Below are 55,079 nucleotides of genomic sequence, written 5' to 3' on the forward strand. Positions count from 1 at the left end.
CATGACCGGCGTCGTCCGCCACACAAGGCCCCGGCTGCGGCCCTTCGGGCTCGGAAACTTTTCACACCCGCACTCCGCTGGCGCTCCGCGTGAAAACTTTCCGCCCGCGGTCTTGTGTTCTGTCCTCCTATGCCGGTCTTTATCTCCATTGCCAGAAGGGCAAAAAAGTTGGCGGACACCACGTCTGCCGCACCAAGGCCGGGAGGGTCACCATGCCGAAGTTCACCACGAAAGAGACTGCCGCCGCGCTGCGTAAGCACCTGCGCGCCACCTGGCCCACCGTGAAGTTTTCCGTCCGTTGCGAACGGGGCACCGGCAGCGCATGGCTCCGGGTCGCCTGGGTCGACGGACCAGCCAACCTCCAAGCCGAAAGCGAGTGGTTTGGGTTTCAAAGCGCCCAATTCAACGGGATGACCGACAGCTACGACCAGCTCGACGACCACCTGGTGTGCACGGACCCGGCCGAGCTGCCCGAGGTGCGTTCGTACTCGTGCGACGGGATCAACGGCGTACGCACATTCACCGACGACGCGGTGCGCACGACCGTGCGCCAGCTCATGGACGAAAACACCTGGTTACCGGCAGCATTCGCCGTTGAAGGTATCGACCCCGAGGCCCTGACCTACAACACCCTGCACCGCTCAGCGTCGATGCTCACCCTGGACGGCCGCTGGCTGGGGTACCTGGGTGAACCGCTGCCCCGCTCCCCGTACGACCTGGGCATCGCGATCACCAGCGCCTTATCGGTTACCGACTTCACCACGCCCACGCCGGCACTGCACACCCGCTGACCTGCTCCACCCATCGAAAGGACCCCCGCCATGACCTCGACCACCAGCGCCTACGTTCCCGCTGTCATTCCCGACGAGCTGGCCCGCACGTTCACCGGGATCCTGTGGGCAGCAGCCAACATTGCCGCGACCCGCCCCGAGGTGGTCGACGCCATCGCCGAGGCCGTCCGCGAGATTGGCGGAGTCGATTACGACCAGCAGCTCACCGTGGAATCGGTGTGCGTCAAAGCCGCCGCCCGCCGCGACCCCTGCGCCCTCAATCCGATGCTTCCCGGCCGCCGCTGGGCCAGCTGGGCACCAGGGTTAACCGAACGCGAACGGTGGGACTGCCTCGCCGAAATCGCCGACCGGTGGAGTGACCCGAGCGACCGCGACACCGGGCTACGCCCCGGCCGATGGGACGAACCCGCCTGCTGATGCTGGGCCGATGGCTGCCCGACCCCTCACACGGGCAGCCACCACCACCTGTGTACCCGCCGCGCGAGGAGTGTTCACGCCACCGTTTGGTGGACAGGGATCGGTTCCGGCCGCGTAGTCGGACCTACGGCCCGAACTTCGTTCCTGTGGTCACCAAGGGGCGCGCGTCTTCTCATTCTCTCAGTCCGGGGGCCCGACCGGTCAACCCACGCACCGGCGCTTCCGCCCGTTCTCCGCTTCGCTACGCCCGTGCGCTCCAACCACTTTCACACCCGCACTCGCTGCGCTCGCGTGAAAGTGGCTTCCGGCCGCCGCTGCTCTTCGGGGTTGACCGCCCACCCCGCACTGAGCGACTGCGAAGCCGACAGCGTCGCCCACTACGAGGAGAACCCATCATGACCATCACCACTGCCTACGCCGACATCGACGGAACGATCATCATCCGAGAAGGCATCACCACCCACACGATTCGCCGGGACGGAACCAGCCAGCTCGAAACCGACTGGCATCTGCCCGACGGCACACCATCTGACCCGTTCGCCGAGAGCAGCTAGCGGCGGCCGCCGGCCCCACCCGCAAGGGTGGGGCCCTGTGCTGTGCATCTACCAGGACGTATCCATAGCGATCGGGTACACATAGTGGTGTGTCTCCGGCGAATTGCCGTCCGCTGGCGACGCGCTCTGCCCCGTTTATTGCCGTCAACGAGAAGAGACACCTATGTCTGCTGTTGCTGTCGACCCTGACCCGGTCACCACCCACATCACCGAGCTCTGCCACCAGCTCCTCGCCGGTGACACCAGTGACTTCACTGACACTGACTGGTGGATCATGCAGTGGGCCGGCTACCTCGACGCCGACCAGGCGCACTGACCACCACCACCGGCAGGTGCTGCGATGCAACAGATTTCGAGGCTCCTCACCCCTGCTGCATTCCCTGATGGCCCCATTGTTGTCACGACCGGACCTGCGGACCAAGAGTCTGCGCCAACAACGCGGCACGCGCTGCGCTTATTTCGCACCACGTTCTTGTCTCCGCTTTCTTGATCCTCCGGCCCGCCCGCACAAGAGGGCCAGTTATCAGGAAATGACCACACTCTGAACCGCTCCAACAAACCACAACAATTCGCTCGGAAACGCTCAAAACAATTGCGGTCAATTGTCGAAAAGCATTGCAGCACAACGCAATATCGCTTAGAATGAAGCTAATAGAAACGCAGTCGCACGAAACTAATCGAGAGGCCAAGACAATGACTGAGCACACCATCACCGTGTACACCAAGCCCGCATGCGTGCAGTGCAACGCCACGTACCAGGCCCTCGACAAGAACGGCCTGGACTACACCGTCGTGGACATCACCACCAACGATGAGGCCCGCGACTACGTGATGGGACTGGGTTACCTACAGGCACCGGTTGTGGTGGCCGGCGGCGACCACTGGTCCGGTTTCCGGCCGGATCGGATCAAGGCACTCGCTGCTCACGCGGCGGCATGAAGAGAGGGGGAAGCAGATGAGCGTTGACAGCGCCGAGTTCGCACACGAGATGGATCAAATCGAGGAGGCCCGCAACCTCGACATCGCTGCCACCCGAGCCGATCTGGCAGCCACCTTACGCGCGGCCGGCGAACACCTGGAACACGCTGACCGGTTGACGGCAGCTCTGGGTGAACGTCAGCTGTATGACACCGACTACGCCGATAGTGCGGCCGGGCCCGATGCAGAGCGATGGATCGCCGACGCTGCACGCAGCATCCGAGCCGCCTACCGCATCATCACTTCCCTTCCCTGAGCAGTCTTTTCGATTGGAGACCCACACCATGACCGCAGCGACCAGCTACGCCGACCGAGCACAGCACTACCGACAGCAAGCGCAGGCCCGACGTGCCGCCGGCGACCTCGAGGACACCGCCCGTCTCGAGGAGCTGGCCGAGCGCGCCGAGCAGGCACACCAGCTGCGGCCATGGTCCGCCGCGCACGAAGCGTTGCGTTACGACGACCAGGACTGCTGCCGCGAATGCCACGAGCACCTCAGTGATCCGCACGGGCCGGGGTGTGTGTACGCGGACTTGTCTTATGCCACCGACTGACCCAGGCCGAGCGCCCACGAGCGACGGAAACGAGGACCCGATGACCATCACAGCAAGCGACATGGCCACCGACATCGAGGTGACCGGCGAGGTCGCCCCAGACGACGAAGCCCTCACTGTCGATCAGTTCCCCAGCCACCTGGGCGCTGACGTCAGCACCGAAGATGCCATCACCACCAGCGTCGAGGCTGCGTTCCTGACCGCATTGATGTGGGCACCGAAAGACCTTGCCCAGCAGGTCCGTCAGATCATGACCGGACCCGACCGGTGGAATCCGTTCTGGAGCCCGGCGCACGCCGAGATCTTCGAGGCCGTGAGCAGCGTCCTGGATGAGGGCGGGCCGGCGACCCCGGTCCTGGTCCAAGCTCGGCTGTTCGAGACGGGCCGCCTGGCCCGTGTCGAGCAGCACTTGTTCGCGATCCTGTCCCCCGCTCAAGGTCCGCTGATCGGTGGTGTGGAACTGCCGCACCTGGCGGCCAAAGTGATCGATCAGTGGTACCGGCGCGGTTACGCCGGCCTTCTGGCCCGGATGTCCCAGATCCGCGAGACCGTCAGCGTCGAGGAGCTCGCCGGCCACTGGGAAAGCCTCACCGGCCATCAGCAGCGGGCCGAAGAACTGTGGTTGACCAAACGCGACCATCTCGCCCGCCTGCACCAGGGCACCGCATGAACGGCCACCACATGCGAGGAGGTCCGGTGTTGCGGGCCGAGGATCTACACAAGATGGCCTGGCACATGCACTACGACGAAGGCATGAGCTGGGAACAGATCGCCGCAGAGCTCGAGGAACCCCTCGCCGCCGTCGAACGCATGGCCGCCGCCTACGAGCACCTCACCGACACCGCGGCCGCCGACGCCCAACACGTCCTGTTCTGACCAGACCCACCGCGCGAAGGAGCCGACGCGATGACACATCGCCGAACCCACGTCCGACCGCAGAGCAGATTGTCGCCCGCACCGAGGAGCAGATCCTCGCTGCCGTTTGAGGCTGGCCACGACATGGACGGCATGCCGCTCACTGACGATGACCGCGCCGCGATACGCCGGATCTCACGGGGAGAAAGCACCGGCGACCAGGAAGTGGCCACGCTGGTCGCTGCGATCCGCGCACGCGCCACCCCATAAATGACTACCGCTGCCCCACCTGAGGAGAAATGATGCCGCCATGACTCAGGAACCCGAATGGGCAGTGCGCTACCCCGACCTGTTCGCCGAGCTGACGATCGAACAGAAGTGGTCGGTGCACAACACGATCGCCAGCAACGAGATGGAAGGGTGGGAACCGACCCGCGACAACGTCGCTGACCTGATCGCCCTGACCCGCGGTCTCATCACCCTCGAAGAGTTCGTGCGACGCGGCCGCGCCGCCCTGGATGCACAAGCATCGTCGAACCCACCGACCACCACCTGAGGAGAAATACGATGTCTGTCATGACCGAGGAACCCGGCTGGGCTGTGCGCTACCCCGATCTGTTCGCCGGTCTGACCGAGCAGCAGAAGTGGAATGTGCACAACAACATCGCCAACCACGTGATGGAAGGGTGGAACCCTGACCGCGACGACGTCGCGGATCTGACCGCGCTGACTCGTGGGGACATTGACCGCGCCGAATACGTGCGGCGCGGTTTGGAGCGTGTGGACGCTCGATTTCCGGACGCCTGACCTCGTACGGGTAGGCAGGGGGCGCGGATCGGTGAGGTCCTGGGACGACTACTTTTGGCCGGGCACAACTGTGCTGGCCAACAAACTGGGCATCACCGATGCGGGCAAGCTCGCGGCCGCCGAGCACGTGCTGACCTCCGCAGCAGTGCGCGACATCCTCGACGGCGTGATCGAGGTACCCCACACCTTCGATGCCGCCCACCTGCAAGCACTGCACCAGCATGTGTTCGGTGAGGTGTACGAGTGGGCCGGGGAGTTCCGGCAGGTGCCGATGTCCAAAGACGGCGTGGCGTTCGCCGACGTCAACCGCATCCCGGTGTACCTCCGGGACGCCGAACGTGTGGTGAAAGAGGTTCCCTGGCCGCAACTGTCGGCCGAGGAGTTCGCTGACCAAGCGGCCCGTGTGTACGCCAACATCAACTTCGCGCACGGCTTCCGTGAGGGCAACGGCCGGGTAGGGAAACTGTTCGTCGCCCAGCTCGCTGAAAAGACTGCGTACGCGTTCGACTTCGAGGCGATCGACCCGCGGCTATGGAACCAGCAGTCCAGGTTTTCGGTTCCCGACCTCGGTGAGCACACGCCCCACCACCACGAGCTCACCCCTGTCTTTGCGCGCATCATGATCGACCGGCCCACACCGTCGCCGGCAGTGACCGACGTCAACGAAGCAGCCCGGGCGGCCGCCCGGTTCGCCACCCGCGATCACCCCACCAATCCTCGACGTGCGGCCACCCGCCCGACGACCGGACAAGGCCCCTCGTCGACCTCGTACCGGCCGCCGGCGCACTATCGCCGAGATCCAGGCCGCGACAACGGAACCGGCTCCGGCCGCGACTGACCGGTCCTCACGCCTCTCTGGCGGTGGCTGTGTTGGTGGCCGGGTAGTAGCCGATCCCATCGGGGTAGGCGTACGTGACGACACCAATGATCGCCACCCATGCGTCCTCGAGTGCGGCGGCCACCTCAGCAGAGGTTGACGCCGCCAGAATGCGTGCGCAGTCGCCGACCGTGAGCATGGCGTGATGCTGATTGCCGATCGCGGTCAACCATTCGCGGCGGTGTCGTTCGCCGAACACCGCGTGCATGATCTGCCGGCCGTGGTCGGTGGGGTGTGCATCACCGTTGATCGCCACCGCATGTGGATCGGAGATGTCGGCGGCCAGATGGTGCAGCTTGGGGATCGATGCAGCCGGATCGGCGCGCTGGCCCAGTTGCACGAGCCCTAGGCCGGCGAGGTCGAGGTGATCGGCGGCCGAGAAGTCGACGATCACCCCAGCCGAGGGCAACAACCCAGCGTCCCGGATCCACATACCGTGCGTGTCCGGTGGGGTGTGCGCCCGCAGCGCTTGCTTGCGGCGCCGGCGCATCCGCTCCGTGGTTTGGCGGCGTTTGCGGTCCCGGCTCATCGCAGGGTGCCCCCGCCCATCGACAGCACGAGCACGGTGGCGGCCACGATCACCGCGCCGCCCACGACCGAACCCACCGCGCCGCGGCGGTCCTGGGCCCAGCGCAGAGCAAACAGGCCAACCACAACGCTGACAGCACCGAAACCACACATGACTATGAGCATTTTTTCGTAAAACATGCCCCGCTACTCTGCGGCCGGTGACGAGCCCGCTGTCGTGGGCTCGCTGGCGTGGCTGGGTTGTTCGCTGCGATCGGAGTTCGCGACGGACGCGGGTCGTGTGGTGCGACGAGGGCGACGAGGGCTTGCCGGTTTCGCGGTGCCCAGTGGGTCGACGTCGAACGGTTTGAGTGTCTTGTGGTCGAAGCCGGCAGCCTTGGCTTCGGTGAGCAACGTGTTGAGCGTGCGCAGACGCTCGGAGTCGGCGGCCAGGAACGCATCGCGCTCGTGAGTCAGTGTCTTGTGGGTGTTCATGATCTCGCGCAGCACAGTGACTTTGCGTTCTGCTTCGGCGCGGACTTGAGCCTCGATGGACTCGAAATTGATAGCAGTCGATGACGACATGACGGTTTGTCTCTTCTCTCGTTGACGGCATAAACGGAGCCTGGAATTACCCGTCCAGTGGCGGGATGGTGTGTGCACGCAGACGGCAAATCAGGCGTTCGCAAACCTGAGGAACCAGGTGGTCCCTCACTGTCATCGTAGCGGTGCACGGTGACCGGTGACGAGGTTCGCGCGCGGGGGTCAGCACGGATCTGTTCGACCTTTCACGTCGGTACCTAGTTTGGTACCATTGTAGGTACCGCCAGGTAGTGAGAGTGCTGTCTGCAAGGGAATGGGGAGCCGCACTGATGCCGTCGTTGAACATCACTTTTACCGATGAGGAACACCGTTTGCTCGCCGAGGCTGCGGCCAAGAGTCAGGAGTCGCTCAAGACGTTTGTCCATGATGCGGCGATGGAGCGGTCGAGTGCGTACCGCGAACGCGTGGTGGAGATGTCCGCGCAGATTGCGTCGTGGTCGGCGGAGTTGAACGATCGGCTCGCGTGAGCGTGCCTGTGGTGTTTCTTGATCGGTTCGCTGTGCTGGCGGCCGGTTCGGCGGCGTGTGGGTTCACCCCGATTGTCGGGGATGAAGGGTTGTTGGCGGCTGCGATTGCCCGCCCGCAAGCCACGGCGTTCGGGCTCGACGCCTACCCCTCCCTGTGGGACAAGGCGGCGGCGTTGATGCACTCGCTGGCCAACAACCACGCGCTGCTTGATGGCAACAAACGCACCGCGTGGGCGAGCGCCTGGTTGTTCCTGGCGATCAATGACGTGGTTGATCTGTCGGCGCCGGCGGCCATGGATGTCGACGCCGCCGAACAGTTCGTGTTGTCGGTGTCGAGTGGTCAGATGCCGTGGCAGAAAGTCAGCGAAGGGCTCCGCACGTTCACGCCGTGACTACGGCCCCGGCGATCTGTGGCGGTCGGCGAGGTACACGATCAGCGCGCCGACCGTGTGGACGATGAACCATGCGTCGTCGAGGCTGGCGTCAGCGTCGCCCTTGTGTGCTTCACCGTGATTGCGGCGTGAAGCAATCCAGTCCCCGATCTTGAGTACGGCGGCGCTCAGGGGGCTGTCGGGACCGGTCAGAACGCCCGAGAACTTCACAGCTTTCATCTGCTCGCCCAGGGTGCTGCCGGAATAGCCCAACGCGGTCAGGGCATCTTGCAGTGCGGTGCCGGCGTCGGTGATGGCATCGCCGCCATCACCGTTACGAATCTCCTTCAGTGCTTTGAGATAGGTGCCCTCTGCGACCGCGAACTCCGGGCGGCCGTGCAGCAGATTCAGTGTTGGAGTGATGACGTTGTGGTGCAGAACCTCCGAGTTGCGGCTGATGATCTGACTCGTCGCTGTCAGTGCGAACGCAACGCCGTGCGCATCGAAGATGTCGTTGACCCGCCGCCGAAATGCCTCGGGGCTCGTCGCTTCACCATCGGGATTGATGACGTCCTTGGTCCCCTCCTCGCCGGCCTTGGTTGCAGCCTTGAGTGCGTTCTCATACTCGGCGCGCAGCACCCGGTGCTGGGCCTCGAGTACAGAGAGCACGACGGCGTCGGACAGCGTCCACGTCTGGATCCCGTGCTCGGGGATCTCGCTTGGGCGCACGTCTGATTGGCCGAGTGAGTTCTCGATCATGTTGCTGACCTGATTGCTGAACGTGTACTCGACATCGCCGAATGTCTTTGACGCGGAAGGGTGCCACCAGATGGCACCGGTGTGATCGCGCCAGGCCGCATACAGCTTGACGCGCACCCGCTTGTCCAGCGATGTGGTGGAGAACGGATCGCCCGCCGCTGCTTGCTCACTCATCTCCTGGCGGCGAAGCCGCTCCATGTACAGCTCCCCGTCGTCACTCACCCAAACAGTCAAGCATTCGCCGACGACGGCCATACGACCACTGACGGGAGGCGGCCTCATCTCCCTCCACCTGCGCAGCTACCCCGCTTGTCCTAAGCCGACGTTTCGTCACCACGGACTCGGCCGGAGACGCGCGCTTAGCGCACGCCACAACCGGGTCCGGCGGTACCCGCCGAGAGGCGGAATCGCCCGAAGGGCGATGCAGTGTGTCCGCGCCGAAGGCGCGGGGTGGAAAACCAACGGAATCCGCTGGCGCGGATGCTTGCAGGCTTGCCCCGGCGGAGCAAGCTAGGATTTAGCACGGCTAAATCGTTGTCACCGTCCCTGAGTCGCGGTACGGTGCATCCATCAACGGTGTTGGTGGATGGTCCCCACGGGGTGGGTTCGCTGCGCTGAGCCGGGGGTCCCGCCGAGTTGGCGGGACAGGAAGCACCGGACGCGGTGCATGAGGGCAGGAGGTGACGCGGGTGAGTGATTTTCGTGCGCGTCAGCACAATGTGCCCGGCGGCCGGTCGGTCCGGTTCGAGGTCAAGACCACTCCCGAGGAGGCGGCGCGGCTGCAGGGGTTGGCAACTGATCGGGGCGTGACGGTGCCCCGGTTGCTGGTGTCGTCGACCTTTGAGCGGGGCCAGGTTCCGCGCGTGACCCACGCGCAGCTGGAGGAGATGTTCGCGGTTGGCCGGTACCTGGGTGCGGTGGGCCGCAATGTCAACCAGATCGCGAAGGTTGCCAACGCGACCGGCGAGATCGAGGAGGAGTGCGCCGCGACGTTGGCGGCCGTGCGAGCGGCAGCGGTGCGGCTGTCGGCGGCGATTGAGGCGGTCACCGAGCAGTGAACTCGAACGTCACCAAAGGTGCGAAGGTCGGTGGGCTCCTGGTCTATTTGGCCGGCCCGGGCAAGGCCAACGAGCACACCAACCCCCATGTGGTGGGGGGCAGCGATGTGATGATGCTGTTCGCTCCCGAGGGGCAGTTGAGCCGCGATAGCGCGTTGATGTTGGCCCGCGAACTCGACAGTGCCCGTAAAGCCTTCGGGGTGGAAGTCACGACGGTGTCGAAGAAGGCGGCGGCGGCGCTGCGGGCGCAGGGAATGACCGCGACGATGGCCGTGGAGAAGGCCACCAGTGTGGAGAACGTGTGGCACTGCTCGCTGTCGCTGCACACCGAGGAAGCGCCGCTGTCAGATGAGCAGTGGGAGAAGATCGCCGGTCGGTTCATGGAGATGATGGAACTCGATGTGCCGGGTGATCCACGGCCACCGGTGCGGTGGGTCGCGGTGCGCCACGGCCTGTCTGAACGCGGCAACGACCACATCCACATCGCGGCGTCCACGGTGCGTGAAGACGGCACGAAAGCGAACCTGTGGCAGGACTACACGCGCACCCAAAAGGCGTGCCGTGACCTGGAAGTCGAGTTCGGTTTGCGGGTCACGACCGGGCGGGCAGCCAAGCTGACCGAACCGGGCCGCTCCCCCGCGCAGGAAGAGATCGCCGCACGCACGGGCCGGCGGGAAACGGCGAAGGCGACGCTGGCCAGGCGGGTACGCGCGGTGGCCGGAGCCGCCGAGTCCGAAGCGGAGTTTGTGCGCCTGGCGCGGGCACATGGTTTGTTGGTGCGGCCCCGATACAGAGCGGGCTCGAAGACCGACGTGGTCGGGTACTCGGTGGCGTTGCCCACGGCCGACTACGCCACTCGCGATGGCGATCCGGTGTGGCATGGCGGAGGCAAACTCGGCAACGATCTGACGTTGCCCCGGCTCCGGGAACGGTGGTCGGCGCCTGATCCCGGAGCTCGCGCCGACGCGGTCAGTGCATGGGCCCACCATCAACGCGAGACCATCGACCCGACCGCCGCTGCGATGCCCGCAGCTGCGGAACAAGCGCGGGCGGGGATGTCGTTTAAGCAGGCCCGTGAGCAACTGCGAGTGACGTTGCTGACGGCAGCCAAGGGCGCCTCGACCGAGCGAGACTTCATCCAGGCCGCCCGCGACAAAGGCGTGTTGTTGCGGCCCCGGTACGCGCCAGGAACCACCGACAAGGTCACCGGCTATTCCGCTGCGTTGCCCTCGCACATGTACAGCGACCGCGACGGACACCCGGTGTGGCACGGCGGCGGCAAACTCGACAACGCATTGACGTTGTCGGAGCTGCGCCGGCAGTGGCCACCGATGGGAACGTACGGCCCTGAGGGGTCGATGACGGTCAAGGCGTGGGCGCGGGTGGCACCGGACGCCGCACGCAATGCGCAGGCGTCGGCCGAGGCAAAAGGGTGGGCTGCAGCGGCCCGCAGCGCCCGCCGGTGGCAACAGCAGGTGAACAAGCTGGGCGACTCAGGCGAGCGGCGAGGAACGGCGACATGGGCACGCGCGGCCCACGACACCGCGGCGGCGATGTCAGCCTGGTCCACCACTGTCGAGGGTGACCGCCCGGCCGAGCTCGCGCGGATGGCCGATGCACTCTCGGCTGCGGCCGGGGACCACCGCTCCCCCGCCCAGGCACGGTCAGACAACCCCGGCGCGTCGATGCGCCGGGTCGCGGCGATGATGCTCGCCGCTAGTGGTGATGATCCCCGCTACCTGTGGATGGCGGTGTTCTCCCAACTCGCCGCTACCTCGCGGGCCATCAGCGCCGCCCTCGAAGCAGAGGGTCATGCTCAGCGAGCCCGTGAACTCGCCGCTGCTACCGCTGCGGCGTCGGCGAAGTTCGACACCATCGCTGCCGATGCGGACAGCGAACGGGTCCGCGCGAACCTCGCCGCAGCTGCCGCCGGCCCTGCCAGCACACAGCGTCCGAGCTCGCCCGCACCACAGGCGCCGCCAGCAAACCGGGATCACTACCAACGGCCGCCAGAACGCGACGACTACAGCAGATGAATTGCACCGCTAGGGCATGTCTTTAAGTACGTGAACGACGACCATGGGGCATGGTCGACGCGGCAGGCTGGCCCCGTCGCGGCGCTGGGTTTCTCGCGATGGGCGTATGCGATCATCACGTCATGTCGGACCAGTCCACAATCCGGCGTGCAACAGCCGACGACCTCGATTTCCTGGCCGCGCACGACCGCCATGTTCGGACTGAGGTGCTTCGTGCTCGGGTCGAAGCCGCGCAAGTGCTGGTCGTCGAGCAATCGTCTGGATTGCTCGGATGGTTACGGTGGGGGCTCTTCTGGGACGAGATCCCGTTCATGAACATGCTGTTCGTCCTCGAGGACAATAGGGACTGCGGGCTCGGCGGCGATCTGGTCGACGTATGGGAGGACATCGTGCGCGCGGACGGCCACAGTGTCGCAATGACTTCGACGAGATCTGATGAATCAGCGCGGCACTTCTACCGCCGCCGTGGCTACGTGGACAGTGGCGTCCTACTGCTGCCGGGCGAACCTGCCGAGGTCATTCTGCGACAAGAACTCGCCTAGACGTATGCAGGAAGACACCTTGCGGCCCATCGCTGAGTGCTGGTCCAGATGCCGCAAATAGCGATCAACTCCGGTCGAGCACGTTAATCGTTCACAGGTACGTGCGGGGCGAACCGCCGCGCCCAAATCTCACGTACCCCAACAGCAACCAACACCACGCCCATGGTGAGCATCGTGCTGAACTCGACAGAGTCGAGGACACCGGGAGTAGCCAACAACAGCAGTCCAAACGCCACGCACGGCGCGGCGACCGTCACGATCCCGGCACAACCCGGCGCACTGCAATCGCCTCGACCACAGCAGCGATGAGCACCACCGCGAACGTCACCAACGACCACACCTCCAACTGCGTCCACGGGTCCTGGTACGACGATGCGGAGAAGTTCGCGATGGCCACCGGCGCTTGAATCGGAGTGTTGGCCGTCCAATTCCCTGACCACCCAGCAAAAGACGTAGCGCCAAAGAAGTAGCCGTAACCGTAACTACTAGTTGCACCCGTCCACGTAATGCCACCCGCAAAGAAAGTCGCCACGACGAAAACCCACCACGCAGTGTGGCCAGCGATACGGGCGAGCGAGAACACACGGTGCCGGGTCATGGCCACAAGTGTTGCAGTGCTTGCAGTTGCGTCGGGGGGTCGGTCAAACGGTCTACCGGGGTGGGGTGGGCCGTCTTGCCGCGGCTGCGTGCTGCTGAGACCCGATTCGGAGTGCAGCTTTCAGTGCGCTGTCGTGCTCAATGAATGACGAAGCGGTCGCACCGTATCGACTTGCTCACGGTGCGACCGCCCGGTCCAGAAGCCAGCAGAGCCGCCAACACCCCTCGTGTTGGCGGCTCTGTGTGGGTCAGGCTCCGATGCGCCCGATGAAGAACCATCCGGTCGGCGAAGCGCTGTAGAAGCAGTCCGTTTTCGGGAGGTAGGGCCTGCCGAATGCACCCCGGCAGTGGTCTGGCGAGCCGAAGGGTCCTACCAAGTGGCCCTGCGGCGGAGGTAGTGGTGCCCCGGCGCTGGCGGTTCCGGATCCGGCGATACCGCCGGCAATTGCGGTGACTGCGGCCACGCTCATCGTGGCTGCTGCGAGGCGGGTGCGAAGGCTCTTGTGCTGCATGGTGTTGTTCTCCTCATTCTTAGTTTGGCGTGGGTTTGGATGGATTCGGTGCGTGAGGGTTAGGGGGTTCCTCAGGCGGCCCGGCGACCTCAGACGGTCGCCCGGTCAGGCTGGCTGTGCGCAGGCCGTAGCGGGTCGGTGCGGCAGCCAGAGCGGCGCACGCGAAACTGACTGCCCCGTCGTTGTCGGCGGACACCATGACGCAGAACGCGTCACCAAAGCCGGCGGTCAACGGTGCCGCCTCGACGTCCACGCTGTGACCGGCCGACTCCAACTCGGCCCCGATCCGCCCGGAGATCTGGGCCCAGTCGCGGGTGTCGTCGTGTCGCACCGTGGCGTGCATGATCGCCAGGGCTTGCCGATTCTGTGGGGTAGTCATCGGCCGTGGCTGCGGTCGCGGGCCGGTGTTGTGCGGGCGGGGCGGGCTTTGGCCGCTTTGCTGGTGGACGCGGTGGTGGCCTTGCGGGGGTGGGTGGGGTGATCGCGCGCGGCAACGGCGGCGGCTTTGCCGGCGTCGGTGGTCCCGGTGCTGTCGGCGGCTTGCTCCGAACGCGAGAGCGTGGTGTCGATCAGCGTCCCCTCGACGACGACCGTTCCGGCCGGATGTGCCATGGCACCCGGCCGATCACTACCTGGCCGGTCACTGCTGGACCGGTCACTGGCGACGCGCTCGGCGGTCCGGTCGGCGGTGTCGGCCTGGGCCAAGAGCTGTTGCACCTGGCGACCGTCGCGGTGTGCCTCAGTGGAGTTGCCGTGCTCGGCCCAGTGGGCGGCGCGATGGGTTTCAATCATCTGCGCGCCACTCTCGCGGGGAGCTGCGCGGACCTCGTCGACGTCGAGGCAGTATTTGCTCAGCTCGGCGTCGATGTTGTCGCGTACCGCCGCTGCCACCGGTGAGCGGTCGGCCCACCGCTCGGCCGCGTCGTACACGTCGAGGATCTCAGCGCCCGGGGCGCGGGTGACCCACTCTTTGTCCGCGGCGGGCTCCCCGATCCGCCGCGGGTCGATGCCGTGCTCACGCAACAGATGGTCGTTCAACTCGTCATACGAAGCGGTGCGCCACATTTGCCCGTCACCACCGTCGCGGACGGCGAGCTCACGGCGGATCTCCTCGTCGAGATCCTTGTGTTCGTCGGCTGTTTCGGTGTCGGCGCTCTGCTGGGCAGGGCTGCGGCCGGCCTCGCGTGCGCGTCGACGGAAATAGGCCTCCAGCAGTGAGGCGGCGGCTCCGACCGCTGAGGCCAGCGCCCGTTCCATCCCGCCGGTCAGTTCGCGTTCTTCCTGTTCGTGCTCTTCCATCACTGAACTCCTTCTGATTGAAATCGGCCGGCCATGATCTGCCGGAGCAGTGCCTCGCCCATCGGGTCGACCGGCAAGATCGTGCACACCGGCTCGTGGCGATCGAGTTCGGCTGAGCAGCCCTCGAAAGTGCCGTGGGGGTCGAGCAGCGCTGCCATCGCCGGGCCGGCGTGATCGCGCCACCAGGTACTCATTCCGGTCCCGGGATCGCGGCGCAGATGTTCATAGGCCCGGTGCAGCGCCTCGAGGCGGCTCACTGCCTCAGCGTGTGCCCACCACTTCTTGCACCACCGGAACTGGGGGTTGTCGATGTTGCGGGCATAGATGCACACCAGGTGCTGTTCGACGAAGTCGTAGACCGACTCGAACTCCAGCGGCGGCGGTTCAGGAGCGGCTACCGGCGGTGGTGGCGGGGCTGTCGCCTCGTCGAGCTCGTCGAGTGCGTCGAAATCGTCCTCAGTCATCATCTCTGGGTCATCCCTTCAAAAGACTCGGTTGCGGTACTTGGGTTTTGGCGTCAGCAGTGTGAGTGCTGCGGCCCAACGCCTTGCTCCACCACCGGCCGACAGCCGTGGCCGTGGCCTTCTTCGGCGGGCCGTAGACGGCGAGTGATTCTTTGATGAGCCCGGCGTAGGACTTGCTCATCCAGGGAACTGTTTTGGCGATGATCGCGGGGTTGCCGGCGGAGAACACCAGCGCCCGCCCGCGTGGCCACGAGGCCAGGTCGGAGACGTTGAACAGTCGTTCGCGGGCGATGTGAGTGCTGGTAGAGGTGGTGCCTTTGGACTTGGACACCGTGATGACCTCGCGGTCGTAATCTCCGACCAGCTCGGATACGAAGTCGAGGAACTTCTTTTCGCTGACGTTGCCGCCGTAGACGTTGACATTGGCTGTGCTCCACAGCTTTTGCATCCCGTCTTCGCCCCACACCTCGGTCCCCTGTGACCAGCTTTGCAGGATGGTCATGATGTTGATGCCGCGAGACCCGTAGTGCGAGTAGAGGTCTGGCAACCGTTGCCACCGCACCACGTTGGCTGCCTCGTCCAGGGCGCACAGCATCGGAGTCGGTAGCCGCCCGCCCGGGTGGGCGGCGGCGATTTCCTCGGCGGCCTCGCACGCAGCGACGGTCAACGCTGCAATCAGTGGGCCGGTCGAGCCGACACCCTCCTTGGACATGCAGTACAGGGTTTCCCCGCCCCGCACGAACTGGTGCAGGTCCAGGTGAGGGCGGGTATCGCCTGGCCAGGTGGTGATCCACTCCTTGACCCGGGTCGACCGCAGGCAGGCAGCCATTTTCAAGGCGGTACCGAAGATGCCGTCTTGCTGTTTGGGGGCCAGGTTCAGTCGAGCCGAGAGCGCCCCGGCCACGTACGGATACACCGGTTTGAGGATCTGTACTGCTTCGGCGCAGCGGTCACGGCGGGTCAGCCGCTCGTAGACGACGGTGATCTGTTCACCGGCCAGCGCTGAGGCGAGCATCAGGTTGGCCAGCAGATCTTGGCCTTCGGGATCGAAGTACGGGTCCTTTTTGCTCGGAGCTCCGTCGCCGCTGGCGAATTGCTCGGCCAGCGATGCGGCCCGCTCCTCAGGGTCAGCGCCTTCGTATGCTTCTGTGCCGGTACGCGCCGAACCCGTGGGAACGATGTAGGACAACGGATTCCAGTAAAAGGTGGCCGGTTGTTGGGCAACCTGCTGGGGGTCGAACACCCACACCGCCCGGCCCATCCGTTCTCGCACCAGACGGGTGTGATCGAGGTTGCCGCGTTTGTTCTCCGTGGTCAGGACCGCCCCGGGCGCTTCACAGATCGCCGGAATGATTCGGCTGGTCGACTTGCCCATACGCGTGCCCCACACGTCCACGCACGTCTCTTCGAACGACCCGAACAGCCGGGTCGACCCACGCAGCGTCGTCCCGATCGGCACTCCCGGCGAGCAATGCGCATTGTTTTCACCGGTGGGCATCACTACTCCCAGTTCGGCCGCTTTGGCGCGGATCGCTGGTTCGGTTAGCGACTCAATGTCTTTGACCGTTCCCAGATACCGGGCAGCGGTGTCGACGCGTTTGAATTGACCGACCCGCAGATACCACCACCGCCAGGTCGCCCCCGCGCACGCGGTGAGGATCAGCACGATCACCACCGCCCAGACTGTCGCCGCGGTCGACCACACCAGGTCACCGCGAACCAGGTCCCCGGCCGCGGTGACCGGGTTCGCCGGCACCGTCTGCCCTCCGGCCAGCTGCAACGCCGCCCATCCGGTGGCCACCACTGCTGCCGCTGCTCCCAGGCCACCAAAGATCAGCGGCGCCTCAGAGCTTTTCGGATTCCGAATCTGTCCAGGACTGGTTGGCATCTCACGCCCCCCAGATCCGGTGTCCGCCGGCGGCGGCGAGCTGTGCTGCGACTCGGGGTAGCCAGCCCCCAGGTGTGGTCATGGTGTCTTTCTCCTTGTGATTGTCGTCGGAGGTGCCTCGAACGTCGTTGGCGCATAGGCACTGTCGGAACGGCAGGGCGCTAACGCGGTCGGTTGACCGGTCATGTCATCACCAGGCCGTTGACGATGACGCCGGTGGTGAGAAGCGATGACAGCGCCCACAGCGAGCCAGCGAGCGCCATCGCCAGGGCGGCGGAAGGTACTCGTCGCCAGCGGGCCGGATCGGTGTTCCATTGGCTGGTCATCCGGATCAGCACCAGCATCACTGTCACGATTGCTGCGACGCTGCTGCCTACACAGGCGACCCACAGCGCCCAGGCCTGCACGCTGTCGATGTTCGACGGCAACTCGCGCACCGTCGCTCCCCCGCCCGCCCGCCACTGGTAGCCGGCCACACTCAGGTACAGCGGAATCGCGGCCGCAACCACGACTACCGCCGCCGCCTCTGTGAGCACCAGCGGCCGCCGATGCCGGCGCGTGAACTGGTGCCACGCCACCCGCCGAGCCCGCCACGTGAGCGAGATGGCCGGGTTCCCGCCGGCGTCGCTGACTGCCTCGATGCTGGTCACGACGCCACCTCTGTGGCGGTGACCAGGCTGTCGAGTTTGATCTCGCGCCAGGTGCGGTAGCCCGGTGCTCGGCACAGAGCGATCGCCGGGTTCTGGTCGGTGACCTCGATGGTCAGCGACACCCGGTGACGGCTGGCGGTGGCGGCCAACATGTCTGCGGAAAGTTCGTGGTGGCTGGTGTGCAGCACCAGGCGCACGGTGTCCAGGCCGGCCTTTTCGCGGGCTTTGCCGGCGAGGTAGATGGCTTTGTCGGCCGCGGAGCGTTCGGCCGAGAGTTCATCGCCAGGCCGGTAGACGATGTCCTTCTCGTGGAACTGGCCGTACCAGGATTCGTGGTCGTTATCGGCGGCGCAGACGGCGTAGGTGGCTACTTCATCGTCACCGGCACAGAACAATTCGATGACCGGGGCGTCGGCTGCGGCAGCGGCGACGTCGGCGGCCTCGGCCGCGACAGTGTCTTCGCGCAGCTGGTCGTAGTCGATGTCGAGCTGTTTGCGGAGTTCGGTTTTGACTTTGGGCCACAAGCGTTTGGTGGCCACCCCGGCATCTTGTGCCCAGGCACGAATGTCGCGGTGGGTGGTCGCTGTGCGGAGCTGGTCGGCTCCGTCGGTCACGGCTTGTTCGGCGGTGTCCCAGTCTTGGTCTTGTGTCATTGCGTGTCTCCTTCGAGGTTGTTTGCGGTGCAGGGTTATCCGGCGGTCACGGTGTAGGCGGTCAGTCGCCATCCACCGTCGGTGTGGGTGAGCGTGGCCTCGACTCGCATCGGGTTCAGCGGTGTGGTGTCGCCGTCGGCGTGGAGCACTTTTTGGCGCACGGTGACCAGCCGGACAGCGGTGCTGGGGCTGTCGGGGATGTGGCCGGCGTCGACGTCGGCGGTGGCGGTGACCACGTCGCCGCTGCGGCGCCAGGACTCCCAGCGGGGATCGGGTCGGGCAACGGTGGCGGTCACGGTGGAGGAGGCCGCCGCTGCGAGCTCGCCGCCGAGCCATGGCGCGGCCCGGCGAACCCCTTCGCCCGAGCTGGGATCAGTGACCGGCTGCCAGGTGAACATCATCGACAGCGCTTGGGCCGCTACGACGTCGGGACCGGCAGTGGCCGGGTCGGGTGGGCCGGGCAGCTGGTGGCCGTGATCGTTGCCGGCCGACGGTCCGGGGCTGGGCTCGTCTGAGCCGTCGCCGCCGCATCCGGATAACACCACGGCCAGTGCCGCGAGCACCGCCACGACCACGGTGACCGGTCGGCCCAGAATCGATTGCTTCTCAGACATCCTGCGCCCCTGCAGGGTTGACAGTGATGTGCAGGTGGTCGAGGTGGTTGGCGGTCGGGCTGCCGCGGTCCTCCATCAACGCCGCTTTATAGACGTTGGTGGGGAACGGTTGGTAGTGCTGGCGCCACAGGGTGTAGCTGACCCGGTAGTCCGGGGCGTGGTCGCTGACCCAGACCGCGATGCGGTCGCCGAGCTCGCGTCCGGCCGGGGTGTCCCACCCCGGGACCATGACGTCCAGGGCCAGACCTTCCGCGTGCTCGGGGTACGGGTCATGCGGGCGCACACTGCTGAACTCGAGCGGGCCGAACACGGCGGTGAGGTCCTGGGCCAGCTCGACGACGGCGGGGTCACCGTTGATGATCTGAGTGCTGCTCGTCGGGGGTGCTGGCTCGCTCGAGGTAGCGGCGCAGCCACCGACCAGCAGTGCCGCACACATGCTGGCCGCGACTGCGGTCGTGGCGGCGATCGGCCGCCTGGGGGCTCTGTGGGACATAAGGTTCTCTCTCCTCTATCGGGTCGGGGTCGGTGCTGCGGGCGTGGTCGTCGACGAGGTCGCGGGCGCAGCGAGTTGGGCTTCGTACTTGGGTTTGTTGGCCAGGATGATGTCGGCGTAGGGCCGGGTCTGGGTGATGTAATCGGCTCCGTCGGTGGGGAATCCGCGGTTGCGTTGCACCGCGCCTTCACCGGCGTTGTAGGCCGCGAGGTAGAGCGCTTCGCGGCCGCCGGGGGTGTCGTCGCTGACCGAGCCGTCTGCGATCCAGCCGTCGATGGTGGTCGCGATCGCGCACATGTAGCGGCCCTGGGCCATCACTCCGTCGCCGATGTCGTAGGGGTCGACCTTGCCGTTCCCGTCGTCGTCTTTGCCGTACGTAGGCCAGGTGCCCGGCATGAACTGTCCGGGCCCCATGGCCCCGTCCGGTGAGGTGGCCCGGGGATTGAACCCCGATTCCTGGTGGCCTTGGGAGGCGAGGAAGGACGACGAGATCTGCGGGCACAGGGTGCCCGCTTTGCGGTACCACGGTTCGAACTCGGCGGGCACGGTGCCGGTGGCGAGGTTGTCTTCCCCGCCGCGGGTGCCCTTGGGTGTGCACTGGTCGCCGCGGCTGGATCCGGCGGAACCGCCTGCGGGTGCTTTGCCGAAATCGGTTCCCGGTGCTGGGAATCCGTGTCCGATGGTGGTGACGTGGACGTGGTCGAAGTGGTTTTGGGTGGGTGAGCCCCGGTCCTCCATCTGGTTTCCCTCGCCGGTGGCGGGGGTGTACTGCTGGCGCCAGATGGTGTATTCGACGGCGAAGAAGTCTTTGTTGTCGAGGATGTACTTGTTGATCGCGTCCCCGAGCGACTTGCCTTCGGCCGTCTCGTAGTTGGGGATCATGATGTCGGCGGCCCGGCCCGAGGGGTGATCGGGGTAGGCGTCGACCGGCCGCCAGCCGCCGATGGTTTGCACCTGCGGGAACTTGAGCGCCACTGCCCGCGCCAGTCGGATGGTGTCGGTTTGCCAGTGCTCTTCGGATCCCTTGGCCGGGTCCATCGGCTTGTTCAGATCCCCGCCGCTGGTGTCGGGGGCGGCCACTGCTACCGGTGCAGGGGCTTGATTGTTGGGCGGGGCGGCTGGTGCTGCGGGCTGTCCGGCGGTAGCGAAGGTTCCTGCGGGCGCTGGTTTTTGTCGCGCACCGCGGCCTGGACGGAGGTGGTGGGCCAGGCGTCCCAGCCTTGGCCGGCCAGAACCGAGTTCGCGACCTCCATCTGCTGCTCTTTGGTGGCTTTGTCGGCGGTGGGGGCGTATTTGCCGCCGCCGAACCCGTTCCAGGTTTGTTCGGTGAACTGCAGACCGCCGAAGAATCCGTTGCCGGTGTTGATGGCCCAGTTGCCGCCCGATTCGTGCTGAGCGATCTTGTCCCAGTCCGCCACCGACACCACATCCGGCGCGGCCGGTGCACCAGCGCGTGGGGCGGGTTGGCCTGGTTCGACTGCTCCTGCGAGCCACGGCATGGGGTCAATGGCCGTTCCACCGAATCGGCCGCCGTCCCACACCTCGAAGTGCAGGTGCGCCCCGCCTGGCCCGGTGGGGTCGACCTCACCGTTCCATCCGACGTTCGAGATGTGCTGGCCGGCGGTGACCTTGTCTCCGACCTTGACCAGCAGGTCGTCGGGGAACATGTGGCCGTAGACGGTCGAGTAGACCTTGCCGCCGATGTTGTGGTCGAGCACGATCCACTGCCCGAAACCGCTGGCAGGACCGGATTGGTTCACCGTTCCGTCGGCGGCGGCGTAGATCGGTTGCCCGTCCTGGGAGCCGTAGTCCTGCCCTTGGTGCATGGTGCCGCCGCGCGGCCCGAACGGTGAGGTGAGTTGGTAGGTGCCCTGCTTCATCGGCTGGACCCGCGATCCGGGTGCCAGCGTGCCGGCTCCGGGGGTAGCGCTGGGGACGACGCAGTCAGATCCGCTGCCGGTGAAGGCGAGCATGATGATCATCGGTATGGCCACGACCAAGGCCGCGGCACCGGCCAGGAGCTTGCCGGCTCCTGCTGCGCTGTCCCCCTCCCCCATGGTTTAGTCGTCCACCCTGCCGGTCAGGTGCGCGGTCAGCTCGCGGTTCATTTCGGTGAGCGCGGCGATGGTGGCGTTGGCATCAGCAAGCCGCCGGTCGGTGAGGTGCTCGTGCGGGTCGACCCCGGCCCGGCGCATCCAGTTGCGCACTGAGTTGTCCGACACCCCGAACTGGTCGGCCACCAGCCGCACCGCCTCAGCCACTGAACTGCTATGCGGCAACAGCTTTTTGAGATTGTCGACGGCCAGGGCGCGGGTCTCGTCGGTGATCGCGCGGTAGCTCTGCCCCATGGTCATTGGTCCTGCCCGCTCGCCGCGCCGGCTCGTCCCCAGCGGGTGTTGGTGTTGTGGACGCCTTTACCGCGCTCGGTGGCGGTGAAGGTGGTGCGAAACGGCATGCCGATCTGTTCGTCGGAGGTGCCGTACTTGAGGAGGAAACAGCCCAGACCTTGGGGCTTTTGGCGTTCACCGCGTTTGATCTTGCGCAGCGTCGCCGGTGAGGGCGGGGGTGTGGAGGCCAGAGAGGTCAGCCACGCCTCTTCGGTGGTGGTGAACTTGGTGACCTGTTTGAGCAGGGCGATCTCGTCGGGGCCTACCGGGCCGATGATCTTCGCCGGTGCCCGCTCGATGAAGCCGCGGGCGTTGTTCACATCGGCGGCCGACTCGAACGCGCCGAGGTCCTTCATCGTGTGGGTGATCATGATCAGCGCGGTGCCGATGGTCCGGTTCAGGCGGGTCAACGCGTTGACGCGATCGACCATCCCGGCGCCGGCTTGGAGCACCCGCCAGAGCTCGTCCATGACGACGAGGAAGTTGCGTCGTGGTGCCAGTCCGGCGTCGGCGAGGATGTGCGCGGCTTCGACCGCGCCGAACCCGTCTGACCAGCAAACCATCAACGCTGCGGCGAGCAGCTTGCTGTCGGATTCTCCGATGCCAGACAGATCGACACAGATCGCGGGTGCGTCCAGGTCGATGGGCTGAGACGTTTGCGCGTTGAACACGCGGCCGAAGTTGCCGTCGATCAGGGCGGTCAACGACTGGCGCAGCGCGCGGGTGATGTCGCGGTACTGCTCGACGGTGTCGGCGCCGACTTTGGGCCACAGCACGTTGCTGTTGCCGTCGATGACCGCGTGTAGATCCGACAGGATCGGCGGGCGGTCGGGGGTGAATCCGCCGCCGGCGGTGGAGTAGAGGTGTTCCAGGGCCACCCGCACTAGGGTTTCCTCGAAATCGCGGACCGGCATCGCCCGGACCAGCTGCACCAGCCCCATCACCATCTGCACCTGGCGGGCGCGGACCTGCTCCCATACAGCGGTTTTCAGGGCGTGCAGGGTGGTGATGCGGTCCGGGTCGGTGGTGTCGAGGATCGCGGCGTCGAGGCGGCCGATGACCGATCCGAGGGCTCCGACGCCGAGCGGGTTGATGGTGCCGGATTCGTAGGACAGGTTGATGTGCTGGCCGCCGACGTGCGCGGTCAGGTCGGAGTACTCGCTTTTGGTGTCGCCCATGAACAGGGACGTGTGGTTTTGGGCCATCACGCCGGTGGACATGCGCCGCACCAGCGACGACTTGCCGAAACCGTTGAGCGCCAACACAAAAGTGATGGGTGCGTTGATCAACCCGGCGTCGTCGAACCAGACGATCGGATCGAAACCGACATCCTCGCCGGTGATGGCGTGCGCCCCCAGCGGGGTGCCGAGCATCGGTGCGGATGCGCCGATTGAGAACGGCCACAGGCCGGCGGCCTGGGTGGAGGTGGCCCGCCACTCCGGCATTCGGGCGATAGATCGCATCCGGCCACCGCCCCACCCGGAAAAGCCTCGACCTCCCGACGCGGGGATCGGCCGATCGAAACCACCAAACTCGGTGACTCGCTCGATCGAGAGCAGACGTGCGCGGATCTCACGGCGCAGCGCCGCACGTGCACGCCGCCCCTTCCAGCCTGGTTCGAGTGCCGCCTGGTTGAGCTCCTGCCAAGCTCGTTCGGTGCGGATCTTGACCCCACCGATCCGCACGAACGCCGGGGAGGTGTCTCTGGCGTCTGGGTCGATGTCGCTATCGGGGTCACGGTCTGCGGTCTGTATGCCCGGTCCGGACTGGGCGGGAGCGTCGAGCGTGCTGTGGCGGCCGGTGAGGGTCACGTGGGTGGGCCTTTCTCAAGAATGCGGCAGAAAGCCTGGTCAGGCGGAAATCTTGGAGCTGGTGGAGGCGTATTCGGGCAGGATGATCCCGATTCCCAGAGAGCCAGCGAACGCGGCGTCCTGGTAGCCGTAGCAGCGCCGCAACCCGATGTGAGCGCTGTCGGCCATGCCTTCGATTTCGGCGCGGATGGACGGCAGGTCCTCATCAGGGCCGGCGGTGGCGGTCACGAGCATCCCGAAACGGGTCAATCCCGCGCCCAGGGCTTGTTCGCGGCGGGCCGCTCCGGTGTTCTCCACCCGGACGGTGGCACTGGCGGCCACCACACCCTTTTTGGACTGTTCGGCGGCGAGGGCCTCGCGGTAGTCCGAGTCGACGAGTTTGACCGCCTCGGCCGTGTTGTGGACGCGGTAGATCATCGCGACCCGTTTGCGGCGTACGTCAGCGCGCGGAATCAACAATGGCCGCAGCACATTGGAGGGCACCTGGCCTGCCGGGGCTGTAGCCATTTCCCAGGTGATCGATCGGTACCCGTTGTGCACCAGGTGGTCCCACTTGTTTTCCGAGGTCACCGGTCCCGCACCTTGCCAGCGCAGCGCGTCCTCGCCGCTGACACCGGTGATCTGCTCGAGTTCTTCGGTCAGCTGCGGGTTATAGGCACGTGTCGGGGCCACGCACCACTCCCCTGCTGTCATCGGGGTGGCATCAAGGCCGGCATGGGCGCACGCGGCCATCAGCGACGACATCTTCCGGCCGATCTCGGCGGCCTGATCGGCCACCTCTTTGCCTGCTGCCTCGCGCATCCGGCCGAACGTCAACGTCAACCGGATTTCTGAGCGCACGATGGCTGCTTCTGATCCCATGGCGGCCTCGGCCATCACTTGCCGGGCATAGGCCGGTGCGTCCGGGTGGGTGATGCGTTTGACCTCTGCGGTGATCCGGGAGCGGTTATCGGGTACCGACTCGACAACGACGCAGGCGCCGACTGCGCCGCGGTCCCCGCCGAGCTGGGCCAGAAAGTCTCCCCACCCCGACACCCAGTCGTTGATCTGCCACTGATCGACCCGTTCCTGGCCGCGAGGCTGAATCGAAAAGGACACAGCGAAATGGTTTTTCGCCTTCAAATGCACCAAGCCGAACCGGTCTCCGTTGCGGAGCTCGTACTCGTATAGGCGGGTGTCGCCGGCGATACCGGGCATCCGGCCCACCCCTGGAACCACGCCGAATGCGCCACCACGAAAGGTGGTCTCACCCCGCCACTTTGCCCACCAGAACTGGCCTCGCAACATCAGTAACTCCCATCCTGTTCGGCCACCGATACGGGCCACTAGTGGGCCGACCAACAGCGCCGAGAACGGCACCGACACGGCCATGACAGCTAACGAATTCGTGATCAGAAACAGCAGAATGTTCGCGATGACCAGGCCGCCGGCGAAGACGGTCACACCCCAGGTCATGCCGTACAGGCCCGTGGTGCTTGGTCGCTCCCAGCGTCCGTAGAGGATCAGCACGTTGCGGTCGGCGTTGCTGCTCATCGACGCACCCGCCGACGTTGCACGAGGACCCCGGCCGCAGCCGCTGCCATGCCCGCGCCGTACAGCACGAGCACCCAGACGGCGGGGACCGGCGCGAACGCTGCGACCAGCAGCAGCACCATGCCGGCGGTCACACCCACCGTGAGGGGGTGATAGGAATCGCGAGTGCGCGAAAAGTGTTGTGTTTGGCGCTCATCGGGGCTCTCCTGCCATCGCTGGGGCGTTGTCGTCGAAGAAGTCTTCGGCGGCTTGTGACATCTGCATTGCGCCCGAGACGTTGCTCACTGCGTCGGCCATCGTTGATCCGCCGCCGCCCGAGCCCGACCCGCCGCTACCACCGGAACCGCTGGCTCCTCCGGTCGGTGTGCTCGCACCGGCCTCGGCGCCGGTAGGTGTTGCACCTGAGGGGGTTGCGCTGGACCGGCCACCTGAGCCCTGCTGGTCACCGCTGCCAGAACCGGAACTGTTGCGCCCGCCTCCGCCGGTGTTTCCACCGCCACCACCGCCACGGTTTCCACCACCACCACCGCCGCCGCCGCCCGAGGGGACTCCCCCAGCGCCGGCTTGACCACCCGTGGCCGGTCCGCCCGGTGTTGCCCCAGCGCCGGCTCCTGCCCCCGCGCCGCCCCCGGCACCGGCAGCTGCAATCGAGCCTCCTGCGGCGACCACACCCATCGTCATCATCGCGGCCTGCAACCCTGAGCCGCCGGACATGGCCATGCCGCCGGACACCAACTTGGTGAGCATCGGAAGCACCGCCGCTGCCAAGGTCAGCAGCAGCACGCCGTACAGGATCTGGGCGCCGTCATCGGATTTGGTGCCGGCGAGCATGAACGCGACCGAATAGGTCAACGCGGCCACCGGTTTCCACAGCAGCAGGGCGATGGTCCACGAGATGGTCTTGCTGAAAGCGTTCTTGCCCATCTTCGTTCCCGACGCGGCACCGATGATCGGGATGATGGCCACGACCACGATCAACATGGACTGGCGGGCCACCAGCAAGATCGCTTGCAGCAGAGCACCCAAGATCCCGACCACCGCGATGACGAAGACCAGGCCGACGCCGAGGTAGCCCATCATGTTCGCGACATCGAACATGTTCTTGGCGGCCTCGACCGGGGTGCCATCGGTCACCGACAGCTCGAGTATCTTCGTCGAGATCTTGTCGACGCCGGCGGTCAACCCGATCATGATGCCGCCGAACATCCACGCCCCGAACACTGCGCGCTGCAACGAGAAGAACAGTTCCTCGCCCTCGGCGTACACCGCCTGACGCTTCGCCAGTTGCAGTCGGATCCCGCCGGCGACAATCGATGCTGCTAGACCCAACAGCTGGATCTGCACCGTCCACTGCTGAATTTCTTGCACCGGGTCCCACTGATTGGCGGCCGGTGTCGGTAACTGGATAAACCAGGTCAACGACTGCTGGATCATCTTCGAGAAGCCATTGACCAACGACTCCGTCATCGACTTAAAGCCGTCGTTGGCAGCGTCTTTGACTGCTCCAGCTGGGTCAGATACTGCCCCGGCCGCATCAACGGCTTTATCGCAGACTTTGTCGTCGACGCCGGGAATCAGGACGTTGGCGGCCTGGCCGACGATGTCGCAGGTGTCGACTGCGTGCGCGACGCCGGGCGACGTCACAGGTGTGGGGATAGAGGGCACTACGACCGCCAAGGCCAGAGCTACGAGGACGGCAATGGTGAGGCGTCGCAGCCAGGAGGCCGGCGACGAGTGCTGAGCTGCGGGACGATGACGCTGTGGGTCCGCGCCTACCATTCGGTCCACCCCGCAACGGACTCAATTCGGGTGTTGCGGGTCGCGTCACTGAAACCGTCGTCCGGGATGCGCCACTTCCACCGGCCGGCATCCCACACCATCGTCATGGTGGTCACGCTGTAAAACTGACCGGTCGAGGAGTCTGCGCTTAGGTTAGGACCGCTTGCGAGTGACACCCGCGAGAATGTGTCCGTGTACTGCGGGTCAACTCGCACAAATGAATCGGCGGGGTACTGGCGAGTTGGCAGCTGCAGGTCTGTGAGCATCGCGATCGCCGATGGCGGGCCGATTATCTGCTCCGCGATGACTTTCTGCCGCACCTGCGGGGGCCGTAGAACACACGACCCAGGACCTGGCTGGCAGCGATCACCGATCCTTGCGGTGTTCGTGAGATTCCTTGCGCGAGTCCGTCAGCCCCGATGGCGGTTGGGCCATCTGAGGTGGTGAAGACGGCGACACCGCGGCCGTAGATCTGCTGCCACTGGATCCCGGAGGCCGCGTCGCTGAGACCCCGGGTCGCTTTCGGGTTCACCTGAGGGAGCGCCAATCCTGACGGGTCGCGCGGCACCCGGATCTGTTGACCGAACCGATCAGTGGTGTCGGCGAAATATCCTTGTTGCCCGTTGCTGACCGGGGGTGTGCTCGCCGCCGGCGGCGGAGTGGGAGCGGCGCTGTCGTTGTCGTCGCCACGTAGTCCCCACCAGGTCGCGGTGGCGATGGCGAGGGACACCACGACTAGGACCGCGACGATGACCCAGTGCCGGCGGTGCCAGGGCCGTGGCGTGTTCGGGTCGTCGTCGTAGTGGGGCGCGGTGGCCAGGGGTGGTGTTCCCATCAAGTGTTCTCCTCAGCGGTGGGTGCAGGGCCACGGTCAGGCGGGTAGCGGGATCATCTGCGGTGGAACCGAATCGAGTACGGCTACCGGGTTGGCGGGCGATGTCTGTGGATCCGGAATCAGTCGTCGCCAATCACCGGGCGGGGTCCAGACGACGGTGGTGGTCGTCGAGGTGAGCGATTGATCGGGTTGGCGGGTGATGATCGCGATGACCGCCCGCTCGGGGGTGTACTCGGTGACCGTGTAACCCAGGACTGTCGGCGCTTGACCGGCGGGGACGTCGCTGGTGATGGAGATCCGGGACCGCTCGATCGACCAGGCGTCGCGGCCGGGGCCGGGTGCAGCGAGTGCACCGGCGATCAGTGCCCACTGGTCATCGTCGGCCACTGACATCCGGATGGTCGAGGAGATCGCGGCCAGCGCAGCACCGGGTCCGTTGTGGGCGTACCCGGTCGGGGCCAGGGCTTGCGGGTTGGCGGTGGGTCCTTCGGCGGCCTGGGGAATGGCCATGCCCGCGAACTGAACCCACCGCAGCTCGGTGGGCGGGGCGGTCGGGGCAACCTGGACCTGCGAGCCGCTGCTGTTGGTGGCCGGGGTGTCCTCGGATGAGCCGCAGCCGATCAGCCCTGCCACCAGGGCCAAAAGGATGGCTAGACCAGCAACGCGGTGGCGATACCGACGGAGCTGGACATGATGATCAGGGCGATGAGTTGGGTGGCGATGCCCGTCACTCCGTCGGTGTTCCCGGTTTTGCGGGCTTCGTAGAGCATCCCGCCGAGCCACATGATCCGCATGATGGCGATCACGCACCCGAACCACAGCAGGTAGTTCAGCGCCGTCCAGAACTCTTTGAGGTCGTCGCGGGTGATGCCCTCGGCAATCACGGTGCTCATGCATGTTCCTTCTCGATTCGTGGTGTGGGAGAACAGTTATCCGACCAAGGCCCCGACGAGGCTCCCGGAGATGGCGATCAGGACACAGCCGATGAGAGTCCAGGCGACTTTCCCGGCTTCCTCGTTTGATGCAGTGCCGTGGGACTTCTGGAAACCGAAACGAGCGCCGGCAACGACCAGAGCCACGATCGCGGCGAGGGTGGCGCCCCAGCCGATCCAGGACACGATGGTCAAGAACTTGTCGGACCCCGGAGGTGGTGCCGGACTGGGGTTCGTTGGGCCTTCACTCAGGTACAGGGCGATCTGGGTGTTGGTCTGTGCGAGCAGGTCTTTCATCGTGTTCTCCTCTATTGGGTGGGTAGCGATGGCGCGGGTGATGCGTGGGTCAGGGTTTGTGGTCGTTGAGAAGGTCGGTGCAGATCTGCTGTCCGACTGCGGCGATCTGTTTGGGGACCACGTCGGGGAACTGGGCCTTTTTCGGTGGCGGCAGATCACCGGGCCGAGGCGGTGTCCAGACCGGGAGGCGGTGAGGTTCGGGCGCGCACATCAGCGGCTCGCACCAGTCGACGTTGTAGCGGTGCGGTACCAGCTCGGAGACGGTGCTGGCATAGCGGGTGATTTCTTTGGGGCAGTTGCCGGGTCGGGCGGCGACGACCACGAGTCCGCACACCTGGACCCCGTCAGGATGTCGCCGCGTTCGGCCGCGCGCAGCACGTGGGCGGCTGCGCGGATACCGGCGATGGTCGCGCGGGCGGCGACGATGACCAGTTGGGTGGTGGCGCGGTGCGCAGGCCAGGACGTCCCAGTGTCGGCGGCCGGTGCCCACATCTGCGCCAACGTCGTGGTGCCGGCGAAACCGTGCGCGCCCATCACCGCGAACAACGGCGGGTACGGGCCGGTCACCGGCAGAGGATCGCGCCGCCACGTCACAGTGCCCGGGGTCGTGGCCGGTTGCTCGGATGGGTAATGGTCGTAGGCGGCGCTCATGAGTTGGCCTCCGCAGCGAGATCGTTGTCGTGTTGGTCCGCGGTGGTGCGTAGGCCGGCTAGGTGCTCGACCACTGTGGTGGTCGAGGAAGCGAGCCGGGTGGGGTCGATCGGCCCGCCGGTCCCCAGGTGGGGGTCGTAGTCCCACAGCAGAACTCGGCCCATACGGGCGGTCAGGGACTGCACGAGCCTTTGTCCGACGAGGTGACTGGCCCACGGGTCCAGGCAGGCCACCACTGCAGTGGAGTGCTCAAGTACGCCGGCGGCGGCGAGCATCTGCAGTCCTGACCGGGACCGGTTGGCGGTGTCGGGTCTGGCTGCGATCACCAGCACCACCGCGGTGGTAGAGGTCAGCCACGCAGAGCCTTTGTCCACCACCCCGGCATCGACGATGACCGACCCGCCGGTCGAGATGGCCTGCGAGGGAATCTCATCGAGGCCCTCGCTCGAGCGCAGCAGTGCACCACCAGCGCTGTATTCACTGGCGGCATCGGGTGAAGCGATCCGGGCGGCGACATCGCCCGGTGTGGCTGCGGCATCGAGCCAGAGCACCGACTGCCCAGCTCGGGCGCGGGCGTCGGCCACCAACACCGACAGGACACTGACCCCCGCTCCCCCAGCGGCACCGATCACGGCGACCGTGGGTACCGATCGAGGCCGTTGCGGAAGCGGCACCACTGCGGCGGGAGTGGGCTCGTTGTTGTCGAGCCACCCCCACGGGCTGTTGGTCGCTGTCATAAATCTCCCTCTCGGGTTGGTGATGTTGTGTGTGGCCGACGCCCGGGCTCGGGTGTCGAGCTACTGGGCTGGCTGGGTCTGCGGGTAGGCGATGTGCAGGCCGTCGACGATCTGGGTGAGTCCGTCACCGATCTGCTTGGTGGCCCCGGCAATCGCGTCCTTGGCGGGCTGCTCGAGCGGGCCCAGCGCCTGCAGCGGTGCCTCGGCCTGCTGCGCAGTCCACCCACCGCTGATCGGCGGGATGCCGGCGATGTTGGTCGAGAAGGACACATCGCCCTCGGTGTCGACGGTGTAGTCGACCGCTGGCAAACCCGCATCGGACGCGGCGGGCGCATCAAGAACCAGCTGGTACTGATCACCGCCGGGGTTGGGCAACGGTGCGGGCGGCGGTGGTACCGGCGCCCAGGGGGCGGCCGGGTCTGCGTTCGGGTCGCCCGCGCCGAGCGCCCACCCCAACAGGCCACCGGCCAGAGCGCCTGCTGCGCCACCGGCCGCTGCGCCGGCAGCAAAGCCCAGTGCTGCGCCACCACCAGCGCCGATACCGATACCGGGCAGGATGTTGAAGGGGGTGGGCGGCACGACCGAGCCGACGATGCCGCCGCCGACACCGCCCACGATGCCGAAGAAGATGGCGGTCGGAATGCCGGCGGCCAACGCTCCGGCAAGTCCGCCGACGCCCGCGCCGGCCGCTGCCGCTGCGGCCCGGCGTGCAGCTTCGTTGCGGGGGAAGCCGATCGACTCGAAGTACTGTGCGGCTTCGGCCTCGAAGTAGGCCATGTACTCGTTGGTGGTGATCGCGGCTTCGGGCGACACCCAGTCGGGGCGGTCCACGATGTAGTTGCCTGCGCGGATCTCGGCGGCCGGGTCCTTGACCAGGATGGGAGCGATGGGACCTGCGGGCTGTACCGGCGCGGGCGCAGGAGCTGCTGGTGCCGATTGCGGAAGCGGGGTGTACGGAGTCGACGGCGGACCGGACGGTTCGGTGTAGATGACCGGTTCGGTCTCCCACTGCGGCGACGGCACGAGGCCGGGCCCGTAGTCGGGCACGGGCTCTGGGGCAGGAGCCGGTGCGGGGGCGGGCTCTGGGGCAGGAGCCGGTGCGGGGGCGGGTTCGGCGATCACGCCACCCTGTTCAGGTGCCGGTTCACTGGTGACACCACCCTGCTCGGGGTCGGCGAACGCTGGGCCTGCGAGCGCGCCCGCGCCGCCCATCGCGACCGCGGCCACCACCACAGCGGCCATCGCCCGGGCGCGCACCGGCATATGCGCATCGCGTGGAAGTGGGGCCTTGCACGGCGTCTCGGGTAGAGCGTGACGTGGAGTTTGCATGAGCGGTATTGCCTTTCGTTGGTTGTCGAACAAGGGATCTAGCGGTGATAGGCGGATCGGGGGGTGATGGCTATTGGTTGGTGTCTTTGGTGATCGCGGTGATGAGGGTGCGCCCCTCGACTTCGGCGGTCTGGACGAGCTGGCGAATGAGCAGCGGTTCTCCTCCACCAGGCGGGATTTCGCTCAGTTCGAGAGAGAACAGGCCAGCGCCGCGATCGGTGATCCGAGTGCAGTACGTCGTGCCCGGCGGCAACTGGGTGTCGATGAACGCTTGCATCGACGCTGCTGTGCCCATTCGGGCCAGCTCAGTGCCGTAGCTGCGGGCCTTGGCACCGTTGCGTTCGACGTAGTAGGCATGTTCAAACGCTTTGATCACCGCCGGGCCGCTGGTGGTGCCACCGGGGTCTCGTCCGGTGCTCACGCCGTCCTCGCTGCGGTTGGGGCAGTCCGCATCCTGGGCCGGTGCCACTGGTGCTGCAGGCACGCCGACACTGACCGTGCTCTGCGGAGTGGCTTGGGGAATGTCGGTCGTCGGGGAGTTGCCGGGTCCGCCGCCGCCAAAGGCCAGCAGTGCGCCGATCCCGGCCACGACAAGCACGCACGCCAGCAGCGCGGCGGCGATGACGTAGCCGCGTTTAGATCTGCGGCGGGGTGCAGGACGCGCGCCAGACCCCACCGGCTGCACAGCAGGGGTGGCGTAGTCCATCGGAAACCGTTGTGGCTCTGATGCTTCGGCGTCGTAGGGGGCGAAGTCATCGGCGTAACCGCCGGCGCCCGGGGGTTGCTCTGGTGCGGCAATCCATGCCCACTGACTGGTTGCAGCGTCGGTGGCCGGTCCGGTGGGTGTCCCGGTGGTGGCGGTGGCGCGGTCGGTCGCCACCACCGGGATCTCGCCCGTGGGCTCGTCTCCGGAGGGATCGGAGCTGCCCACTACGTCGGCGGCATCTGGTGCGGCAGATACCACCGACTGGTCATCACCGCTCTGGGTGTCGCTGGGGCCCGCTGGTAGCGGAGCGAAGTCATCGAACCAGTCATCAGTGTTGTCGTTCAACAAGATTCCTTCTCCCTCCTCGGGAAGCCCCGTGGGGAATGGGTTGGGATGTTATGAACCGTTGTCAGTGAGTGCGGGACGAGGCAACGTCGGCAGCGACGGCGCTGACGAGGATGTCAAGGGCTCGTCTGTCTGCGATTCGGACGACGACACCGCCGGGGTCGAGCTGGGCACCGACGGCACCGGGACACCAGAGACCGGAGAGGCGGAGTCGTAGTTCAGGAGCCCGTCCGCGTTGTACGGAGTGAACGTGTCACCGGCGAGATCGTTGGCCAACGCTGCAAACCATTGCGCCACATACAGGGTCGAGTTCGCCCCCGTCGTGGTCGCGGCGTCGTTGGTGTACGAGCCGTGCGCAGCCGTGGTCTTCCAATAGTTGATCATCGTCGACACGTCCAGGAGCTCTTCGTTGTCCTTGACGTTGGCCTTCACCGCGTCGAAGGCCTCGTTGGCCCACCGGTTGACCGTGGTCGGAGGCACCAGGTCCACCACCGCAGCACCGAGCTTTGCGGCCAAAATGCCCAGGGCAGCAGGCGGATTAGCCAGGCCGACCGTTGCCAGTGCGCCGATGGTGTCGGGAGTGAAGGTGGTGCGCAGCACCGTGGTGACAGCGTTGAAGCCGATGGTGCCGACCTTGACCACAGCGTTGATCGCCTCGGGGATCGTCGGCATCGGGGTGCGCGGGTCAGAGGCGGTGGCCAGTCGCTGAGAAATCGTCTCGGTCGGTGAGTACGACAGGTCAGCCAGCGTTTCACCCTGGACGTCTTCGTTGATGACCTCGACGCCGGCCTTGATCGACGTCAACGCCAACGCTTGACCGAGGGAGGTCAGTGAGCCGACCGGGTCGGCCTGGTCGAGTTCGGACTGGCCACCGATGTTGGCCACTAGATGCACGATCGGTGAGTCCGCTGGTGCAGCGCACGCCAAATCGCCGGGCGCGCAACGATCCATCACTCGGCCGGACAGCTCTCCGTATCCGCTGGACTGATCTGCCGTGGGGCCGATTCCCCGCCGCTCACCTCACCCTGCTGGGGTGCGGGGATCTGAGCGAGCGATTCGCCGCTGCTACCGGGTGCCGGTTCGGGGGCGGTCTGATCCGATGCACCGGGGAACAATGGTGCGTTCGTCGGGCGGGCCGGGTTGCCGAACAAGGCCACACCCGCGACCCGGTCAGCATCGATCGGGCCGTTGCCGGCACCGATCTGTTTAGCGACGTTCGCCGCCGCGTGCGCGCCCTGCGAGTAACCGGCGAACGCGAAATCAGTGTCTTCGCACTTGTCGGCGATCTGAGTGATCATCGACGACAACCGGTCCATCGCGGTGGTCACCGATGCCGCGTACGGTTCCTTGCCGCCCTCGACCGCTCCACCAAACCCGGCCGGATACGGCACATATGCCCGGGCCACCTTCGACCCCGCCAAGGCCAGCAACGGCCGCATCACTGACCCGAGCATCCCGCCGTCAGTGTCGACCGGAGCATCTTCTGAGGACTCCCCCGTGCCCTGAACACCGAGGACATACAGCGTCGGGCAGCCGCCCGGCGTGCTCGGCGCAGCCGCTGCCGTCCCGGCAGCAGCGCCCACCGTGACGGCCGCGACGGTGAGGAAGGCGGCGAGTAAAGCGGTGAGGCGGGAAGCTGTTGAACGGCAGCAAAAAACGGGCATAGAAGTGCCTTCCAGGCAGGTGGTGCGGGCGGTTAGGTCAGCGGGTGCGGGGAACGCGCACCCGGCGGGAGACAGCGCGTTCCATCGAGTGGCCAAGCGGGCACGTTTGGACGGTTGTCTCTCGCGGTGGCAGACAGATGTAGCCGACTGGCTGGGCCGGGCAGTGGACCCGACTGGATGGGGCACAAGAGGTCGCCGTGGCACCTAAACTGGAAGAGCTAGGTGAGTGTTTAGACGGCAAATCTTGAACACTTACTTGGTGCTTCTCGCCCTGGGAGAGGTCAGACGGCAAATCAGGCCCTCTCCCAGGGCGCCCCCGACTTTCGAGGCTTTGTTCCTTCTCAGTGCTGTGCGCTGCGGCAACAACAGTTGGCGGAGCTGTAGGTGCGACGGAAGTCACCATCTTTGACCTTCAAAGGGTTGTGAGTGGGTCGAACCGCCTACCCTTGAAGGGTCAGCAGTCCGTTGGAGCGGTCGCTGATAGACCCCGGGTTCCTTAGGACGTCCAAATCTCAGAGGAACTCGGTGTCGAGCAATTCAGGGCGGTGTCAGCACAGCTGCACCACCTTGTTTAAGGGGACCGGGAACGTCGTACGGAGCGCCAACTCACCGACGTTTCCGGTCTCTCTAGCTTGTTCGTTCGAAAGAAGACCCTCTTTCCAGGAGAGTGTTCGCTTCCTAGATCGTTCTCACTATAACATCTCAACAAAGCGTTCTCTAGTGATTGCGAGGAGAGGTCTAGTGCAGAGTGTCTAGCTATGACGCCCCAGTGCCTAGCAGCGGTTCCGTGAGCCGTCGAGTACTGCGAGGCTTCTCCCCCAGTGCCCTCACGGAGGCTCGAACGCGAGCTGGCCTGACCCAGGGCGAGCTGGCTCGCATCGCTGGCGTGGGAAGAACGACGCTGTACCAGTGGGAGATGGGCGTGCGCTCGCCCCAGGTCGACGTTCTCGCCAGTGTTGCCCGCGCGCTGGATATTTCGCTCTCCGAGCTGGTGAGCGTTCCCGTGGATGAACGTTTTCCTGGCGACTGGCGCGTTCTGCGTGGTTTGACTCAACCTCAGCTTGGAGTTGCGGCCGGCATCAGCACCACGATGGTCGGTGCGATCGAGCGCGGCGAGGCTGAGTTGAGTGAGCAAACCGCGCGCGCATTGGCGGATGCGTTGTCTGTCAACGAAACTGAGTTGCGCGCTGCTTACCGGCGAGCGAGGAACCGTCCCACTGGAACGCCTGCTTAATATCGCCATAAATCCCCCCGGATGGTTGATGCACGAAGTGACGCCCTGGAAAGCGGTCGTCACAAAATGACTGACCGACCAGTGCGTCTAACCATCCGAGTCTGGAATCCCAAGATCCGGGGTGTGCCGACATGGCAATCGGATGCCAATGTCTGCGTGGAGAAGCAAACCACAGGGTCGTCGTGCGTGCAACGTGACCCTCAGGATCACGTTTGATCGAGCAGCCCCCGCATTCTGTATCAGCTACACCGCGTGTCGCTCGCTGTAGCTGATACACATTCGTGCCAGTATTCGACCTGGCGCTCCTTTTCAGTTCGATTCGGAGAGAAAGGACATCACATGGCTCGCCGATCCCTCGGCCCCCGAAAGGGTTACCTCGTTCGTGTGCCTGAGCCCGTTGACCTTCAAGCCTTGGCCCAAGAAGCTGGCTACTCGGCGTACTCGCGTTATGCAGCAGATGTGTTCTGCGAGAAGGCCGGTCGCCCAGATCTGATGATCGGGCCTGACCTCAAAGCAGCCGAGCAGCAGCTTCGGTTGCCCGCATGACATCACAGGATGGTGTGACAGAGCACTCGTAAAAAACGAAAGGCTCTCCGGTTGGAGCCGGAGAGCCTTTCTAAAGCTTGAGAGTCGAGCGCCACACTCGATCTCTCGGACCCCGAAGGGACTGTCTTGCCAGACAGGTCTCAGGGTACCGCGCACCCTTTTGTGCGTGCAATCCCTGCACATCACGTGTCGGACACAGAATCCGACCTAGTTCTCAAACCGCGGGTGTACTGCGGTTCTTCTCCGAAGCAACCCCGGCGCGGTCACGCGACCACGCGCTTCGGCCCCTTGACCGCGATCGTTGCTCGTTCGCGGCCGGGAGCGAGCAAAGAGAAGATCCTCGAGGTGCTGCGCACACGTGACCGCATCGCCCTTGATGTCGGTCGTCGCGCTTACGCCGGCGTCCCCTGCTGGCATACCGCTGAGCGGTGGCTCACCTGGGACGTTCAGGTTGCGTATGCCCTGCACTACGACCGGATCCGGCCCTTGATCGGCGCGCACGGAACCTCCCGAAAGAGCGACATCGCGCTCAAAACACTGGTGAAGATTGCCGCCGCACACGCAGTGCATGCCGATTTCGGGACCGGACGCAACTGCCGGCCGACGGTAGAGCTGATCGCCCGCATCACCGGATACAAACCACGCACCGTCTCACGAGCCCGCAAAGTCCTCGTGCACCTGGGCCTTGCAACCGAAATCCTGCGCGGCCGCCAACGCACCCTAGGCGAACGACTGGCCTCACACCGGGTCGGAGACAGCAGCCAAGGCTGGGCCAGCGTCTACGCCCTCCACGGCGTGCAGGTTGTGGATAAACGCCGAGGTCACACCCAAGCGGCACCCCACCTCGTAGAGCGCCCTTTAGGGCGTACCTCCCACCCCCGTAGCTACTCACTAACCCACACCGGCGATGCCGGAAAACTCAAAGGCCGCGCTGCGCGCGACCGAGCTCCCGACGAGAGGAGGGGCCGCCGTCCCGAACCCGAGCAGAAAGGCGCGTTACTGGCCATCAAATGGCGTCAGAACCCGCAATCACCGCACTGGGCGCGCAAGTACTCCCCCGCCGCCTGGTCTCACGTACTCACCAAACCAGCGGCCCACGGTTGGACCGACCGCGACCTCAACGCACTGCTCCGCGACTACACACTCACCGGCAACGGCAACTGGATCGCAGCAAACCCCCACCGCCCCATCCCCCTGCTCGCCATGATCCTCAACAAACACGACGACCTGCACAACCGACCAGCCGCCATCGACGACGCCCGCGAACATGAGGCCCGCCAAAAACAGATGGCAATTCACACCTGTGGCCGCTGCGACGAACAAGGATGGCAACTGCCCTACGGCGATACCGCCGTGCGCTGCGCCCATCCGAAGGACCTTGTTGGCCAATGAATGCGGTATGGAAACCTAGCCCCATGGCCACAGATCTGAGCAGGCTTCCGCATGCTCCTGGACGACTCCCACTTCTCGGCGACGTCACAAGCGTGGACCGCCACAAGCCCACTCAGCATGAAATGGCGCTATCACGAGACTTAGGGCCGATATTCCAGCGCAAACTCTTGAAAGATCGGCTGGTCATCGTGGCCGGCAGTGAACTGGCGAACGAGTGCGCCAACGAAGACAACTGGGCGCGAGCTCTGCTCGGACCAGGGCTGAGCCTGCGGAAAGTCGCCGACGACGGACTGTTCACCGCGCGCACCTCAGACCCAGCATGGGGACACGCTCGTCGAGTGCTGACGCCGGCCTTCACCCAAGACGCCATGCGCGTGCACCACGAGGCGATGCTCTCTGTGGCCGACGACCTGCGCGACAGCTGGACGGGTTCTAACTCGGACCTCGTCGATGTCACCACTGCGATGACGCACACGACACTCGAAGTGATCGCACGAGCCGGATTCAGCATGGGTTTTGGCCTATTCGGTGATCAAGGCGGTTCAGTCGAGAACGCTCGGGCGTTCCTCGATGCACTAGGTCGCACACTGGTGTGGGCCTCCGAGTCCACCAACGACCTTCCCATCATCGGGCACGTACGAGAGGCATTGCGCCAACGCCAGCTTCGTAGCGACATCGCCACCGTCCAATCGACGGTCGATCACATTATCGAGATCCGCACAGACGCTGCCCAGGTTAAATCGACTGATCTGCTCGATCTGATGCTCTCCACCGCTGACCCGGAAACCGGGGAGTTGCTCGACCACAACAACGTTCGCAACCAAATCCTGACGTTCCTCGTGGCCGGCCACGAGACCACCGCATCACTGCTTGAAACCACGCTGTTCTATGTGGCCCAAGATGCTGGCCTTCAAGATCGGCTGCGCACGGAGGCAGCAACACTGAAGGCTGCGGATTATGCATATACGGCCGTTGCAGGCTTGCGGGACATACGCGCCACCCTGAACGAGGTCCTGCGGCTTTGGCCTCCCCTTCCCGGTCTCTTCCGTGTGTCGCGCCGCGATCAAACGCTGGGTGGGTACCACGTCCCAGCAGGGCGAGCGGTTTTCGTGCTGGCCCTAGCAGCGCAGCGTGATCCCGCTGTGTGGGGTGATTCTGCCGACGATTTCGACCCGTTCCGGCCTAAACCGGCGCGGAACGCGTTTTTCCGGCCGTGGGGTATTGGCCCGCGCAGTTGCATTGGCCGCGCGTTCGCCTTTCACGAAGCAACATTGCTTATCGCGCACATTCTCAACAATTTTGAGCTGTCCGCGCCGGCACCAGCGCAGCTGAATATCCGCGAGCGCGGCGCGCTACGTCCTGAACCGTTCCACGTGAAAGTTGCTAGCCTCGCTAAGTAGCAGGTCACCCATGGTTTTTGTGCGGACCGGTACAGCTAGCATGGCCCCCCATGAGCTGGTACATCATCGAAACCCTCGAGCGCCCGCCCACCATGTCCGTGGTTTTCAAGGACGGCAGCCGACGGGATTGGGCCAACGTTCAAGGCCTACGACGTGACACGAACGTTCACTCCGAGACGCTGGTCAAAGCCCTAGAGGAGGTCCGGCAAAGCGGGAAGCCGGTCAAACCGATCGAAGTCCCCGGCTATCAGGGACCAAGACTGGTGTCCGCAATCCCGATCTTGAGCTACGACAGACAGGTCTACGGAATCCAGTTGTGGGTGGGCGGACTTCAGGAAGAAATTCCCCACCCCCGAATTACCGCCGCGACCACCTGGGATGCGAAAACACTGCAGGTCAGCCAGGGCTTGGAGTCGTGGCTGATGAGCACAAACGACGCTGACGGGTTTCGGCGCAATCGGAACTCCGGTGAGTTCATGCGGAAAGTCGTTCGGTTTGACGGAGTTGACGAGCTCACCGAGCACGCAATCAACCCCATCGAAGGCCGAACCCTCGAATCCGACGTCGTCGTCCTGCACGACGAGGGTCACCTGATGCGTTGGCATTCAGTCGTGCGAAATCGCAACGATGACGAGGCATTTGGACTCCGAAGCATCATGCATGACGTATCGGACACGCAAGATCCACAGGTAGGCGCCCTCGAACACCTAGGAGTGACCGAGGCCGACCCAAATGGGAACGTTTCTGCGCTCATTGCTTTTCCAAATGGAAACGAGACGGTTGTCGTGGTCAAGTTTCTGACCCAACCTCCACACTGGATTGACTACCGCCTTGACGGCTCGAACGACATCATCCACCCAGAGGACTGGCCGCTCCTTCGGCGCAACCAGAACATACTCTCGGCCGGAACCCCCGGCGCACGGGTCAAATCTCAGGTGCGGATTCGTACCTCCGACCCAGAAAAATGGGTCGCAGTGAACCTAGTGGAGTGGCGGTACCCAGGCACCGTTGGCGACAAGCTCCACATTGTCCAGTTTTCTCGCGTCACCCCCGCCAGCGAAACTTGATCGCCCGTGCCGCCCCACGATGTGACGAAGTCTTGAGGGGGACGCCCGCTTGGCTCAACCGTGCGCCAGGGGTAAACGACAAACCCCGGCCCGCCGGAGTTTCTGCAGGTAAACCCGGATCGCGAGCGATCCAATGCATGTATGCATGTATGCATGTATGCATCCAGATCGTTCGGGAGGTCACTACCCTTCCTAGAGGTCGTACTTGCACGCATACATGTATGTATACCTGCAAACAGTCTTGCTTGTCAGCCTGTAAACAGTCTTGCGTGCACACTTGCAGGCATGGCAGTATGTGTGTATGTCGTCGAACTCGTACATTCTTGCGGTAGCGATGCAAAAGGGCGGCGTGGGCAAGACCACCACCGCCAACAACATTGCTTACGAACTCCATCTCGCCGGTCTCAGCGTCCTTCTCATTGATCTTGATCCGCAGGCCAACGCCACAGACGGGTACGGCGTGGAGCTCGGTGACGACGACGGCACGATGTACGAGGTGCTCGTGCCGGACCGGGGGCTACGGATGCCCCTGGCGGAGGTGGTCCAACGGACCGAAAACGGAGTCGACGTCGCACCGTCATCCGACAGTCTTTATGCGTTGGAACGGACCGGGCTCGGCCCAGGGGGAGAGAATCGGCTCAAGGTCGCTATTGACGCGTTGCCCGACCCGTACGACGCGATCGTCATCGACTGCCCGCCGGCACTAGGTCCCATGACGACTTCGGCGTTCGCGGCGGCAACGGATGTCCTTGCCGTCGTTTCGCCAGGAGGTCCAGACGAGCTCAAGGGGCTCACTGCTCTGGCGAACAACGTCTACGACGCCCAGGAACTCCTCAACCCACAGGTCGACATCCGCCATGTGCTGCTCGCCAACTACAACGGTGGCTCGGCGCTGGCGAAGGGAATCCGTTTAAACCTCGAGCGGGACTGGCCAAACGAGTATTTGGGCGAAATTAGCCGCACCGTTCGAGTGGGGGAGGCTAAGGACAAGCGCGTACCCATCGCCGTCTGGTCCCCAAGCTGTACAGCCGCACTCGACTATCGAGCCGTGGCTAAGGAGCTCCTCAAGCGCCTCGACAACGCCCGCTCCGCTTAAGTGGAAGGAAAGTCAATGACGAAGACGCCTGGTATTACGCCCCAGTCGACGCGGCCGACAAGACGTCAGGCCCGGGAGCAGGCCACCAGCTTGGCCGCGGTTGTTGCCCCAGTTAGCAGCCCGGATCCGGTGCCAACGCCCCCAGCGTTGCAGGTCGAGCCCGAGCCAACAGCGCCGACCGAGCCGACCGAGCCGGCCGCGCCGACCCAGCCGGCGGCCGCGGAACCCAAAACACCCCGGAAACCGGCTGTCACCCCGTCTGACAGGGGAGCGGGCAAGCGGCTAACGGCGCCGAAGCGAACCCCCAAAGTTCCGTTCTCCACTCAGATCGAAATCGGCACGGCTCGCCGCCTGGACTGGTTGGTGCGCGAACGGCGCTACAAGCTCACAGATATCACCGGCGATGCGCTCGATGAGCTGTTCGACAAGCTTGGCGTGCCAACCGCGGACGACCTCGCCTAACTGCATGCATGTCTACATGTATGTAGATGCACCTTGAGCGGGTTGCTTCCAAACGGTCCTGACCAGTGATTCCAGCACTGGCCAGGACCTCGACCACAGATTGGACCTGTGACCGTGAATACCGATACTAAGCGCTCAACTGTGCAGCAAATGGCGGTTGTCACCGCGATCGCCGTAACGACATTGCTTGCACTGGGCAGCTTCATCTTGAGCTTTTCAGCGTTGTGGGACATTGCAACCGAGATCTGGCCACAGCGAGAGCTGTCTTGGATCGCACCTGTCATCGTCGACGGCACCATTTTGCAAGCGACCATCTCTTTGGTCGCAGCTGCCGGCGACGAATCCAGGCGTTCCCGACAGTTCTTCTGGTTCCTCCTGACTACCGCGGCCGCCATCAGCATCGCCGGCAACGCCCTTCACGCGTATATCTCCGAGACCGCCCGCCTGGATCCGATGGTCGCCGTCATTGGCGGCACGATTCCGCCAGCGTTCTTACTCCTGTCGACCCATGGTCTCGTTCTGCTCCTTCGGCTTCGACCTGAACATGCTGCGCCAAGCGTCCAAGAGGTCGAAGACCACCTCGCAACCCTGCAGGAGATCGCACCAGCCGGCCACCCCGATCCCGTGGACGCTCGAACCGTTGGTGACTTCGTCGAACCGGCCCGCCGTCTCCGGGAAGTCACCAATGCGACAACGGAACCGTCCACCATTGCGCACATCCTGTGGCTCAACCACTCTCAGCCCCACCAGACTCGGCGGGCGCTCGCCAAAAAGGTGAACGTTCACCACGGCACCGTCAGCCGCATCCTGGATGCTTGGGGAGAACACCGCGAGGACATCGACGGGGTTGATCAAGAACCGGCACGGCAACCAGTCATGGCGTAGCAGCCGAGGACGGGCTGTCGGCGGGGGATGAGAACATCGTTTGATGGCGTACCCACCTGAACCAGGCGAGGGACAACCTGGGCTCGTCCTGCTGCCCGACGACCGCTACACCAACAGCGATGACCTGATCATTCTGAAACGGCCTGATCCGCCGGTATCCTCAGCGCAGTAGCGCTGGGACATTCGGTTACACGATCACCGTTAACCCAGGACCGAACCGCTCTTGGGCGGCAACGATCGCCGCCTGCGCGGTCGAGTAGTCGGTAGGGGAGTGCTCGACAGGGCTGTCGTGGGCGGCTGCAGGCACCGACTTCCACGACCACATCCGAGAGTCTCGGTTAAGCCGCACAACAACTCTCATGGCTGAGTAGTACCCATTCGAGGAGGCCTGATCGCCTCGGCCGGCACCCACAGACATGACGCCACCGTGACGGCGGCATTGGTGCTCGCGATGCTGACTCGCACCACACCCATCCACACCCCGCGAGAGGACAACGCCCACGCGAGCTGTTCGCCCGCCTGGTAGTGCTCGATTCTGAGCCCGTACGCGCGCTCAGTCAGGGTGACCGGTCGGGCGCCCACCATCGGGAAAGCCCAGCCCAACGCCGCAATCATGTCTTGTGCACGGTTGGTCATCTGTCCACGTAGTGTCCGACCGTGCGAAGGTCAGCGTGGCGAGTGTGCGTCACCCCCGGGGAGTTGATGCCGCGTGTGTCAATGGCGGACGTTGCTGGTCTCGCTGTGGATTGGCAGGACTGGTTGCTGCAGTCGGGGCTAGTACCTGGTGCTCCGTTCCTCCTGAGCCCGTCATTCGAGTACAGCATCACCCTGAACGCATTCTTTAGTTCGGCTGAGATGCAGTCCAAGGCGCGTAACACACAGGTTGGGTACGCACGCGATCTGGCGGCGTTCTTGAACTTCGCTTTCGCAGCGCGCGGGCGGCGTGATTGGCGGGATGTGGAGGAGTCCGATCACGTGGCCTATTGGCGATGGCGCCGAATGGATGCGGCCGGTCCTCGTGTGAAGGGTACGACCTGGGACCGCGAGGTCGCCGCGGCAGATAAGTTCTTTGGGTGGCAAGTCGACGCGGGTACGGTGCCGGTCAATCCGGTGCCGCACCGGCTTCGGAGGTTCATGCCGATCTACCCAGGGCCCGGCGGCCGCGAACTGTCCGCGACGACGCCGGCGACGTACTCACACGATCGACAGTCTGAGCATGTGAGGTGGCTGCCGCCGCAGTCCTATCGACGGTGGCGCGATGTCGGCATGCGCGGGTACACCGCGGATGGCATGCCAGATCCACGATTTCGCGGGAGATGGGGTGCGCGCAATGCAACCTTCTGCGATCTCATGGTGCGAACTGGTCTGCGGCTATCGGAGCAGGCGGCGTTGACGGTATTCGAGGTCCCACTGGAACGTGGTCTCGGTGGCTATCAACGTTTCTGGCTGCCAACAGCGATCGCGAAGGGTGCTTCCGCCCGATGGGTCTATGTACCGGAATCTGTGATCGCCGATCTGATGAGCTACATGCTGGTGGACCGCGCTGAGGTGATCGAACGGGCCCGTGAAGCTGGCCGGTATGAACGGTGGCCCGCGCCCCTAATAGTTCCAGATCCGTCGAAACCAATAGCGGTGCGAACAGACGCAGGCACGCGCGTGCGCATCAAGGTGCACGATCTGACCGCAGAAGAGCGGCGCACGCTGCTGGTCGATGGACCGAACGGGTTGGAGCCGGCCGCGTTCTGGTTGTCAGAGTTCGGCACACCGATCGCAGTGTCGACGTGGAAAGATCTGTTCACCACGGCGAACAAGCGATGTCAGATAGCGGGGGTGTCGCTGAGCGCGCACGCGCACTTGCTGCGGCATACGTTCGCGGTCGTGACCTTAGAACAGCTACAACGAGGCCACATCGCGGCACTGGGGGAGCTGAACGTGCACCAGCGTGGACAGTGGACCCAGATTTTCGGTGACCCCCTGGACTGGGTGCGACGACGTCTCGGGCATCGATCGGTGGTGACGACTCAGATCTATCTACATGCGTTGTCGGAGTTAGAGATGCACACGCGGATGGCGTTGGTGCCTCAAGATTGGGAGGACCTGCGTCACATCCCAATAGAGGCGATCGATGCCCCTCTTGAGCGTGGTGCTGTCGATGACTGAGCGTGGCCGCGGCAGCACAGGATTGGGTCGCCGGGCATCTCTCCCGCCGCAGGGATACGAAGCAGCCGAAGCTGCCCCCGGGGCTTTGGGCGGGCTCGACGTGCTGTTCGACGGGGAAGACGAACGCTCGACCACCTTCGCGGTCGCTGACTTCCCGCTGCCGGGCTGGCACCCGGCAGTGGCAGATGCTCTACGCCGAGTATTGGGGCCGTTGGGCTCGATCAGAACGCTCGGATCGGCGAAGTCGTACGTTCGCTCAGTCCGCCAGGCATTGCTAGTGCTGTCCGGCCTTACTGATCCACCTTCGAGCCCAAGGTCTTTGACGATTGCACATCTGGAGTCAATGTACGACCACCATCGCGGCCGGGGACTGCACGAATCGAGAGCCTGGAGCCGTGTAGCTGAGTTCGGCCGCTTCCTCTCTGTCAGCCCGCTCGTGGAACAGGTGGCTCAGGACGTCATCGACCACACCTGCCGCCGGGTTGGTATCCAGTATCGAGGCGGCCGACCAGGCTATTCCGACGGCGAGCTGACCCGACTTCTCGCGGCCGCCAGAACCGACGTGGCGGCAATCCGTGATCGCATCCGAACCGCCGAGTCGTTGGTTAGCGCGCACGAACAGGCATCGGGCTCACTGGCAGATGGCCGCTACGAGGCCTTGACGTTGGCCGACATGGCGCGCAGCGGCGTGGTGCCCCGTCCCCCAGGGATCGACGGCGAGTTCCGGGTAACGCGCCGCGCGTTGGCAAGTCAGCTCTTTCTGACAATCCCGGACCTCGCACCATTGATGGCGCTGCTCGTCGCCGTCACCGGACGCAACGTCGAAACGATCAAAGAACTCCCGCACGAACATAGGATCCTCGAATCCCGCGCGGTCGAAGTCCGCCTAGTCAAACGACGCCGCCGCGGCCGATGGTTTGATACCGCCACGTGGGACATTGGGCCGCCCGGGAAAGAACTGGACTACCCCGGTGGCCTATATCTGCTACTTCACGAACTGACCGGCCGCAGCAGGACATTCAGCGACAGCACCTCCGTGTGGTCGCTGTGGCGCAACGGACACCTGCGCGGGCTCCAGGGTGTAGAGGAGCACTACGATCCGTTCGCGCGGGACCTGTCGGCGTTGGCGATTCGATGGACAGTGTGGCGCGATCGGCACCACCTCGAGGCGGATGCGCTCGAGGGCGCAGAACCCGAGCCACTGGAGGTCTCGACCAACAGGATCAAGACCAGCACGGAGGTTCGCCGCACCAAACAACTCGGTGGGCACCTGCCCTCGTCGGCCCGGAGCAACACCGTGCCCGTGCTGTTCGGTAACTATTTGCGCGGCGATCCCACCGTGGCTGAGTGGGCGCAGGACATCGTCGCTACTGCAGTCAGTGAGGCCGAGTCGAAGGCCCTGCAGGCGCATCGGCGGGCCCTGCAAATCGCTGGGGGAGCACTGCATGTGCGTTCACCTGCATCGGGGCCCGAGGACGACGACATGCCTGCGCCCCACCCCGCCGCGGAGGCCGCATGGACCACCTGCATCGACGCAGATAGCCATCCCGCGACTGGTAACACGTGCCGAGCATCGTTCCTGGACTGCTTTCATTGCGGAAACTGTGTCATCACACCCGATCACCTCCCAGGGCTACTCGGGCTCCTCGACGCTCTGGTCGCCCGCCGCCAACAGCTCCCCGAGGCCGATTGGTGGAGGAAGTACGGTCCGACGTGGGCGGCGATTCACCATGACGTGCTACCCAAGTTCAGCCGATCCGAGATCACCGTCGCCGCCCGTAACAAAGCTACCGACAGTCTTCTCGATCTCGTTGAAACACCCTGGGAGACAGCATGACAGCCAAACACGACCGACCCGCAAGCGCGCACCCCTTCCGCGACAGACTGATTTTCGACGGCCGGCCGGTGCGGACAGAAACGGACCGCCAGCAGGCGGCGCGCTTTATCGACGACGTCTGGGACCTCGCACCAGGATCATTCCAGCAGCACCACGTCAGGATCATCCTCGACTTCACAACACTGCCGACGCCCTACCGCCTCATCGCAAAAGAACTGGCACTCACCCTGCTTAGCGGCCCGGTGCCCACCCGGGAACTCGGACTCCCGAAGGTCGGCACCATCGTGTCCCTGTTCGCCTCCATCCGCAGCTTCCTCATCTGGCTCAACACCCAAGCCGTACACGGCAAAGAACCGTTGCCACTGTCAATGGTCACGTCCGACGACTTGCTCACCTACCAACAGCATTTGATGGCAACACAACTTAACCGCGCTGTCCGCGACAACCACCGCGTCGCGATTCGCTACTTCTGGCGCTATCGGACGGTACTGGTTTCCGATCAGCTGACCTTCGATCCCCGGCGTATCAAGGGATGGGGCGAGACCGGTGCTCGCAGTAACACCGAAAACATGACCGCCAGGATCCCGGAAGCGGTCCTGGGGCCACTGGTGGCGTGGAGCCTGAGATTCATCGACGACTTCGCGCCCGACATTCTGGCTGCCGATCGTGAGTGGTGCCGACTCCGCCTAGGGGAAGGAAGAATAGAACCCGACACGCGGCGCTGGGTCCAGCCCGCACTCGAACAGCTCCTCGTGCAACACCGCGCTACCGGCAGACCACTCCCCGGCCGCAACGGCCGACCCAACCGCAGGCATTTGGCGAACCTCCTCGGGTGCGACGCCTCGACTCTGCTCCGCCCCTCCTACCGCGAACTCATCGACCACACAGCCCGCGAAGTCGGGGTCTGCGACACCATCGCTCTGAACATCACCATCACCGGGCGCCTCGACGGCGCACCATGGATCGACGAAATCACCACTGACCGCACCGACCGCGCCGCCGGCGGCACCCATCTGCAGACCGCTCTGCGAGCCGCCTGCTACGTGGTCATCGCATTTCTATCCGGCATGCGGGACAGCGAAATCAAACACCTACGTCGTAGGTGCGTCACCGTCAAGCGAGATCGACACGACAGGCCCTACCGGTGGCTCATCACCAGCCTTGCGTTCAAAGGCGAACACGACCCCACCGGAGTACAGGCAACCTGGGTGGTCGGTGCCCCCGTCGCCCGCGCGGTTGCCATCCTCGAGCAACTACAGCCCGACGACGAACCACGACTGTTCGCGCCCACCATCCAAAGCCCTGCGGTGCGTCGAGGCCAGGTCGCCGACCACGTCACCCTCACCACTACCACCAACACCCACCTCAACGACTTGATCGAATGGATCAACGACTACTGCCGAGTCCATGGGCGCGACGATGCCCTCCCGGACGTACACGGAACACGGTGGCGGCTGACCACGCGACAATTTCGGCGCACCCTGGCGTGGTTCATCGCCCGCCAGCCAGGCGGATCCGTCGCCGGGGCGATCCAGTACCGGCACCAAGCCATTCACATGTTCGAGGGCTACGCGGGCACGTCCGACAGCGGGTTTCGCGCAGAAGTCGAAGCAGAACAGGCCCTGGCCCGCGGCGAACACCTGATGGCCATGACCGACGCCCACCACCACGACGGGTTAAGCGGACCCGCATCAGACGAAGCCCGCCGCCGTCTCACCGAGTACGGCGTCAACATCGGCTATCAAGGGCACATCATCACTGACCGCCGCCGCCAATGCCGACTGCTGCGCCGCCACGACCCGGCCATCTACCCGGGCCGGTATGCGACATGCGTATTCGATCCCGACAAAGCCCTGTGCACCCGAACCACAACCAGGGACGGGCGACTCGCACCCACGCTCGGCGAATGTCAGCCGCTACATTGCCGCAACGTCGCACTCACCAGCGGCAACATTGCCGCCCTACGTGCTGAGACCACCACCATCGATACGGAACTAACACAGCGACCGGCACTTCCGCCGCTACTTCGCACGAGGCTCACCCAGCGCCGAGAGCAGATCGTACAGTTCACCGAACGGTACGACCCCACGGATCAACTATGAGCCGTCGCGTAGACATGCCGACCGACGATGACGTTCGTCAAGCAATGCACGAGTACATCGACGACGCTCGAGATGCGGGAACCCGTGCCACCGTCATCGGGCTGGCACGTCGACTGAACCTGAGCAACGGCACCTTCTGGCGACAGTTCCCCGGCATCGCCGCCGAACTCAAGTCCGCAACCGCCAGCACACCCCCGGCCCCTCGGACGGACGACCGCACCGCACTTCGCGCCGACAATGCACGCCTACGGCGTGATAACGCAGCACTGTCGTCCGATATTGAGCTCGCAGTAGCCAGCATCCAACGCCTCACCCTCGAAAACTATGCGCTGCGAAACCAACTCGAAGCGTCAGCGAAGATCGTAGCGATACCACCGCGGCCGTGACGGGACTCTCGCCGGGTAGTACGAGCGCCTTGCGGGAAGCTGCGGGCTAGGACCGGACCAGGCGGGCGATGGCGTCGGAAGCCTCTTTGAGCTTTGCTTCGGCTTCTGGCCCGCCGGTTTTGGCGGCGTCAACGACGCAGTGCTTGAGGTGATCATCGAGTAGGCCGATCGCCACACCCTCAAGCGCTTTGGTCAACGCGGAGATCTGGGTGAGGATGTCGATGCAGTACTGCTCTTCATCAACCATCCGGTGCAGCCCGCGGGCCTGGCCCTCAATCCGCTTGAGCCGAGCGAGGTACTTCTTTTTGTCGTCGATGTAACCGTGCGGAGCAGCGTGCTCCCCGTCGTGGGTGGGTGTGCTGGCAGCCATAAAAGTCCTTCGTTGTGGGGCGTCTGCAGTGTAAGTGGCTACTTGCCCAGTGCAGCAGTGGCGCTGACGTCAGGGCGCAGGTCCAGTCGCCGCAACAGCTGGGCATTGAGCGCCACAACCACCGTGGACGCCGACATCAAGATCGCACCAACCGACATGGGCAGAACGAACCCGATCCCAGCGAGCACACCGGCAGCCAAGGGTACGGAGATCAGGTTGTAACCGGCGGCCCACCACAGGTTCTGCTTCATTTTCCGGTAGCTCGCTCGCGACAGCTCGATCACCGACAGCACCGATCGGGGGTCGTCGCTGGCGAGGATGACACCGGCCGAGGCGATCGCGACGTCGGTGCCGGCGCCGATGGCGATGCCGACGTCCGCTTGGGCGAGTGCGGGGGCGTCGTTGACACCGTCGCCGACCATGGCCGTCGTGCGGCCCTCGGATTGAAGTTCTTTGACTTTGGAGGCTTTGTGTTCGGGGCGGACGCCGGCGAACACGCGGTCGATGCCGAGTTCAGTGGCGACAGATTGGGCCACTGCGTGTGCGTCGCCGGTGATCATGACGACCTGGATACCGAGTTTGTGCAGCGCGTCGACGGCCTGGCGTGATTCGCTGCGCACCTCGTCGGCCAGTTTGAGGGCGCCGATGACCTGCCCGTCGGCGAGGACGTGCAAGATGATGGCGCCGTCGGCCCGCCAGCGCTCGGCGACGTCGAGCTCGCTGTGCTGGTACTGCTCGAGCAGTCGGGGCCCGCCGACCTGAACATGGCGGCCGTCGACGGTGGCCGAGACACCGACGGCGGGCGATGAGGTGAAGTCGCTAGCGGCAACGCGGGTGAGGTGCTGAGTCTGTGCGGCGTGCACGATGGCTTTGCCCAGGGGATGTTCGCTGTCGGTTTCCGCGGCTGCGGCCCAGGCCAATACATCGTCCTCGGAATGGCCGGCGATTGTGTGGACTGCGGTGACGGTGGGTTCGCCTTTGGTCAGGGTGCCGGTCTTGTCGAACAGCACGGTGTCCACGGTGCGCATGCTTTCCAGCGCGAGCCGATCTTTGATCAATACCCCGCCGCGGGCGGCGCGTTCGGTGGCGATGGCCACCACCAGTGGGATGGCCAAGCCCAGTGCGTGCGGGCAGGCGATGACCAGGACGGTGATGGTGCGTACGACCGCGTCGTCGGGATAGCCGAGCACGGTCCAGGCGATGGCGGTCAGTACCGCAGCGCCGAGTGCGAACCAGAACAACCAGCCTGCGGCGGTATCGGCGAGCCGTTGGGCTCGCGACGTCGAGTTCTGGGCGTCGGCGACCAGTCGTCCGATACCGGCCAGGGCGGTGTCGTCGCCGGTGGCGGTGACCTGCACCCGCAGCCCCGAGTCGGTAGCGACGGTCCCGGCGACCACGGCGTCACCGGCGCTGCGGCGCACCGTCTTCGATTCCCCGGTCACCATCGATTCGTCTATCTCGGCGGTGCCGTCGACAATCTTTCCGTCCGCCGGCACGCTGGCGCCGGGGCGCACGATGACGACGTCACCGACCTGCAGTTGCGAGGGCGGCACGGTGACCGTGGTGTCGCCGTCGACGCGTTCAGCTTCGTCGGGTAGCAGCGCCGCCAACGAGTCCAGCGCGGACGTCGTCTGAGCCAGCGACCGCATCTCAATCCAGTGCCCCAACAACATGATCACGATCAACAGGGCCAGTTCCCACCAGAAATCGAGCTGATGGTCCAGCAGTTCCAGGCTCGCACCCCACGACGCCACGAACGCCACCGTGATCGCCAGCGCGATAAGCAGCATCATGCCCGGCGCCCGTGATCGCACCTCACTGACCGCGCCGGTCAGGAACGGCCGGCCGCCCCAGGCGAACATCACGGTGCCCAGAATCGGCGAAATCCATGTCACTGCTTCGCTGTCGGGTAACTCGTATCCGACGAGCATGGCGAACATGTTTGAGAATCCGACCACCGGAATGGCCAGCACCAGCATGATCCAAAACAGGCGCCGGAACTGTCCGACGTGGTCACCATGTCCGGCGTGACCCTGATGCCCGCCGTGTGCACCGTGGTCGCTGTGGCTGTCGTCATGGCCGGCGTGCTCATGCGAGGTGTGCTCCTGCACCGCACCAGCATGGGCGTGCTCGGTGGGTGTCGCGGGTGAGTGCGCCGAGTGGTTGTGCTGTGGAGCGTTCATGGCGTCCATCGTATACCCCCTGGGGTATTAGTCGAGGTGTGACGATCGGGTGGGTGGGGAAGTGGCTAGGCATGCTGCAGCGGCCGGTGGGTGGGTGCCGATGCGGGTGTGGCCGGCGCCGCCGAGGTGGCGCGGGAGGTGAATCCGCGCAAGCGCAGGCTATTGCTGACCACGAACACACTGGACAACGCCATGGCAGCCCCGGCGAGCATGGGGTTGAGCAGCCCGAGCGCGGCCAGGGGGATAGCAGCGATGTTGTAGGCGAACGCCCAGAACAGATTCATCTTGATGGTCCCCAATGTTTTGCGCGCCAACCGGATCGCGTCGGCCGCCGAGCGCAGATCACCGCGCACCAGGGTGATGTCGGCGGCTTCGATGGCCACGTCGGTCCCGGTACCCATGGCCAGCCCCAGATCGGCCTGAGCGAGGGCGGCGGCATCGTTGACACCGTCGCCGACCATGGCCACTGTTTTGCCCTGCTTTTGCAGGTCGGCAATGACGGCGAGTTTGTCCTGGGGCAGGACCTCGGCGATGACGTCGGTGATACCGACCTGGGCGGCGACGTGGTCGGCGGCGCCTTGATTGTCCCCGGTGAGCAGAATCGGGGTCAGGCCCAGAGCAGTGAACTGGGCGATCGCGGCGGCGCTGGTCGGTTTGATGGTGTCAGCGACCACGAGCACGCCTCGGACGCGGCCATCCCAGGCCACCACGACAGCGGTTTTCCCGATCTGCTCCGCCTCAGTCTTGGCCGCGGCCAGCGTGCCCTCGAGGGGCAGAGACCAGTCGGCGAGCATACTTTCACGGCCCACCAGCACCGCGTGGTCCTCGATGACGCCGTGTACACCTTTGCCGTCCACGCTGGTGAACGACTCCACCGACGGTAGCGGCCCGGTCTGCTCGGCCGCGGCGGCCGCGATGGCCCGGGCAATGGGGTGTTCGGAGGCGTGCTCGAGCGCGCCGGCCAGGCGTAACACATCGTCGGAGGACACCTCGTCGGTGGTGATGATCTCGTGCAGGGTCATCGTTCCAGTGGTCACGGTGCCGGTCTTGTCCAGGACGATGGTGTCCACGGCGCGAGTCGATTCGAGTACCTCGGGGCCTTTGATCAAAATCCCCAGCTGGGCTCCGCGGCCGGTGCCCACCAGCAGTGCGGTGGGGGTGGCTAAGCCCAATGCGCAGGGGCAGGCGATGATCAGCACGGCCACCGCTGCGGTGAATGCGGCGCTGAGGGGGAATCCGGCCCCGATCCAGCCGCCGAGGACCGCGACGGCGATGGCGATGACGATGGGGACGAAGATTCCGGAGATGCGGTCTGCGAGTCGCTGGACTTGCGCTTTGCCTGATTGGGCGTCTTCGACGAGCTGAGCCATTCGCGCCAGTTGGGTGTCGGTTCCCACGCGGGTGGCCCGCACGATGAGGCGGCCGCCGGCGTTGACGGTGGCGCCGGTGACTGGGTCGCCTTCGCTGACTTCGACCGGGAGGGATTCGCCGGTCAGCATGCTCGCATCGACGGCGGAGCGTCCGGTGGTGATGACGCCGTCGGTGGCGATCTTCTCTCCGGGCCGCACCACGAACTCATCGTCCACGTGTAGTTCGGTGATGGGGATGCGGGTTTCGGTGCCGCCGCGTAGGACAGCGACGTCTTTGGCTCCGAGTTCGAGTAGGGCGCGGAGTGCGGCTCCGGCTTGGCGTTTGGAGCGTTTTTCGAAGTAGCGGCCGGCCAGGATGAACATGGTGACTCCGGCGGCGACTTCCAGGTAGATGTTGCCCGCGCCGTCGGAGGGGGAGACGGTCAACTCGAAACCGTGGGTCATTCCGGGTTGGCCCGCCGTGCCCCAGAACAGCGCGTAGATCGACCAGGCCAAGGCTGCGAGGGTGCCGACCGACACCAAGGTGTCCATGGTGGCGGTTCCGTGCCGCAGGTTCGTCCACGCGGCTTTGTGGAAGGGCCAGGCGCCCCACACGATGACCGGTGCAGCCAGGGTGAGCGAGGCCCACTGCCAGTAGGTGAACTGCCACGCTGGAACCATCGCCAGGGCAATGACCGGCACCGTCAACACGACCGAGACCCAGAGCCGCTGGCGCAAGGCGGCCAGCTCGCTGTCGGGGCGGGTGCGCTGATCGCCGCCTTCGGCGCCATCGCTGGTGCGCGCGGTGGGCAGGGCAGCGGTGTAGCCGGCCTGTTCGACGGTGGCGATGAGTGTCGTGGGATCGAGATCGCCGGAGGTGGTGGTGACTTTCGCCTTTTCGGTGGCGTAGTTCACCGTCGCGGTCACCCCGGGCAGTTTGTTGAGCTTGCGTTCGATCCGGTTGGCGCACGACGCGCAGGTCATGCCGCCGATCTCGAGTTCGAGTGCAGCAGGAGTCTGAGGTGCAGGTGCAGGTGCAGTAGCCATGGTGTTCCTTCTGAACGGGGTTGTGCGCGTGGGTCAGTGGCCGCCGTGGGCGTCGGTGGGTGCCGGCGCCGGGGGCGGACTGGCCGTAGGTGCCGAGGGGGTGGAGGCCGCCGGACCGGCGGCGTTCAGGACGAACTCGGCGGTGTGCACCTGCCCGTCGACTTTGAAATCGAAATACAGCAAATACCGGCCAGGGGTGGGTGCGGCGGTCGCGAACTGCACCTGCGGACCCGAGAGCTGTTCTGGGCCAGCAGGTGCTGCGCCTTCGGGATGCACGTGCAGGTAGGCCAGATCCCCCTCGCGCAGGGCCACCAGGTGTCCGTAGGCGCCGAGGTAAGGCTCCAGGGTGGTCACTGGCTGACCGTCGCGGGTGATGCGGGCCGTCACCGTCGAGGTGCTGGCGGAAGTAAGGTCCCCGGTGAGGGTGACCTGGTAGCCGGCCACCTCATCGGTGGAGCTCACCGGCCGTGCCGCCGGCGGAGCAACCTCGCCGGCCACGGTCACTGTGCTGGTCAAGGTGATGTCCGTGTCGGAGGCGGCAGGAACGAAATCAGCGAAAACGCGGTAGCTGCCGGCCGCGGGCCACTGCCACGGCAGCGACCACCGCCCATCGGCGCCCATCGTGGGATGCACGTGGCGGTAGTTGGAGCCATCGGTGGCGACGACAATGGCATGGAGCTGTTTGTCGTGGGAGGTCGCAAATCCGGTGACCGGGCGAGCGTCGGGGCCGATGATGGTGAACGCCAGCTCACCGCTTTCGCCGACACGGTTGGGTGCGGCCAGAGCGGTCAAGGCATAGCCACCGGCAGCGATCGACACGCCGCGTACCGGTGCGGCGGCTCCTGCGGGAGCAGTAGTGGTGGGGGCGTGGGCGGTGTGCTCAGCGGAGGTGGTCCAGTCGCGGGCGACCCGATCAGGTACTACAGCAGCGGCCACGACGAATGCGGCCCCAAAGACTGCCACCAGAGCTGCGCCGTAGAGAGCTAACCGGGTCGCGGTGTTCATCATCATTCTCCTTGTTCACGAAACGGATGAGCGGGGGCAGATACCCGGCGCCGCAGAAACTTCTCACCGGCGCCGGGTACCGCTGTGGTCACTCGGCGACCTGGTACCCCGCCTCGGCCACGGCCGCCTTGACCGCAGCCGGCTCGATCGTGTCGGTGCTGGTGATGGTGACCGCACCGGTGCCCAGATCGACCTCGACATCGGAC

General features: G+C 65.2%; 66 protein-coding genes and 2 pseudogenes (1 of these 68 running past the window's edge). 30 read left to right on the top strand and 38 right to left on the bottom strand.

All coding sequences use genetic code 11. The annotated features are described in order from the left end of the window. Positions 1-212: 212 nt before the first annotated feature. The 13 genes from MVA47_RS00840 (at position 213) to MVA47_RS00900 (ending at position 5,794) form a co-directional block, all read left to right on the top strand. Positions 213-791 (top strand): LPD29 domain-containing protein, encoded by a 579-nt coding sequence (locus MVA47_RS00840; protein WP_030174731.1) that lies wholly within the window; start codon positions 213-215, stop codon positions 789-791. 30 nt (positions 792-821) lie between these two features. Then, positions 822-1,208 (top strand): hypothetical protein, encoded by a 387-nt coding sequence (locus tag MVA47_RS00845; protein ID WP_030174733.1) that lies wholly within the window; start codon positions 822-824, stop codon positions 1,206-1,208. A gap of 395 nt (positions 1,209-1,603) precedes the next feature. Beyond that, positions 1,604-1,762, top strand: coding sequence for a hypothetical protein (locus MVA47_RS00850; RefSeq protein WP_156045728.1), 159 nt, complete (start codon positions 1,604-1,606; stop codon positions 1,760-1,762). Between the two features lie 163 nt (positions 1,763-1,925). Beyond that, positions 1,926-2,078: a hypothetical protein gene (locus MVA47_RS00855; protein WP_156045730.1), complete on the top strand. Its 153-nt coding sequence runs from the start codon at positions 1,926-1,928 to the stop codon at positions 2,076-2,078. Positions 2,079-2,455: 377 nt separating this feature from the next. After that, entirely contained in the window at positions 2,456-2,701 is a 246-nt protein-coding gene (gene nrdH, locus MVA47_RS00860; RefSeq protein WP_030174736.1) for a glutaredoxin-like protein NrdH, read from the top strand. A gap of 16 nt (positions 2,702-2,717) precedes the next feature. Further along, complete coding sequence (locus MVA47_RS00865; protein WP_030174739.1) at positions 2,718-2,996, top strand: hypothetical protein; 279 nt, start codon at positions 2,718-2,720, stop codon at positions 2,994-2,996. 28 nt (positions 2,997-3,024) lie between these two features. Beyond that, on the top strand, positions 3,025-3,294 hold the full coding sequence (locus MVA47_RS00870; RefSeq protein WP_030174742.1) for a hypothetical protein: 270 nt from the start codon (positions 3,025-3,027) through the stop codon (positions 3,292-3,294). Positions 3,295-3,334: 40 nt separating this feature from the next. Beyond that, positions 3,335-3,964 carry a DnaB-like helicase N-terminal domain-containing protein gene (locus MVA47_RS00875; RefSeq protein WP_033336181.1) on the top strand — a complete coding sequence of 210 codons (630 nt, stop codon included), beginning with the start codon at positions 3,335-3,337 and terminating at the stop codon, positions 3,962-3,964. Between the two features lie 26 nt (positions 3,965-3,990). Beyond that, positions 3,991-4,170, top strand: a complete 180-nt coding sequence (locus tag MVA47_RS00880; RefSeq protein WP_247206363.1) for a hypothetical protein — start codon at positions 3,991-3,993, stop codon at positions 4,168-4,170. Positions 4,171-4,200: 30 nt separating this feature from the next. Next, complete coding sequence (locus MVA47_RS00885; RefSeq protein WP_247206364.1) at positions 4,201-4,419, top strand: hypothetical protein; 219 nt, start codon at positions 4,201-4,203, stop codon at positions 4,417-4,419. A gap of 40 nt (positions 4,420-4,459) precedes the next feature. Further along, positions 4,460-4,705, top strand: coding sequence for an antitoxin VbhA family protein (locus MVA47_RS00890; RefSeq protein WP_033336179.1), 246 nt, complete (start codon positions 4,460-4,462; stop codon positions 4,703-4,705). Between the two features lie 20 nt (positions 4,706-4,725). Next, positions 4,726-4,956, top strand: a complete 231-nt coding sequence (locus MVA47_RS00895; RefSeq protein ID WP_030174755.1) for an antitoxin VbhA family protein — start codon at positions 4,726-4,728, stop codon at positions 4,954-4,956. A 31-nt stretch (positions 4,957-4,987) separates the two neighbouring features. Next, the gene (locus MVA47_RS00900) at positions 4,988-5,794 is read left to right on the top strand and encodes a Fic family protein (protein ID WP_197038101.1); all 807 of its coding nucleotides are present in this window, start codon (positions 4,988-4,990) and stop codon (positions 5,792-5,794) included. Positions 5,795-5,801: 7 nt separating this feature from the next. On the opposite strand, the gene MVA47_RS00905 is transcribed toward MVA47_RS00900, so the two are convergent. From MVA47_RS00905 to MVA47_RS00915, 3 genes are read right to left on the bottom strand one after another with little or no spacing between them, the layout of a single operon-like run. Then, positions 5,802-6,362 carry a hypothetical protein gene (locus MVA47_RS00905; protein ID WP_030174761.1) on the bottom strand — a complete coding sequence of 187 codons (561 nt, stop codon included), beginning with the start codon at positions 6,360-6,362 and terminating at the stop codon, positions 5,802-5,804. Next, positions 6,359-6,541: a hypothetical protein gene (locus tag MVA47_RS00910; protein ID WP_156045734.1), complete on the bottom strand. Its 183-nt coding sequence runs from the start codon at positions 6,539-6,541 to the stop codon at positions 6,359-6,361. Before MVA47_RS00910 ends, MVA47_RS00905 begins: the two co-directional genes overlap by 4 nt. Before the next feature lie 6 nt (positions 6,542-6,547). Then, on the bottom strand, positions 6,548-6,925 hold the full coding sequence (locus MVA47_RS00915) for a hypothetical protein (protein ID WP_030174764.1): 378 nt from the start codon (positions 6,923-6,925) through the stop codon (positions 6,548-6,550). 248 nt (positions 6,926-7,173) lie between these two features. Between MVA47_RS00915 and MVA47_RS00920 the strand changes: the two genes are divergently transcribed. Next, positions 7,174-7,410, top strand: a complete 237-nt coding sequence (locus tag MVA47_RS00920) for a DUF1778 domain-containing protein (protein ID WP_247206365.1) — start codon at positions 7,174-7,176, stop codon at positions 7,408-7,410. After that, entirely contained in the window at positions 7,407-7,802 is a 396-nt protein-coding gene (locus MVA47_RS00925) for a type II toxin-antitoxin system death-on-curing family toxin (RefSeq protein WP_286131433.1), read from the top strand. The genes MVA47_RS00920 and MVA47_RS00925 overlap by 4 nt, the downstream gene beginning before the upstream one ends. On the opposite strand, the gene MVA47_RS00930 is transcribed toward MVA47_RS00925, so the two are convergent. Next, a complete protein-coding gene (locus MVA47_RS00930; RefSeq protein WP_030174774.1) occupies positions 7,803-8,762 on the bottom strand; it encodes a hypothetical protein in 960 nt (319 codons plus the stop codon). 467 nt (positions 8,763-9,229) lie between these two features. Between MVA47_RS00930 and MVA47_RS26885 the strand changes: the two genes are divergently transcribed. The 3 genes from MVA47_RS26885 to MVA47_RS00945 all read left to right on the top strand — a co-directional run bounded on the left by MVA47_RS26885 (position 9,230) and on the right by MVA47_RS00945 (position 12,176). Then, positions 9,230-9,598, top strand: coding sequence for a plasmid mobilization relaxosome protein MobC (locus MVA47_RS26885; RefSeq protein WP_051721999.1), 369 nt, complete (start codon positions 9,230-9,232; stop codon positions 9,596-9,598). Next, positions 9,595-11,634: a relaxase/mobilization nuclease domain-containing protein gene (locus tag MVA47_RS00940; protein WP_033336174.1), complete on the top strand. Its 2,040-nt coding sequence runs from the start codon at positions 9,595-9,597 to the stop codon at positions 11,632-11,634. The genes MVA47_RS26885 and MVA47_RS00940 overlap by 4 nt, the downstream gene beginning before the upstream one ends. A gap of 122 nt (positions 11,635-11,756) precedes the next feature. After that, positions 11,757-12,176, top strand: coding sequence for a GNAT family N-acetyltransferase (locus MVA47_RS00945; RefSeq protein WP_051722021.1), 420 nt, complete (start codon positions 11,757-11,759; stop codon positions 12,174-12,176). An 845-nt stretch (positions 12,177-13,021) separates the two neighbouring features. Here the strand turns inward: MVA47_RS00945 and MVA47_RS00950 are convergent. From MVA47_RS00950 to MVA47_RS01080, 28 genes and pseudogenes are all read right to left on the bottom strand, one after another. Continuing rightward, entirely contained in the window at positions 13,022-13,285 is a 264-nt protein-coding gene (locus tag MVA47_RS00950; RefSeq protein WP_030174786.1) for a hypothetical protein, read from the bottom strand. Positions 13,286-13,304: 19 nt separating this feature from the next. Further along, positions 13,305-13,664 (bottom strand): hypothetical protein, encoded by a 360-nt coding sequence (locus MVA47_RS00955; protein ID WP_247206366.1) that lies wholly within the window; start codon positions 13,662-13,664, stop codon positions 13,305-13,307. Next, complete coding sequence (locus tag MVA47_RS00960) at positions 13,661-14,584, bottom strand: hypothetical protein (RefSeq protein WP_033336171.1); 924 nt, start codon at positions 14,582-14,584, stop codon at positions 13,661-13,663. Before MVA47_RS00960 ends, MVA47_RS00955 begins: the two co-directional genes overlap by 4 nt. Then, entirely contained in the window at positions 14,584-15,048 is a 465-nt protein-coding gene (locus MVA47_RS00965) for a DUF4913 domain-containing protein (RefSeq protein ID WP_197038102.1), read from the bottom strand. The genes MVA47_RS00960 and MVA47_RS00965 overlap by 1 nt, the downstream gene beginning before the upstream one ends. Positions 15,049-15,058: 10 nt before the next feature. Next, positions 15,059-16,936 carry a type IV secretory system conjugative DNA transfer family protein gene (locus tag MVA47_RS00970; RefSeq protein WP_081907087.1) on the bottom strand — a complete coding sequence of 626 codons (1,878 nt, stop codon included), beginning with the start codon at positions 16,934-16,936 and terminating at the stop codon, positions 15,059-15,061. Positions 16,937-17,118: 182 nt separating this feature from the next. After that, a complete protein-coding gene (locus tag MVA47_RS00975; protein ID WP_030174795.1) occupies positions 17,119-17,586 on the bottom strand; it encodes a hypothetical protein in 468 nt (155 codons plus the stop codon). Then, positions 17,583-18,239 (bottom strand): hypothetical protein, encoded by a 657-nt coding sequence (locus MVA47_RS00980; RefSeq protein WP_030174798.1) that lies wholly within the window; start codon positions 18,237-18,239, stop codon positions 17,583-17,585. Before MVA47_RS00980 ends, MVA47_RS00975 begins: the two co-directional genes overlap by 4 nt. Positions 18,240-18,274: 35 nt before the next feature. After that, the gene (locus MVA47_RS00985) at positions 18,275-18,853 is read right to left on the bottom strand and encodes a hypothetical protein (protein ID WP_051721998.1); all 579 of its coding nucleotides are present in this window, start codon (positions 18,851-18,853) and stop codon (positions 18,275-18,277) included. Beyond that, a complete protein-coding gene (locus tag MVA47_RS00990; RefSeq protein WP_030174804.1) occupies positions 18,846-19,346 on the bottom strand; it encodes a hypothetical protein in 501 nt (166 codons plus the stop codon). The genes MVA47_RS00985 and MVA47_RS00990 overlap by 8 nt, the downstream gene beginning before the upstream one ends. 15 nt (positions 19,347-19,361) lie before the next feature. After that, positions 19,362-20,426 carry a lytic transglycosylase domain-containing protein gene (locus tag MVA47_RS26890; RefSeq protein WP_247206367.1) on the bottom strand — a complete coding sequence of 355 codons (1,065 nt, stop codon included), beginning with the start codon at positions 20,424-20,426 and terminating at the stop codon, positions 19,362-19,364. A gap of 112 nt (positions 20,427-20,538) precedes the next feature. Further along, positions 20,539-20,791: pseudogene (locus tag MVA47_RS26895) on the bottom strand (transglycosylase family protein); the annotation flags it as partial. Positions 20,792-20,923: 132 nt separating this feature from the next. Further along, a pseudogene (locus tag MVA47_RS26900) lies at positions 20,924-21,403 on the bottom strand (M23 family metallopeptidase); the annotation flags it as partial. Between the two features lie 3 nt (positions 21,404-21,406). Then, a complete protein-coding gene (locus MVA47_RS01010) occupies positions 21,407-21,694 on the bottom strand; it encodes a hypothetical protein (RefSeq protein ID WP_030174807.1) in 288 nt (95 codons plus the stop codon). Positions 21,695-21,696: 2 nt separating this feature from the next. Further along, the gene (locus tag MVA47_RS01015) at positions 21,697-23,544 is read right to left on the bottom strand and encodes a hypothetical protein (protein ID WP_156045742.1); all 1,848 of its coding nucleotides are present in this window, start codon (positions 23,542-23,544) and stop codon (positions 21,697-21,699) included. 39 nt (positions 23,545-23,583) lie between these two features. After that, positions 23,584-25,077, bottom strand: coding sequence for an SCO6880 family protein (locus MVA47_RS01020; RefSeq protein WP_030174813.1), 1,494 nt, complete (start codon positions 25,075-25,077; stop codon positions 23,584-23,586). Continuing rightward, positions 25,074-25,217 (bottom strand): hypothetical protein, encoded by a 144-nt coding sequence (locus tag MVA47_RS01025; protein ID WP_247206368.1) that lies wholly within the window; start codon positions 25,215-25,217, stop codon positions 25,074-25,076. Before MVA47_RS01025 ends, MVA47_RS01020 begins: the two co-directional genes overlap by 4 nt. A gap of 52 nt (positions 25,218-25,269) precedes the next feature. Then, on the bottom strand, positions 25,270-26,856 hold the full coding sequence (locus tag MVA47_RS26570; RefSeq protein ID WP_156045744.1) for a hypothetical protein: 1,587 nt from the start codon (positions 26,854-26,856) through the stop codon (positions 25,270-25,272). Further along, complete coding sequence (locus MVA47_RS26575; RefSeq protein WP_281504578.1) at positions 26,850-26,972, bottom strand: hypothetical protein; 123 nt, start codon at positions 26,970-26,972, stop codon at positions 26,850-26,852. The genes MVA47_RS26570 and MVA47_RS26575 overlap by 7 nt, the downstream gene beginning before the upstream one ends. Before the next feature lie 173 nt (positions 26,973-27,145). Further along, positions 27,146-27,691, bottom strand: coding sequence for a hypothetical protein (locus MVA47_RS01035; RefSeq protein WP_247206369.1), 546 nt, complete (start codon positions 27,689-27,691; stop codon positions 27,146-27,148). 36 nt (positions 27,692-27,727) lie between these two features. Further along, a complete protein-coding gene (locus tag MVA47_RS01040) occupies positions 27,728-28,324 on the bottom strand; it encodes a hypothetical protein (RefSeq protein WP_156045746.1) in 597 nt (198 codons plus the stop codon). Between the two features lie 17 nt (positions 28,325-28,341). After that, positions 28,342-28,584 (bottom strand): hypothetical protein, encoded by a 243-nt coding sequence (locus tag MVA47_RS01045; protein ID WP_247206370.1) that lies wholly within the window; start codon positions 28,582-28,584, stop codon positions 28,342-28,344. Between the two features lie 36 nt (positions 28,585-28,620). Then, on the bottom strand, positions 28,621-28,920 hold the full coding sequence (locus MVA47_RS01050; protein ID WP_023961742.1) for a hypothetical protein: 300 nt from the start codon (positions 28,918-28,920) through the stop codon (positions 28,621-28,623). Between the two features lie 210 nt (positions 28,921-29,130). Continuing rightward, the gene (locus tag MVA47_RS01055) at positions 29,131-29,571 is read right to left on the bottom strand and encodes a hypothetical protein (protein WP_247206371.1); all 441 of its coding nucleotides are present in this window, start codon (positions 29,569-29,571) and stop codon (positions 29,131-29,133) included. Next, positions 29,568-30,308 carry a hypothetical protein gene (locus MVA47_RS01060; protein WP_030174830.1) on the bottom strand — a complete coding sequence of 247 codons (741 nt, stop codon included), beginning with the start codon at positions 30,306-30,308 and terminating at the stop codon, positions 29,568-29,570. Before MVA47_RS01060 ends, MVA47_RS01055 begins: the two co-directional genes overlap by 4 nt. Positions 30,309-30,368: 60 nt before the next feature. Next, the gene (locus MVA47_RS01065; RefSeq protein WP_156045750.1) at positions 30,369-31,637 is read right to left on the bottom strand and encodes a hypothetical protein; all 1,269 of its coding nucleotides are present in this window, start codon (positions 31,635-31,637) and stop codon (positions 30,369-30,371) included. Positions 31,638-31,707: 70 nt separating this feature from the next. Further along, the gene (locus tag MVA47_RS01070; protein WP_156045752.1) at positions 31,708-32,688 is read right to left on the bottom strand and encodes a hypothetical protein; all 981 of its coding nucleotides are present in this window, start codon (positions 32,686-32,688) and stop codon (positions 31,708-31,710) included. 51 nt (positions 32,689-32,739) lie between these two features. Continuing rightward, a complete protein-coding gene (locus tag MVA47_RS01075) occupies positions 32,740-33,573 on the bottom strand; it encodes a hypothetical protein (RefSeq protein ID WP_247206372.1) in 834 nt (277 codons plus the stop codon). A 65-nt stretch (positions 33,574-33,638) separates the two neighbouring features. Then, a complete protein-coding gene (locus MVA47_RS01080; protein ID WP_247206373.1) occupies positions 33,639-34,352 on the bottom strand; it encodes a cutinase family protein in 714 nt (237 codons plus the stop codon). 787 nt (positions 34,353-35,139) lie between these two features. On the opposite strand from MVA47_RS01080, the gene MVA47_RS01085 reads away from it, so the two are divergent. The 8 genes from MVA47_RS01085 (at position 35,140) to MVA47_RS01120 (ending at position 42,434) form a co-directional block, all read left to right on the top strand. Next, positions 35,140-35,586, top strand: coding sequence for a helix-turn-helix transcriptional regulator (locus tag MVA47_RS01085; protein WP_197038088.1), 447 nt, complete (start codon positions 35,140-35,142; stop codon positions 35,584-35,586). Positions 35,587-35,925: 339 nt separating this feature from the next. Further along, positions 35,926-36,132, top strand: a complete 207-nt coding sequence (locus MVA47_RS01090) for a hypothetical protein (RefSeq protein ID WP_030174400.1) — start codon at positions 35,926-35,928, stop codon at positions 36,130-36,132. Between the two features lie 288 nt (positions 36,133-36,420). Continuing rightward, on the top strand, positions 36,421-37,524 hold the full coding sequence (locus MVA47_RS01095) for a hypothetical protein (protein WP_051722016.1): 1,104 nt from the start codon (positions 36,421-36,423) through the stop codon (positions 37,522-37,524). Positions 37,525-37,547: 23 nt separating this feature from the next. Next, positions 37,548-38,924 (top strand): cytochrome P450, encoded by a 1,377-nt coding sequence (locus MVA47_RS01100; protein ID WP_030174409.1) that lies wholly within the window; start codon positions 37,548-37,550, stop codon positions 38,922-38,924. Between the two features lie 50 nt (positions 38,925-38,974). Further along, positions 38,975-39,991: a GAF domain-containing protein gene (locus MVA47_RS01105; protein WP_247206374.1), complete on the top strand. Its 1,017-nt coding sequence runs from the start codon at positions 38,975-38,977 to the stop codon at positions 39,989-39,991. 301 nt (positions 39,992-40,292) lie between these two features. Further along, a complete protein-coding gene (locus MVA47_RS01110) occupies positions 40,293-41,087 on the top strand; it encodes a ParA family protein (protein ID WP_023958835.1) in 795 nt (264 codons plus the stop codon). Between the two features lie 15 nt (positions 41,088-41,102). After that, positions 41,103-41,549: a hypothetical protein gene (locus MVA47_RS01115; RefSeq protein WP_156045713.1), complete on the top strand. Its 447-nt coding sequence runs from the start codon at positions 41,103-41,105 to the stop codon at positions 41,547-41,549. Positions 41,550-41,699: 150 nt separating this feature from the next. Next, positions 41,700-42,434: a DUF2637 domain-containing protein gene (locus MVA47_RS01120; RefSeq protein ID WP_051722015.1), complete on the top strand. Its 735-nt coding sequence runs from the start codon at positions 41,700-41,702 to the stop codon at positions 42,432-42,434. Between the two features lie 357 nt (positions 42,435-42,791). Here the strand turns inward: MVA47_RS01120 and MVA47_RS01125 are convergent, their stop codons facing one another. Continuing rightward, on the bottom strand, positions 42,792-43,070 hold the full coding sequence (locus MVA47_RS01125; protein WP_051722014.1) for a hypothetical protein: 279 nt from the start codon (positions 43,068-43,070) through the stop codon (positions 42,792-42,794). An 81-nt stretch (positions 43,071-43,151) separates the two neighbouring features. On the opposite strand from MVA47_RS01125, the gene MVA47_RS01130 reads away from it, so the two are divergent. The 4 genes from MVA47_RS01130 (at position 43,152) to MVA47_RS01145 (ending at position 48,919) form a co-directional block, all read left to right on the top strand. Further along, positions 43,152-44,594, top strand: coding sequence for a site-specific integrase (locus MVA47_RS01130; protein WP_246833238.1), 1,443 nt, complete (start codon positions 43,152-43,154; stop codon positions 44,592-44,594). After that, entirely contained in the window at positions 44,587-46,431 is a 1,845-nt protein-coding gene (locus MVA47_RS01135; RefSeq protein ID WP_143695995.1) for a hypothetical protein, read from the top strand. Before MVA47_RS01130 ends, MVA47_RS01135 begins: the two co-directional genes overlap by 8 nt. A 68-nt stretch (positions 46,432-46,499) precedes the next feature. Further along, complete coding sequence (locus MVA47_RS01140) at positions 46,500-48,533, top strand: hypothetical protein (protein ID WP_247206375.1); 2,034 nt, start codon at positions 46,500-46,502, stop codon at positions 48,531-48,533. Next, positions 48,530-48,919: a hypothetical protein gene (locus MVA47_RS01145; RefSeq protein WP_143695996.1), complete on the top strand. Its 390-nt coding sequence runs from the start codon at positions 48,530-48,532 to the stop codon at positions 48,917-48,919. Before MVA47_RS01140 ends, MVA47_RS01145 begins: the two co-directional genes overlap by 4 nt. Positions 48,920-48,965: 46 nt before the next feature. Here MVA47_RS01145 and MVA47_RS01150 read toward each other — a convergent pair whose 3' ends face one another. The 5 genes from MVA47_RS01150 to MVA47_RS01170 form a co-directional block, all read right to left on the bottom strand. Beyond that, positions 48,966-49,289 (bottom strand): metal-sensitive transcriptional regulator, encoded by a 324-nt coding sequence (locus MVA47_RS01150; protein ID WP_030174443.1) that lies wholly within the window; start codon positions 49,287-49,289, stop codon positions 48,966-48,968. Positions 49,290-49,327: 38 nt separating this feature from the next. Beyond that, entirely contained in the window at positions 49,328-51,481 is a 2,154-nt protein-coding gene (locus MVA47_RS01155) for a heavy metal translocating P-type ATPase (RefSeq protein WP_030174444.1), read from the bottom strand. A 56-nt stretch (positions 51,482-51,537) separates the two neighbouring features. Continuing rightward, complete coding sequence (locus MVA47_RS01160; protein WP_030174448.1) at positions 51,538-53,868, bottom strand: cation-translocating P-type ATPase; 2,331 nt, start codon at positions 53,866-53,868, stop codon at positions 51,538-51,540. Between the two features lie 33 nt (positions 53,869-53,901). Further along, positions 53,902-54,873, bottom strand: a complete 972-nt coding sequence (locus MVA47_RS01165) for a hypothetical protein (RefSeq protein ID WP_030174451.1) — start codon at positions 54,871-54,873, stop codon at positions 53,902-53,904. Positions 54,874-54,961: 88 nt separating this feature from the next. Then, positions 54,962-55,079, bottom strand: the 3' portion of a protein-coding gene (locus tag MVA47_RS01170; RefSeq protein WP_030174455.1) for a heavy-metal-associated domain-containing protein. It continues 89 nt past the right edge of the window; 118 of the gene's 207 nt are visible here — the last part of the coding sequence; its start codon lies off the right edge, out of view — the gene reads right to left on this strand; its stop codon occupies positions 54,962-54,964.

The organism is Williamsia sp. DF01-3, from assembly GCF_023051145.1.
Lineage (GTDB): Bacteria > Actinomycetota > Actinomycetes > Mycobacteriales > Mycobacteriaceae > Williamsia.

What these genes read in the sequence shown, in the direction of transcription:
- MVA47_RS00840 (WP_030174731.1), top strand. Translation starts at nt 213, where the DNA reads ATGCCGAAGTTCACCACGAAAGAGACTGCCGCCGCGCTGCGTAAGCAC.
- MVA47_RS00845 (WP_030174733.1), top strand. Translation starts at nt 822, where the DNA reads ATGACCTCGACCACCAGCGCCTACGTTCCCGCTGTCATTCCCGACGAG.
- MVA47_RS00850 (WP_156045728.1), top strand. Translation starts at nt 1,604, where the DNA reads ATGACCATCACCACTGCCTACGCCGACATCGACGGAACGATCATCATC.
- MVA47_RS00855 (WP_156045730.1), top strand. Translation starts at nt 1,926, where the DNA reads ATGTCTGCTGTTGCTGTCGACCCTGACCCGGTCACCACCCACATCACC.
- nrdH (WP_030174736.1), top strand. Translation starts at nt 2,456, where the DNA reads ATGACTGAGCACACCATCACCGTGTACACCAAGCCCGCATGCGTGCAG.
- MVA47_RS00865 (WP_030174739.1), top strand. Translation starts at nt 2,718, where the DNA reads ATGAGCGTTGACAGCGCCGAGTTCGCACACGAGATGGATCAAATCGAG.
- MVA47_RS00870 (WP_030174742.1), top strand. Translation starts at nt 3,025, where the DNA reads ATGACCGCAGCGACCAGCTACGCCGACCGAGCACAGCACTACCGACAG.
- MVA47_RS00875 (WP_033336181.1), top strand. Translation starts at nt 3,335, where the DNA reads ATGACCATCACAGCAAGCGACATGGCCACCGACATCGAGGTGACCGGC.
- MVA47_RS00885 (WP_247206364.1), top strand. Translation starts at nt 4,201, where the DNA reads ATGACACATCGCCGAACCCACGTCCGACCGCAGAGCAGATTGTCGCCC.
- MVA47_RS00890 (WP_033336179.1), top strand. Translation starts at nt 4,460, where the DNA reads ATGACTCAGGAACCCGAATGGGCAGTGCGCTACCCCGACCTGTTCGCC.
- MVA47_RS00895 (WP_030174755.1), top strand. Translation starts at nt 4,726, where the DNA reads ATGACCGAGGAACCCGGCTGGGCTGTGCGCTACCCCGATCTGTTCGCC.
- MVA47_RS00905 (WP_030174761.1), bottom strand. Translation starts at nt 6,362, where the DNA reads ATGAGCCGGGACCGCAAACGCCGCCAAACCACGGAGCGGATGCGCCGG.
- MVA47_RS00910 (WP_156045734.1), bottom strand. Translation starts at nt 6,541, where the DNA reads ATGTTTTACGAAAAAATGCTCATAGTCATGTGTGGTTTCGGTGCTGTC.
- MVA47_RS00915 (WP_030174764.1), bottom strand. Translation starts at nt 6,925, where the DNA reads ATGTCGTCATCGACTGCTATCAATTTCGAGTCCATCGAGGCTCAAGTC.
- MVA47_RS00945 (WP_051722021.1), top strand. Translation starts at nt 11,757, where the DNA reads ATGTCGGACCAGTCCACAATCCGGCGTGCAACAGCCGACGACCTCGAT.
- MVA47_RS00950 (WP_030174786.1), bottom strand. Translation starts at nt 13,285, where the DNA reads ATGCAGCACAAGAGCCTTCGCACCCGCCTCGCAGCAGCCACGATGAGC.
- MVA47_RS00955 (WP_247206366.1), bottom strand. Translation starts at nt 13,664, where the DNA reads ATGACTACCCCACAGAATCGGCAAGCCCTGGCGATCATGCACGCCACG.
- MVA47_RS00960 (WP_033336171.1), bottom strand. Translation starts at nt 14,584, where the DNA reads ATGGAAGAGCACGAACAGGAAGAACGCGAACTGACCGGCGGGATGGAA.
- MVA47_RS00965 (WP_197038102.1), bottom strand. Translation starts at nt 15,048, where the DNA reads ATGACTGAGGACGATTTCGACGCACTCGACGAGCTCGACGAGGCGACA.
- MVA47_RS00970 (WP_081907087.1), bottom strand. Translation starts at nt 16,936, where the DNA reads ATGCCAACCAGTCCTGGACAGATTCGGAATCCGAAAAGCTCTGAGGCG.
- MVA47_RS00980 (WP_030174798.1), bottom strand. Translation starts at nt 18,239, where the DNA reads ATGACACAAGACCAAGACTGGGACACCGCCGAACAAGCCGTGACCGAC.
- MVA47_RS00985 (WP_051721998.1), bottom strand. Translation starts at nt 18,853, where the DNA reads ATGTCTGAGAAGCAATCGATTCTGGGCCGACCGGTCACCGTGGTCGTG.
- MVA47_RS00990 (WP_030174804.1), bottom strand. Translation starts at nt 19,346, where the DNA reads ATGTCCCACAGAGCCCCCAGGCGGCCGATCGCCGCCACGACCGCAGTC.
- MVA47_RS01010 (WP_030174807.1), bottom strand. Translation starts at nt 21,694, where the DNA reads ATGGGGCAGAGCTACCGCGCGATCACCGACGAGACCCGCGCCCTGGCC.
- MVA47_RS01020 (WP_030174813.1), bottom strand. Translation starts at nt 25,077, where the DNA reads ATGAGCAGCAACGCCGACCGCAACGTGCTGATCCTCTACGGACGCTGG.
- MVA47_RS26570 (WP_156045744.1), bottom strand. Translation starts at nt 26,856, where the DNA reads ATGGTAGGCGCGGACCCACAGCGTCATCGTCCCGCAGCTCAGCACTCG.
- MVA47_RS01035 (WP_247206369.1), bottom strand. Translation starts at nt 27,691, where the DNA reads ATGGGAACACCACCCCTGGCCACCGCGCCCCACTACGACGACGACCCG.
- MVA47_RS01045 (WP_247206370.1), bottom strand. Translation starts at nt 28,584, where the DNA reads ATGAGCACCGTGATTGCCGAGGGCATCACCCGCGACGACCTCAAAGAG.
- MVA47_RS01050 (WP_023961742.1), bottom strand. Translation starts at nt 28,920, where the DNA reads ATGAAAGACCTGCTCGCACAGACCAACACCCAGATCGCCCTGTACCTG.
- MVA47_RS01055 (WP_247206371.1), bottom strand. Translation starts at nt 29,571, where the DNA reads ATGAGCGCCGCCTACGACCATTACCCATCCGAGCAACCGGCCACGACC.
- MVA47_RS01060 (WP_030174830.1), bottom strand. Translation starts at nt 30,308, where the DNA reads ATGACAGCGACCAACAGCCCGTGGGGGTGGCTCGACAACAACGAGCCC.
- MVA47_RS01065 (WP_156045750.1), bottom strand. Translation starts at nt 31,637, where the DNA reads ATGCAAACTCCACGTCACGCTCTACCCGAGACGCCGTGCAAGGCCCCA.
- MVA47_RS01080 (WP_247206373.1), bottom strand. Translation starts at nt 34,352, where the DNA reads ATGCCCGTTTTTTGCTGCCGTTCAACAGCTTCCCGCCTCACCGCTTTA.
- MVA47_RS01090 (WP_030174400.1), top strand. Translation starts at nt 35,926, where the DNA reads ATGGCTCGCCGATCCCTCGGCCCCCGAAAGGGTTACCTCGTTCGTGTG.
- MVA47_RS01100 (WP_030174409.1), top strand. Translation starts at nt 37,548, where the DNA reads ATGGCCACAGATCTGAGCAGGCTTCCGCATGCTCCTGGACGACTCCCA.
- MVA47_RS01105 (WP_247206374.1), top strand. Translation starts at nt 38,975, where the DNA reads ATGAGCTGGTACATCATCGAAACCCTCGAGCGCCCGCCCACCATGTCC.
- MVA47_RS01110 (WP_023958835.1), top strand. Translation starts at nt 40,293, where the DNA reads ATGTCGTCGAACTCGTACATTCTTGCGGTAGCGATGCAAAAGGGCGGC.
- MVA47_RS01115 (WP_156045713.1), top strand. Translation starts at nt 41,103, where the DNA reads ATGACGAAGACGCCTGGTATTACGCCCCAGTCGACGCGGCCGACAAGA.
- MVA47_RS01120 (WP_051722015.1), top strand. Translation starts at nt 41,700, where the DNA reads ATGGCGGTTGTCACCGCGATCGCCGTAACGACATTGCTTGCACTGGGC.
- MVA47_RS01125 (WP_051722014.1), bottom strand. Translation starts at nt 43,070, where the DNA reads ATGACCAACCGTGCACAAGACATGATTGCGGCGTTGGGCTGGGCTTTC.
- MVA47_RS01130 (WP_246833238.1), top strand. Translation starts at nt 43,152, where the DNA reads ATGGCGGACGTTGCTGGTCTCGCTGTGGATTGGCAGGACTGGTTGCTG.
- MVA47_RS01135 (WP_143695995.1), top strand. Translation starts at nt 44,587, where the DNA reads ATGACTGAGCGTGGCCGCGGCAGCACAGGATTGGGTCGCCGGGCATCT.
- MVA47_RS01145 (WP_143695996.1), top strand. Translation starts at nt 48,530, where the DNA reads ATGAGCCGTCGCGTAGACATGCCGACCGACGATGACGTTCGTCAAGCA.
- MVA47_RS01150 (WP_030174443.1), bottom strand. Translation starts at nt 49,289, where the DNA reads ATGGCTGCCAGCACACCCACCCACGACGGGGAGCACGCTGCTCCGCAC.
- MVA47_RS01155 (WP_030174444.1), bottom strand. Translation starts at nt 51,481, where the DNA reads ATGGACGCCATGAACGCTCCACAGCACAACCACTCGGCGCACTCACCC.
- MVA47_RS01160 (WP_030174448.1), bottom strand. Translation starts at nt 53,868, where the DNA reads ATGGCTACTGCACCTGCACCTGCACCTCAGACTCCTGCTGCACTCGAA.
- MVA47_RS01165 (WP_030174451.1), bottom strand. Translation starts at nt 54,873, where the DNA reads ATGAACACCGCGACCCGGTTAGCTCTCTACGGCGCAGCTCTGGTGGCA.